The sequence below is a fragment of the Thermoanaerobacterium sp. R66 genome, assembly GCF_028895185.1.
Taxonomy (GTDB): domain Bacteria; phylum Bacillota; class Thermoanaerobacteria; order Thermoanaerobacterales; family Thermoanaerobacteraceae; genus Thermoanaerobacterium.
This window is the reverse complement of sequence record NZ_JAEUWW010000001.1, coordinates 1439779-1497449: the sequence shown is the minus strand read 5'-3', so window position 1 is coordinate 1497449 and position 57671 is coordinate 1439779. Positions and strand designations below refer to the sequence as shown.

Here is a 57671-nt window from a genome sequence, read left to right as displayed (position 1 = left end):
CAGTGCAGGCTATGTGGCGGAGATAATACGCTCGGGAATTCAGGCGGTGGATCCGGGACAGATGGAAGCTTCTCGCTCTTTAGGCATGTCTCACAGCATGGCCATGAGGTACGTTATAATTCCCCAGGCAATAAAGAATATTTTGCCGGCTTTAGGCAACGAATTTGTCGTAATGTTGAAAGAATCGTCTATAGTGTCTGTTATAGGCTTTGCAGATCTTACAAGGCAAGCAGAGATAGTATCCAGTGTCACATACAGGGCATTTGAGCCGCTTATAATTATAGCAGCCATTTACTTTGTGATGACGCTGGTATTCTCAAGGCTTTTAAGCAAGTTTGAAAGGAGGTTAAGGACTGGTGATACGCGTTGATAACCTCCATAAAAGATTTGGCAATTTAGAAGTCTTAAAAGGTGTAAGCTTAGAAGTAAAAAAAGGTGAAGTTTTGGTAATAATCGGTCCAAGTGGTTCTGGGAAAAGCACTATATTAAGGTGCATAAACCTTCTTGAGGAGCCGACAAAAGGTGACATATACATCGAAGGGGAAAAAATCAACGACAAAAAAGCTGATATAAATAAGATACGTCAAAAAGTCGGCATGGTTTTTCAGCACTTTAATTTATTTCCGAATATGACGGCTATCGGCAATATAACGCTGGCTCCTATCAAAGTAAAGAAGATGGACAAAAAAACTGCAGAGGATATTGCAATGAGATTGTTAAAGAAAGTTGGTCTGGAAGACAAAAGAGATGCATATCCTGTGAAGCTATCTGGAGGTCAGAAGCAAAGGCTTGCTATTGCCAGAGCGCTGGCTATGCAGCCGGATGTGATGCTTTTTGATGAGCCTACATCTGCACTGGACCCAGAGATGGTCAAGGAAGTATTGAATGTCATGAAAGAGCTGGCGAATGAAGGCATGACGATGGTAGTAGTGACACATGAGATGGGTTTTGCAAGAGAGGTTGCAGATAGAGTCATTTTTGTAGATGACGGAGTGATTGTGGAGGAAGGTACTCCTGAAGAGCTTTTTGCCAATCCTAAAAGCCCAAGGACAAAAGAATTTTTCAGCAAAATACTATAAGTTTGACGGGGTGCGGAAGCACCTTTTTTATTCATCATTATATTTTGCAAAATTCGCAAAATATTAATAAGAATTTATGCAGGAATATTAGATTTCATGTAGAATTATAATAATATAGACATAAAGAAAGGAGTTGTATTGTATGAGGATTACAGTAAGCGGTAGAAATGGCATGGCTATAACAGATGGACTTAGAAATGCAGCTATAAAGAGTTTAAGCAAGATAGAGAAGTTTTTTGCGGATGACACAGAAGCACGTGTCGTCATGAGTGTTCAGAAAAATAACCAGATTGCAGAGGTTACGATACCTTTTAGAGGGATGATATTTAGAGCTGAAGAGGTAAGCGACGATATGTACGCTTCGATAGATAATGTCGTTGATAAGCTTGAAAAACAAATACTCAAGTACAAGACGAAACTGAAAAACAATTTTACACCAGATTCTATAAGATTTGATGTTCAACAGGATTACATAAAAAATGATGTTCAGGATGAGTCGGAGTTTGAAGTTGTAAAGACTAAGAGATTTCCTGTGAAGCCTATGTCGGTGCAGGAAGCCATACTTCAAATGAACCTTTTAGGTCATAATTTCTTCGTATTTACGAATTCCGAGACAGACGATTTTACGGTTGTGTATAAGAGAAAAGACGGCAAATATGGTTTGATAGAGCCGACAATGTGAAGATACAATTGAGGGTTAAAAAAACCCTCAATTTTTTTATGCGATAAAGAAGGAAAATAGAATTTTTTGTAGAATATTATTCCTGTATGTGTAAAAGTTGATTGAAAAAATGGAGTGTGAGCACGTTGATTGAATTTACAAAAGAAGTTATCAATTCTATGGAAGAATTGATAAATAGGGTACAAAGTGTAATATCAAGTAGAGTTATAGCTGAAAACGGACAGATTGCGGAGATTCACGTTTTAGCTGATACATCAAGAAATGCAAAGCAGATCGCAAGAGATGTACAATCGGTTTTAATGGCTGAGTTTAAAGTAGATGTAAACTACAAAATAATTAGCGTCGCACAGGTGGAGACAAGTGGCAGATACTATAACGATGAGAGGATTGCTTTTACAAATTTAACGTTTGCCAACAATGGAGTGAACTTAGAAGCAACCGTTGTCCTTACAAAGGGTTCTGAAATGTATGAAGGTGTATATAAAGGTGTAAATACAGAGAGGAACAAAAATAGGATAATCGTGAATGCCACACTTGAGTGTGTATCCAAAATACTTCCAGATGATCACAATCTCATTTTAGAAGATGTTGATATATATTCTTTTGCCAAAAAGCGTATAGCCATAGTCGCAGTGACACATGCAACACCTCAAGGAGAGGAGCTTCTTGTAGGCTCCAGCATCGTAAAAAAAGATGAAGGTGAAGCACTTGTAAAAGCGACATTAGACGCTTTAAACAGGCGTGTCATTTCGACAGTCGATAATTAAATAGCTTATTTTTACCCAAACCTTTATTAAGCGTAGCGTTTCGCCTGAAGCTTGAGAAGCTTGAGAGCATCTTTGGTAAAGGAGGGTTTCAGGATGAAAAAAGCAACAATCATAAAAGTACTTCTTGCTTTATTGGCATTAGCACTTGCTGGAGGAGCAAACTATAAATGGGGGTAATATGGGTTTGGGTATATTTTTATGGAGGATGATAATGTGAGTAAAAGATTAATTTTATATATATCGTTTGTTGTAGCGTGTGGCTTATCATTAATAATTTATTCTGTATTTAAGATAAATCCACATCATATTTTAGATGTTATAATTTTAATTATTTTTGCTGCGGTTTGTGAGTCATTGCCTATATACATAAATTCTGATGTTTCTGTTTCAGTTGCTTATGCAGTAGATTTAATGGCATTGCTTGTATTTGGACCTTATGAAGGAGCTGTAATTGCTGCATTAGGTAATTTGCTTCTAGTTAGTAATGCTAATGGGAAAATAAAATGTGCTTTAAATACTCCATATTATAAAACGTTATTTAATATATCACAAATTGCAATAAGTGTTTTTATGGCTGGCATAACCTATAAATATTTAGGTGGGCGAAGCGGATATATATACCCCAAATATCTTGTCGAAGCAATTATTGCATCATGTGTGTACTATCTATTTAATTCAGGCATAGTTGCTGTACTCATAAAATTGTTGACTAATAAATCCTTTATGTCGATCTGGATAATGGATTTTAAATGGGGAACGATTAACTTCTTATTTCTTGCTTTTATAGGTATATTAATGACATCAGTGTTTGTTAAATTTGGTTATATAGCCCTTTTAATCTTTTTCGTGCCACTTATCATGGTAAGGTATATGTTCAAGTTAAATATGGAGATTAAACAGTCTTACTATGACACCATAAATGCCCTTACAAAGGCGTTAGAGACCAAAGATAGGTATACTTTGGGACATTCTAAAAGCGTAGAAAAATTAGCCGTTTATCTTTGCAGAGAAGCTGGATTCAGCGAGGCACACACTGAAATGGTGCGTATAGCTGCGCTTTTGCATGACGTAGGCAAGATAGGCATTGTTGAAAATATCTTAAACAAACCTGGGAAACTATCGAAAGAAGAATACGATCATATCAAACAGCACCCTGTAAGCGGTTATGAGATATTGAAAGATGTGCCTTTTTTAAAAAACGTAAGGTATTGGGTTAGGTATCACCATGAATGGTACAATGGAAATGGCTATCCTGATGGGATAAGCGGAAGGCAGATACCACTGGAGGCAGAGATACTGGCCATTGCAGATGTGTTTGATGCGCTTGTATCAGATAGGCCTTACAGAAACGCCTACACTAGAGAAGAAGCGTACAAGATAATAGTTGATAATGAAGGTACGCAGTTTAGCCCGAGAATTATAAAGCTCTTTAAAAAAGCATACGAAAAGAACAAGGAGGATTTCAAACATGATTTTTGATTCTCTTGGCGCTTCATTCATATACGGTTTTCTATTAAGGAGAGGGAAAATAAGCGGCATTGCCGACATAGATATAAAAATGCCTATTTTTTTTATACTTGGCTTTGGACTTGAGTTTGGAGTGCTTAATTTAACGGATAAATACCCAATCATAATGACGTATAGAGCGTACATACATTTTTTGGATTATTTGATGCTTTTTATAGGATTGTGGTACAATCGACATAACAAATACATGAGAATAATAGCCGTAGGCATCATTTTAAATTTCATAGTCATTTTTGCAAATGGTGGAAGGATGCCTGTATCGGTTAATTCCCTTAAAGCGGCAGGCATCGGCTATTTAGTGCCTGAGCTTACAAAAAACATCATTCCGACTCATCAAGCCATGACTTCATCTACGAAGCTAAAATTTTTGTGTGATGTTCTTTACCTGCCAAAGCCGTATCCTCTTCCAAAGACTTTCAGCATAGGTGACTTATTTATAGCAACTGGGATTTTTCTAATGGTTTCAAATGCCATGATAAATGCCTCTAAGAGAGTTAAAATATAAATGTGTATTTTGTGACTTTAAGAGGTGTTGATGGATGAATTCGGCAGAGAGAAGAGATAAGATATTAGAGATTTTAAAAGCAGAGAAAGAACCTGTAAAAGGCAATAGATTGGCGGATGTTTTGGGTGTTACGAGGCAGGTAATTGTGCAAGACATAGCCATATTAAGAGCAGAGGGTATAAAGATATTGTCTACTCCGCAAGGCTACATATTAAGCTCAAGCGATAAAGGCAAATATACAAAAGTAATTGTGAGCAAACATTATTTTGATAAAACAGAGGAAGAACTTAATACTATTGTGGATAATGGCGGAAAAGTCTTAGATGTGATTGTTGAACATCCTCTCTATGGTGAAATAAGAGGACTATTGATGATTTCATCTCGGTATGATGTTGAAAGATTTATGGAAAGCGTGAAAAATGCTAAAGCAACCCTTTTATCATCATTGACAGAAGGTGTTCATCTGCATACTGTAGAAGCTGATTCAAAAGAAGTTTTAGATAGAATCGAAAAAAAACTTAAAGAAAAGGGTTTTTTTGTCGAATAAATATATATTATAATTATTATATAAAAAGAATTTTCGAGAGGAGGAGTTGGAGTGATAAAGTGGCAGCAGTCATTGTCTGTGGGCATAGACATGATAGATGATGAACACAAAGAACTTTTCAATAGGGTTAACGATGTTTTTGAGGCATGTATGAAGCAGCAAGGTCAAGACAAAGTCTATGAGATACTGGGATTCTTAAGAGAATACACAGTGAAACATTTTGGCGATGAGGAAAAACTTTTAGAAAAGTATAAGTACCCAGAATTGCCTCAGCATAAAAAGCTTCATGAGAAATTTATAAGCGACATACAAGAAATAGAAAACGACGTTAAAAAGAATGGTGTCAGCGTATCAATAATAACCACTTTAAACCGCAAGTTAGTCGATTGGCTTATAAACCATATAAGCAAAGTAGACAAAAAATACGGTGAATACATAAAGGCACATCCGTTAAATTGAAATATTAAAGATCCATGTTTTATAGTGAGGACAACATGGATCTTTTTATATTTAAGGACAATACCCTTAGTGTAAAATTTTCTTAGGTGAAAAAGCAGGAAAATAGCGATAAAATGTAGAAATAAGACCTCACCATCCTCCCAAAAGGATGAGTAAAAAATAAATAGGAAGGTGAGGTCTTATGAAAATAATTCAACATACACTTCAAAAATTCCTGCTTGTTGTAGAAAAAATTATTGGATTGCTTAATGGAAAATATACCTATCTGGAATTTGAAGAAGAACTTAAAAAAATTCTAAATGAATTAGGAAAAGAGATTTGTGCAGATGTACTTCATGAACTTGATCAAAACATATATAAAGACAAAAGTGAAAGGAAAAACTGGGTGGTAGTCCAAAAAGATTGTGAAAGGACAATAACAACTGTATTTGGAGATATCACATACAAAAGACGGTACTACAAAAACAAAGAAACAGGAGAGAAGGCATATCTCGTAGATAAAGCTGCTGGCATTCAAAAATATGAAAGAATAGATGCTGAGCTTAAGGCTGATATAACGGATCTTTCTACAATACTCTCATATCAAAAAACCACTCAGGAACTTAAAAGAAATGGAGCTAACTGCAATGTAAGCCGGCAAACAGTAATGAACACATTAAGAAAAATAGACAACCTTCAAACATATGAAAAGCCAAAGGCTAAAAAAGAAATAGAAACTCTATACATAGAAGCTGATGAAGACCATATACATCTTCAAAACGGCAAACCAGACATTGCAAAATTAATATACGTACACGAAGGAAAACAAACAATAACAAAAGGCAGAAATGAATTAAAAAATGCCGTATACTTTTCAGGTGTATACGAAGGAGAAAAAGTAGAAGAGTTATGGAAAGAAGTATGGGAGTACATTGCAAGCACATATAACGAAGACAAAATAAAACGCATATACGTATCTGGAGATGGAGCAGAATGGATAAAATTTGGAGTAAAATATCTGCCTAACGCCGTATACGTATTAGACCTATTCCATCTACAAAAATACATAACAGCTGCAATAAAAGAAGATAAAAAAACAAAGAGAGAACTATGGAAAGCCATATTTAAAGCAGACAAACAAAAAGTCAATGAGCTTTTAACGCAAAAATATAAAGAAGTAGAATTAAACGGCCCAGAAAATCCCGTAACGAAGTGCCAAACATATATAAATAACAATTGGGATGGAATAAATTCATACAGCCTTTACAAGGAAGAAATAACAGGATGCAGTGCAGAAAGTCATGTAAGTCATGTACTTTCGGAAAGATTATCAAGTAGACCAATTTCATGGAGCAAGGTTGGAGCTCACAAAATGGCAAAATTAAGAGCAATAAAAGCAAGCGGCATATCGTTGAAAGATGCCGTATTAAAACAGCAATATGAAAGCTTAAAGCCAATAGAAATACCAAAGCAAACAGTGTATAAAGCGAAACAGCAACTAAAGAAAATAAAATCAACTTGTGAAAACATGATAAGCTTGCCAATATTGCAAAATAAAAAAACATTAACAAGTCAGGCTATAAAATCATTACTATTGAGAAGTGCCATTTAAAAGTATGCATATTACATATACAAAGTACTATATAGTGAAGATTGTAGTTTTAGTTATTATTATGAGGAGTAGCTATTTTATGCTATTGAGAAGTTAAGAAACTTCAATACTAAAATACTTTTGTTATTTAGCTATCAATGCTCATCCTTAGAGTGATAGTGAGGTTTTTTTTCAAAAAAACCTAAAAATACTTGACACAAACGACAATACCTCATTTCCTTGATATGGTCGCGATATAATGATATAATATATACTTGAATGAGAATAACCTTGAGAAGGTGAGTTAATGTTAGGAGTTTTGGAAAAGATATTTGGCAGTTACAGTGAGAGAGAAGTAAAGAGAATAGAACCTATAGCAGATGAGGTTTTGTCATACGAGGAGGAGATGTCAAAGCTTTCAGACGATGAGCTAAGAGGCAAGACTCAGGAATTTAAGGATAGGCTTAAAAATGGTGAAACCCTTGACGATATATTGCCGGAAGCTTTTGCAGTCGTTAGAGAGGCTGCATGGCGTACGCTTAAGATGAAACATTTCAGAGTGCAGATAATAGGCGGTATTGTGCTACATCAAGGCAGAATAGCTGAGATGAAGACTGGTGAAGGAAAGACGCTTGTTGCGACACTGCCTGCATATTTAAATGCTTTGGAAGGAAAGGGAGTTCACATCGTTACAGTCAACGACTACCTTGCTAAGAGGGATCGTGACTGGATGGGTAAAATATACGAGTTTCTGGGTTTAAGCGTTGGCGTCATACTTCACGACATGGACTCAGATGAGAGAAAGAAAGCTTACGCTGCTGATATAACTTACGGTACAAACAATGAGTTTGGCTTTGACTATTTGAGAGACAACATGGTCATATATAAAGAGGAAATGGTGCAAAGGCATCTAAATTATGCAATCGTGGACGAGGTCGACAGCATATTGATAGATGAAGCCAGAACACCGCTTATCATTTCTGGCGTTGGCGAAAAGTCTACGGATCTATATAAAAGAGCTGATGCTTTTGTAAGAACTTTAAAAAATGAAGAAGATTATACAATAGATGAAAAGGCGAGAGCAGTAAGCTTGACTGAAAAAGGTGTGGAAAAAGCTGAGAAATTTTTCAACTTGGATAATCTGGCTGATCTTGAAAATATAGAGATTTCCCACAATATAAATCAGGCTTTAAAAGCACATGCCATAATGAAAAGGGATAAGGACTACGTCGTAAAGGACGGAGAAGTCATAATAGTAGATGAGTTTACTGGAAGGCTTATGCTTGGCAGAAGGTACAGCGAAGGTCTGCATCAGGCAATAGAAGCCAAGGAAGGCGTAAAAGTCGAGAGAGAAAGCAAGACTCTTGCCACAATCACTTTTCAGAATTATTTCAGAATGTATGACAAATTAGCCGGTATGACTGGTACTGCCCTTACAGAAGAGCAAGAGTTTAGAGCTATATATGGTCTTGACGTTGTGGTGATACCTACCAATAAAGAGATGATAAGGATAGATCATCCTGATGTCATATACAAGACGGAAGAAGCAAAATTTAAGGCTGTCGTTGAAGATATAGTGGAACATCATAAAAAGGGACAGCCTGTACTTGTGGGCACTATTACCATTGAAAAGTCAGAGAAATTAAGCAGTATGCTTAAGAAACTGGGCATAAAGCATCAAGTTTTAAATGCTAAGTATCATGAAAAGGAAGCAGAGATTATAGCGCAAGCAGGACGAAAAGGCGCTGTTACGATAGCTACAAACATGGCTGGACGTGGTACTGATATCATTTTAGGCGGCAATCCCGAATTTTTGGCAAAGAAAAAGATGATTGAAGAAGGATATTCTCCAGATGTCATAAATGAAGCATCTGGATACGGGCCATTGCACAGCGAAGAACTTGTAAAGGCCAGAGAGAGATATCAGGAGCTTTTAAACGAGATAAAGAAGGAAACGGAAAAAGAGCATGAAGAAGTTGTTAAGCTGGGTGGATTGTATATAATCGGCACAGAAAGGCACGAGTCTAGAAGAATAGACAATCAGTTGAGAGGGCGTTCTGGACGTCAAGGCGATCCTGGAGAGTCCCGATTCTACATTTCTCTCGAAGATGACCTTATGAGGCTTTTTGGCTCTGAGAGAATAAAAAATATGATGAATACTTTGGGTATAGAAGACGATCAGCCTATCGAGCATAAAATATTGACAAAGCAGATAGAACAAGCACAGAAGAAAGTAGAAGGCATAAACTTTGATGTCAGGAAAAATGTCCTTGAGTACGATGATGTAATGAATAAACAAAGGGAAATAATATACAAAGAGAGAAGAAAGGTATTAGAAGGAGAAGACTTAAGGCAGTACATCCTTGACATGGTAAAAGACATCATAAGAAGGAATGTGGAAATCTACACTGCTGGCAGCAAATACCCTGAAGAATGGGACATAGAGGGATTATTGAATCATCTTTACGATTTATTTTTGGAAAAAGACAGCGTAGTAATAGATGTGGATTTTGGTAGGCTCGATAAGGAGATGCTTACAGATATAATATATGAAGAAGCTGTAAGGCAGTATGAGAAAAAAGAGCAGCAGATAGGTCCACAGATGAGAGAGATAGAGAGGATAGTCCTCTTAAAAGTTGTGGATACGAGGTGGATGGATCACATCGATGAGATGGATCAGCTTCGCCAAGGCATAGGGTTGAGAGCTTACGGACAAGTAGATCCTGTCATAGAGTACAAGAAAATAGGGTATGATATGTTTGAGGATCTTGTGAATTCTATACAGGAGGATACGGTGAAGTTCCTGTACCACATAGAGATAAGAAATGACAATATGCCACATAGAGAGCAGGTGGCTAAGCCTATCGCTACAAATCAAGGTGGAGATGAACCAAAGAAGCCTGTAGTCAAGAAAAAGAAAGTTGGAAGAAACGATCCATGCCCATGTGGCAGTGGTAAGAAGTACAAGAAATGCTGTGGAGCAAATCTTTAAAAATTTTAGAAGGGGATGATTGAGTGTTAGCAGATTATAAGACAGAAGTTTTGAACATGATAGATACTATAAAAGAAATGGGGGCTTCTCTTTGACATCGAAGGATTGAAAAGAGAAGTAGCAGAGATTGACAAAAAGATGTCGGAGCCTGATTTTTGGAGTGATTTAGAGAAATCTCAAGAGCTTTCGAAAAAGCAGAAAGATTTAAAAGAGATTATTTCAGAATACGAGGCTTTGGAAAAGCAGTGGGAAGATCTTCATACACTTATCGAATTGGGTTTGGAGGAAGGGGATGAATCCCTTTCGCAGGAAGTCCACGAGGAGTACAAAGCTCTTTCCAAAAAGGTAAACGACATGAAGATAAAGACGCTGCTAAGCGGTCCTTACGATAAAAACAATGCCATCCTTTCTATACACGCAGGTGCAGGTGGTACAGAAGCGCAGGATTGGACTGAGATGCTTTTGCGAATGTATATGAGGTGGGCGTCATCGAAAAATTACGATGTGGAGACGGTAGACTACTTGCCTGGTGATGATGCCGGTGTAAAAAGCGTGACGATTATGGTAAAAGGTCCTTTCGCGTATGGATATCTTAAAAGCGAAGCAGGTGTTCACAGGTTAGTCAGGATTTCCCCGTTTGACGCTGCCGGAAGGAGGCATACTTCATTTGCGCTTGTTGAAGTTTTGCCGGAAATAGACGATGATATTAAGGTGGATATAAGGCCTGAGGATTTGAAGATAGATACCTACAGGTCATCTGGTGCAGGTGGTCAGCACGTCAATAAGACAGAATCGGCTATCAGGATAACTCATATACCAACGGGCATTATCGTGCAGTGTCAGACAGAAAGATCGCAGATGCAAAACAGAGAAACTGCGATGAAGATGCTTAAGGCGAAATTGATGGATATGATGATAAAAGAGCAGAAGGAAAAAATAGAAGACTTAAAAGGCGAGCACAAAGAAGCAGGTTGGGGAAATCAGATAAGGTCGTATGTATTTCAGCCGTACACGCTTGTAAAAGACCACAGAACGAATTTTGAGGTAGGGAATGTCAACGCTGTAATGGATGGGGATATTGACGAATTTATCAATGCATACCTAAAGCAGAAAGTGTCTTAAGGGATATCTAACGGATATCCCTTATTTTAAATTCATTTAGCTTGGGATGGCCTTTAAGTTTAATAAATGAAAGGAAGATTTTATGGACAGGATAGCTTTAACATTAAAGCAGGAATTCAATCTAAAGGATTTTCAGGTTTTAAATACGATTAAGCTTATTGATGAAGGCAACACGATACCATTTATTGCTCGATACAGAAAAGAAGCAACAGGAAGCCTATCAGATGAAGTTTTGAGAAACTTCTATGAAAGGCTTACGTATTTAAGAAATTTAGAAGAAAAGAAAGAAGATACTATACGCTTGATTGATGAGCAGGGAAAACTTACTGACGAAATTAGAGAAAAGATTGAGAATAGTAAAACACTGCAGGAAATAGATGACATTTATAGACCATTTAGACCTAAGAGAAGGACTAGAGCAACTATTGCAAAAGAAAAAGGATTGGAAGGTTTAGCAAAATTAATTGCTGATGGTGACTTAAGAGAAGGAAACCCGGATGATTACGCTGTGAAGTTTTTGAACGATAGTGTTTTAACTCTTGAAGAGGCGTATCAAGGTGCTATGGACATAGTAGCGGAAGACGTATCAGACAATGCTGAGATAAGAAAGTACATAAGAGACTATATATGGAATAATGGACTTCTTGTGACGGAAAAATTAAAAGATGAAAAATCCCCATATGAGATGTATTATAGCTACAAGGAATCTATAAAGAAAATACCTCCACACAGAATATTGGCTATAAACAGGGCAGAAAGAGAAGAATATATTTCTGTTAAAGTAGATGTAGATGATGAAAAAATAATAAATAACATAGTTGCGTCAAATGTTATTAATGACTCAATTTTTAAAGATTATCATGTTAATGCAATAAATGATTCATACAAAAGGCTTATCAAACCATCTATAGAGAGGGAAATAAGAAATAAGCTTACTGAGATTGCTGAAGATAAAGCTATAAAAGTGTTTAAGATGAACTTAAAGAGCCTCCTTTTAGAGCCACCTGTCAAAGGATATGTTGTGATGGGGTTTGACCCAGCGTACAGGACAGGGTGCAAGATTGCCGTTGTAGACGAAACAGGAAAACTTTTAGATACTGCCACTGTCTACCCTACGCCGCCTCAAAACGATGTAGATGGAGCAAAGGCGGTTTTGAAAGACTTGATAGAAAAGTACAATGTTGGTCTTATTTCATTAGGAAATGGAACTGCATCGAGAGAAAGCGAAATTTTTATAGCAGATCTAATCAAAGAGATGGACAGAGATTTGAAGTACGTCATAGTAAATGAGGCTGGTGCATCGGTGTACTCGGCGTCAGAGATAGGGACAGAGGAATTTCCTGACGTAAATGTAAGCTTAAGAGGTGCTATATCGATGGCGCGAAGGCTTCAAGACCCACTTGCTGAGCTTGTGAAGATCGATCCTAAATCTATTGGAGTAGGACAGTACCAACACGATGTAAACCAGAAGATGTTGGGCGAAGCTTTAAATGGTGTCGTTGAAGACTGCGTAAATAGCGTAGGAGTTGACTTAAATACTGCATCTGCATCACTTTTAAAGTACGTAGCAGGTATCAATGGGACCATAGCGAAAAACATAGTTGAGTATCGAAATACGGTTGGAAAGTTTAGAAACAGAAACGAGCTGAAAAAAGTCAAAAGGTTAGGTGAAGGGACTTTTACGCAATGTGCAGGCTTTTTAAGGATATTAAATGGTGACGACATATTCGACTCTACAGGTGTACATCCAGAGCGTTATGAGGTATTGGAAAAACTTCTTTTGAAGTTTGGATATGTTAAGGATAAGTTAGACACGAAAAGCTTGAGGGATTTTGCTTACAAACTTGAGGAGTATGGACTTTTGAAATTATCGCAAGAATACGACATAGGACTTCCTACGCTTAATGATATTGTAAATGAATTGAAAAAGCCTGGCAGAGATCCCAGAGAAGACCTTCCAAAGCCAATCTTGAGATCTGATGTGATGACGATAGAGGAGCTTAAAGTTGGGATGGAATTGATGGGGACCGTAAGAAACGTCGTTGACTTTGGGTGCTTTGTAGATATAGGTGTTCATACTGATGGACTTGTCCACATATCTGAGATGTCTCAAAAGTACGTAAATCATCCTTTGGATGTGGTATCTGTAGGCGATGTAGTGAAGGTAAGAGTAATTGACGTCGATGTAGAAAGAAATAGAATATCTCTTTCAATGAAATAATATATGTATGATATGAACAAATGGAGGGTTTATATTGACAGCTTATGACGTTATCGGAGATGTTCACGGCTGCTATAAAGAGCTTACAGAATTAATAGATTTATTGGGCTACACATTAAAAGACGGTGTATACTTCCATAAAGATGATAGAAAGCTTGTGTTTTTAGGCGATATTACAGATAGAGGGCCTAATTCTGTAGATGTAATCGAGCTTGTATACAGAAATGTTAAAGCTAAAAAAGCCCTTTACACCCCTGGCAATCATTGTAACAAGCTTTACCGCTATCTTTTAGGGCACAATGTGAAAATCATACATGGATTAGAGACGACTGTAGCTGAGTTAAATAACTTGAGGGAGAAACAAAAAAGAATTGTCGTCTCACATTTTAAAGAGCTTTACGAAATGGCTCCAATGTACCTTGTTTTAGACGATGGTAAGCTTGTTGTGGCACATGCAGGAATTAAAGAAAAATACATAGGCTTTTACGGGAAATACGTAAGGCAATTTGTCTTATATGGAGATATAACAGGTGAAAAAAATCCAGATGGCACGCCAGTAAGGCTTGACTGGGCAAAGGACTATAAAGGCAAACCGATTGTCGTGTACGGCCATACACCTGTGAAAGAGCCGAGGTTTTTAAATAATACGGTCAATATAGATACAGGGTGTGTATTTGGAGGGAAGCTTTCTGCTTTAAGGTATCCTGAAATGAAGGTATACAGCGTAAAATCTTCGATGCCTTACGATGGAAGCAGGTTTAGAAATCTTTAGGAGGAAAATAGATGAGGAGAAATAAAAATAAGCTTTTCGTAAATAGCTTGTTAATAGGGGTTTTTGTATTTTTGTTTTTTTGGGTGCTGTTTCGGTATGGCGATTACCTTACATACCTTTTAAAAGATCCTGCCAAGTTCGAAAAGTGGATTTTAGGCTTTGGAGCAAAAGGGGTGCTGGTGTTTATACTTATACAAGTGCTGCAGGTCGTAATATTTATAATTCCTGGTGAAGTGGTGCAGGTAGCCGGTGGATACCTTTATGGAGCTGTTTTAGGCTCTATTTACTCTTTGATCGGCATAACCATTGGCTCTGTTTTGTGCTTTGCCATAGCAAGGCTTCTGGGATATGAGTTTGTGAGGGGAATGATTTCAGAGGATAAGCTAAAAAAGTTTGACTACATAATAAACAACAAAAAAGGTGAGATGGGGCTTTTTATTGTATTTTTGATGCCAGGGCTTCCAAAGGATGCTTTGTCTTATGTGGCAGGATTAACACCAGTCAAATTTGTAAACTATTTTCTCATAACGGCTTTAGCTAGGCTTCCGGGAATAGTTATTTCTTCATATATTGGTTCAAACATTGAACATAAAAACTACATGGTTTCTGCCGTTGTTTCAGTGATAGCGGTTATTCTATTTGTCATAGGATTTTTAAATAAAGACAAGATAATCAAGAAGATAAATTAAACTTGCTACTCTGTTTACAATTTTTATCAGTGTAGTATAATATCTTTTAGGTTCTTTTCATTTGAAAAATTCTAAAGACGGGGGGTTTTACGGTGTATCTTTTAAAAGGCGGCAAAGTATTGACTATGGCAGGGAAAAATTATGAAAAGGCTGATGTACTTATAGGAGATGGAAAGATATTAGATGTAAGTGAGGAAATAATAGCACCGCTTGATGCGGAAGTCATAGATGTATCTGATCTTACAGTGATGCCAGGCATGATAGATGCTCATTGCCACTTGGGCATGTGGGAAAATGCCGTAGGGTTTGAAGGTGCAGATGGAAATGAGGAGACAGATCCTATCACACCGCAGTTGCGGGCTATTGATGGCATAAACCCTATGGATAAGTATTTTCAAGAAGCATACGAGGCAGGTGTGACTACGGCTGTTACAGGTCCTGGCAGCGCTAATGTCATAGGTGGACAATTTGTAGCCATCAAGACTTATGGCAGACGCATCGACGATATGATAGTAAAAGAACCTGTTGCGGTTAAAGTGGCTTTTGGAGAAAACCCTAAATCTGTCTACAATGAACAGCACAAGATGCCTATGACCAGAATGGGCATTGCTGCACTGCTTAGACAGGAGCTTATAAAGGCCCAAGAGTACATGGAGGACATGGAGAAAGATTCTTCTGATGATGAGAAAAAGCCGTCAAGAGATCTGGGGCTTGAGATTTTGGTTAAAGTATTAAAAAGAGAGATACCTTTAAAGGCACATGCCCATAGGGCTGATGACATATTCACTGCTTTAAGGATAGCAAAGGAATTTAACGTGGACATAACCATTGACCATTGCACTGAAGGCCATCTTATAGCTGATTACCTTGTAATGGAAAAGGCAAAAGTCATCGTTGGTCCGTCGTTATCTGAAAGATCAAAGGTGGAGCTTGCAAACCTTACTTTTAAGACGCCGGGGATTTTATCAAAAGCAGGGTTGGATGTAGCTATTATGACTGACCATCCTGTCATTCCGCTTAATTACTTGCCGATTTGTGCAGGTCTTGCAGTAAGAGAAGGTATGGATGAGATGGAGGCATTAAAGGCTATTACGATAAATCCAGCTAAGATCGTCGGAATAGACGATAGAGTTGGCAGCATAGAAAAGGGAAAAGATGCTGATATAGCCGTATTTGACGGAAATCCAATTGAGATAAAGACTAAGACAAAGTTTGTATTCATAAATGGACAATTGGTATTTAAAAGATAAATATAGTTTTGAAAGGAGTAAAGTAAATGGGATTTAATTTAAAAGGCAGGAGTTTATTATCTTTAAAAGACTATACACCGCAGGAGATAAGGTATCTTCTGGACATTTCAAAGCAGGTTAAAGCAGAAAGAAAGGCAGGAATAGTCCATCAAAGGTTTTTGGGAAAGACAATTGCACTGATATTTGAAAAGCGCTCAACAAGGACCAGGTGTGCATTTGAGACAGCATTTGGCGAAGAAGGAGGACACCCTGTCTTCTTGTCGACAGATGATATTCAGCTTGGGGCAAAAGAATCCATAGAAGACACTGCGAGAGTTCTCGGCAGGATGTTTGATGCCATCGAATTTAGAGGTTACAATCAAAGCACTGTTGAAGCTCTTGTAAAGTATTCAGGCGTTCCTGTATACAATGGGCTTACAGACGAATACCATCCTACACAGGTTTTGGCTGATTTAATGACGATAGAAGAGGAATTTGGACACTTAAAAGGCACAAAATTGGTGTTTGTCGGCGATGGAAGAAACAACATGGCAAACACGCTGGCTATTGGTTGTGCAAAAATGGGCATGGAATACGTGATTAATTCGCCAAGAGAGCTTTGGCCTCAAGAGGACTACATAAATGAGATTAGAGAAATGGCTGCTGAGAATGGAGGGACATTTACTCTGACAGATGTGCCTGGTGAAGGCTTAGAAGGCGCACATGCAATTTACACAGATGTATGGGCATCTATGGGAGAAGAATCAAAGCAAAAAGAGAGAGAAATGCTGTTAAGGCCATTCCAAGTGAACGACGAGCTTATGAAAAAGACAAATAGGTCTGATACGATATTTTTGCACTGCTTGCCTGCTGTAAAGGGACAGGAAGTAACGTACGAAGTGATCGAAGGAAAGCAGTCGAGGGTGTGGGATGAGGCTGAAAACAGAAAGCATACCATTAAGGCTGTCATGATAGCGACGATTCTCTAAAAAAGTCAAGGCAATTTGCCTTGGCTTTTTCACATACTATTCAAATCGCGAATAAAATGATATAATGTAGAATGTCATTATTTGCGTAAGTAGGAGGATACGATGAAAGGAAAAGTAGTAATTGCGCTTGGGGGAAATGCACTGCAAGACAAGGATATGGTGCCTACAGCCGAATCACAATTGAATACAGTTAGAAAGACGGCTATGTACATTGCAGACATCATAAAAGAAGGGTATTCTGTCATTGTGACACATGGAAATGGGCCACAGGTAGGAAACATCGTAATACAGAACGAGACAGCGTCTAACATAATACCAGCCATGCCCTTTGATGTGTGCGGCGCGGAAAGCCAGGGAATGATAGGCTATATGATTCAGCAATGTTTAGGCGAGGTTTTTAAAGAGAAGAATATACAAAAGGATGTTGCAACAATCGTTACACAGGTTGTTGTAGATAAAGATGATGCTGCATTTTCACATCCTACAAAGCCAATAGGACCGTTTTACTCTAAGGAAGATGCGGAGCTATTGGAAAATGAAAAAGGATATCAGATGGTAGAGGACAGTGGAAGAGGATATAGGAGAGTCGTAGCATCACCAGAGCCTAAAGAGATAGTTGAATTAAACACAATAAAGCTTTTGGAGAGAAACGGTGTCGTTGTAATAACGGCGGGTGGCGGAGGAATACCTGTAGTAAGGGAAAATGGCAGCTTAAAAGGTGTGGCTGCTGTGATAGATAAAGATTTGGCATCTGAGAAATTGGCAGAAGATTTGGATGCAGATATTTTATTGATATTGACCGCTGTAGAAAAAGTGTACATCAACTTCAAAAAGCCTGATGAAAAGCCTCTGGATGTAATTTCAAGCCATGATATAGAGATGTATTTAAACGAAGGTCATTTTGCAGAAGGCTCAATGATGCCGAAAGTCAAGGCTGCAATAAGGTTTGCCAGGTCAAGAAAAGGAAGGCGAGCCATAATAACGTCTTTAGAAAAGGCACATGATGCTTTATCAGGAAATACAGGCACTGTTGTGGTTGACGATTAAAAAATACTTGACAAATTGATATATTTGTGACATTATAATATTTAGAATTGAATAAACCAGTGGAGAATATCTTCAGGGCAGGGTGAAATTCCCGACCGGCGGTAAGCGTAAGCGAGCCCGCGACCCGCATATGCGGTGGACTTGGTGAGATTCCAAGGCCGACAGTACAGTCTGGATGGAAGAAGATTTATTTTTGTTTGCTTTCATCCTGAAGATGTTTCTTCGGGATTTTTAAATTTGGAGGTGTCATTTATGGAACACAGCAAGACAAAAGTGATTGTGACTGTAGGGTTGCTTTCAGCAATAGCATTTGTACTGATGTACTTAGAATTTCAATTGCCACTATTTCCAAGCTTTTTAAAATTTGATTTTAGCGATATACCGCCTCTTTTAGCGGCATTTGCATTAGGGCCTGTATACGGCATCTTTGTGGAGGTTGTAAAGAATGTGATACATCTTCCGGTTAGTCAATCTGCAGGTATAGGAGAAGTGGCCAATTTCGTTGTAGGCTCTATTTACGTATTTACTGTTGGCGTAATCTACATGAGAAACAAATCTAAAAAGTCAGCGTTATTTGCAATGATTTTAGGAACTATTGTCATGGCTATTGCGGGATCAGTATTAAACTACTATGTATTTTTGCCATTATATCAGAAGATAATGGGTTGGCCGTTAAGCGCCATTGTTGGAATGGGAAAGGCGGTAAATAGCCATATAGTTGATTTGAAGACATTGATAGCGTACGGTATTTTTCCTTTCAACATCTTGAAAGGCTTAGTAATATCTCTAATCACGTTCCTCATTTACAAGAAATTATCTCCAATGTTGAAGATGTAGTCACTTAAAATAACGGACAGTGTTCCGTTATTTTTTTGCGCTTTTTTATTCAGCCATTAGGCGTTTGTTTTATGGTATACTTGGTATATAATATTTGTATAAATTTCACGGTGGTGTTCTCAATGAAAATACATTTTAGGACAAAAAGCTCTGATGAAACGGAAAAGATAGGGGTTAAGTTAGGCAGTTTGCTAAAAAGAGGAAGTATCGTGCTTATATCTGGAGATTTAGGTGTAGGCAAGACAGTTTTGACAAAAGGCATTGCTAAAGGTATGGGTATATGGGACTATGTCACAAGCCCTACATTCATGATTGTAAATGAGCATATGGGAGAAATTCCTCTTTACCATTTTGACGTTTACAGGATTGACGACTACATGGAATTGTACGATATAGGCTATGAGGAATATTTTTACGGTGATGGTGTTTGTGTCATTGAGTGGCCTGAAAAGATAATGCCTCTTATCCCGAAGGAAAATATATTTGTGCATATTTTCATGGGTGATTCTTTCGATGAGAGGATAATAGAGATAGAATCACATGGTGCAAAATACGATGAAGTGATTAAGGAGATGAAGTGATGAAGGTACTTGCAATAGATTCATCGTCAAAGACGGCTACTGTGGCTTTAGTGGATGAAAGTGGCTTAATAGGTGAATTTTCAATAAATCATTTGAGACATTCTGTCATATTGATGCCAATGATGGATGAACTTTTAAAAATGGCGGAGGTAAAAAAAGAGGAAATAACCCATATAGCTGTATGTGAAGGACCTGGATCTTTTACAGGTTTAAGGATAGGTGCCGCTACTGCTAAGGGGTTAGCTCAATCTCTTGATGTACCGATTGTTGGCGTATCATCATTAGATGCCCTTGCCTATAACGTAGGAGAATATAACGGCATCATCTGCCCTATTATTGATGCATTAAGAGGAAACGTCTATACGGCTTTTTATAAAGGTGGTAGTGAGTTAAGTAGACTAAAAGATGTGTCACTGGAAGAAGTAGAAGTGGTTTTAGACATAGCAAAGGTATACGGTGAAGAAGTTTTATTCGTAGGAGATGGCACCATTGCTTATAAAGACACGTTAAAAAGTGCGTTGCCAGATGCCATTTTTGCATCGCCGATTAACAACATATCAAGAGCGTCATCGGTTGGAATGATGGCACTTAAGAAAATATCTAAGGGCGAGATATGCACATATCTTGATTTTAAACCGTATTATATTAGAAAGCCTGCACCGCTGGAAAATTCTAAGTGATGTTTTGGAGGGTCTTATGGATATAAAGATTCGCCCTATGGTAAAAAGCGATATAGACAAAGTCATGGAAATTGAGTATTTAAGCTTTTCTGTGCCATGGTCTTTTGAATCATTTGTGATGGAAGTTACGAAAAATAGTTGTGCACACTACATTGTTGCCGAGGTAGATGGCAAGGTGGCTGGATACGGCGGTTTTTGGGTTGTTGTGGACGAAGGACATATAACAAACATTGCCGTTCATCCGGATTTTCGAGGGCAAGGCGTAGGTTCTGCCATCGTTGAGGGGCTTATTGAACTTGCTAAGACAAAAGGCATAACGTCTATGACTCTGGAAGTGAGAGAATCTAACCTTGTAGCACAATCGCTTTATAAAAAATACGGATTTAGACCTGTTGGCAAGAGAAGAGGGTATTATCAGGACAACAATGAAGATGCAGTCATAATGTGGAAATACGATATGTAAGGAGAGATTGTATGAGGGAAAACACGATTGTATTAGGGATTGAAACATCCTGCGATGAGACATCGGCAAGTGTCGTAAGAGACGGCAAAATCGTGATGTCTAATGTCATATATTCGCAGATAAATATACACAAGGAATTTGGCGGTGTTGTCCCTGAGATAGCATCAAGAAACCACATTGAAGCCATTGGAAATGTGGTGAAAGAGGCCCTTTTGAAGGCAGATGTGACGCTTGATGACGTTGATGTTGTTGCTGCTACATACGGTCCGGGACTTGTAGGCGCATTGCTGGTAGGGCTTTCGTACGGAAAGGCTTTGGCATACGGGAAAGGCGTGCCATTTGTTGGCGTAAACCACATTGAAGGGCATATATCTGCAAATTACCTTGACAGCGATTTTGAACCGCCGTTTATTTGCCTTATAGCGTCAGGTGGACACAGTCACATCGTATTTGTAAAAGACTATGGACAGTATGAGGTTCTCGGCAGAACGATGGATGATGCTGCAGGAGAAGCATTTGACAAGGTGGCAAGAGCATTAGGTCTTGGCTATCCTGGTGGTCCTAAAATAGATGAGATCTCAAAAAGTGGTGATCCATATCGGTATAACTTTCCAAAGTCTTTTATGGAAAAGGATAATTTTGATTTTAGCTTTAGTGGATTGAAGACAGCAGTCATAAATCAATTGCACAAAGAAAGGCAAAATGGCATTGAGATAAATGTGGCAGACTATGCTGCCAGCTTTCAGATGAATGTAGTCGATGTTTTGTCATCAAAGCTTATTGAGGCTGCTAAGTTTAAAAACATAAAAAAAATATCCATAGCAGGCGGTGTGGCTTCTAACAGCCTTCTTCGAGAAAGATTAAAAAAACTGGCAGATGAAGAAGGGTTTGTGATTCATTTTCCAAAACAAGTGTACTGCACAGACAATGGCGCTATGATAGCAAGTGCAGGGTATTTTGACTTTATTCGCGGAAAAGTTTCAGGATTAGACTTAAATGCTGTCCCGTATTTAAAACTTTTTTGATTGTTGGCGAAAAATCTGTGCATATTGTGGAAAATTGTCTTTAAATCTGACATGATGCTGTTATGTGTCTGTGGATAACTTTGTGGATACTGTGATTAACTTTAATAGTTTGGATATTATGTAATCAAATGGAAAAAAGAAAGGGGCTTTCTATTATGAATAACATGCTTTTTCTGTCAAAGGTAGGCAAAAAGTATATTGAGGAGATACAAAGCATTGCGCCAAATTTTAATGTAATAAGCAAAGACGACGTAGAAGACATTTCCAAATATATTGAAGATGTGGAAGTGATGGTTTGCTTTGATGGAGATGCTAAAAAGGAATTGATAGACGATGCCAAAAACTTAAAATGGATTCACCTATTGAGTGCTGGTGCTGATGCGATGCCGTTTGATATACTTAAGCAGAGGAATATAATCTTGACCAATTCAAAAGGTGTTCACAAGTATCAGATATCTGAGCAAGTTTTAGGATACATGCTTTTATTTGAAAGAGGATTAAATTACTTCATAAGAAAGCAAATCAATAGAGAATGGGACAAATCTGTAAGGGTTTCTGAATTGTACGGAAAGACTGTTTGCATACTTGGCGTCGGAAGCATTGGAGAAGAAATAGCAAGGATTGCACGGGAATTTGGAATGAAAACCGTTGGAGTAAGAAAATCAGGCAAGTCAAGTCCCTTTATAGATGAGATGTACACAGATGAAAATATGATATATGCAGTTTCAAATGCTGATTACGTAATATGTGCGCTGCCTTTGACTGATGACACATACCATCTTTTGGATGCTGAGTTTTTTAAAAGCATGAAAAGCGACAGCGTATTTATAAACATCGGCAGAGGAAGTGTTGTCGATGAGGTATCCTTAATTGATGCGTTGAGGCAAAAAAACATAAGAGGCGCTGCATTGGATGTATTTGGAAATGAACCGCTTTCAAAAGATAGTCCTCTGTGGGACATGGAAAATGTGGTGATCACACCGCATACGGCAGGCATATCGCCTCGATACATGGAAAGGGCAGTGCAAATATTGAAACACAACCTTAAAGCATATATGGGCGATGGTGATTACATAAACGTCATCGATTTGAAGAAGCAATATTAAAGCGGGTATAATTTACCCGCTTAAAATTTCCCATTCTTCATACAGTTTTTCTAATTTTTCTTTTAACATATTGTATTTTGACTGTGTGTCGACGATTTCTCCAGTTTTGTATATATCGGGATTGCACATTTTTTCTTCCAGTTCTTTTATGGCGTCTTCAGTTTCTATTATCTCGTTTTCTATTCGTGCCATGTATTCCCTTTGCTTTTTGGCTTCTTTCTGCTTTAGCTTTTCTCGCATTTTTTCGTTCTTAAGCTGTGTCTTTGTCTTTTTTTCCTCTTCGTCTTCTTTTGTATTATTTTCATTTCTTTTTTCTACGTAGTACGAATAATTCCCATAGTATTCCTTAATAGAATCGCTGGACATTTCCAATACTTTTGTGGCTATTTTGTCTATAAAGTACCTGTCGTGTGACACGAATAGAAGTGTGCCACCAAAATCTAACAATGCCTTTTCCAGCACTTCCTTTGACTTCAGGTCGAGATGGTTTGTAGGCTCGTCTAAAAGTAGAAAGTTGGCTTTTGAAAGGATAAGCTTTAAAAGGGAAACTCTTGCTTTTTCCCCGCCACTTAACTTGCCTATTTGTTTAAACACATCATCGCCGCTGAACAAAAAAGAGCCCAGCATAGTCCTTACTTCTGTTTGAGTCAGATAAGGATTTTCATCCCATATTTCGTCGATTATTGTTTTCTCATCGTTTAGATTTGAAAACTCCTGTTGATAATAGCCTATCGATACATTTGTGCCTAAGCTTATGCTTCCTTCGTAATTTGCAATCTCGCCTACGATGGTTTTAAGGAGAGAAGTTTTTCCTACGCCATTAGGCCCTAAGATAGCTATTCTATCTCCTTTGTAGACTTCAAAGCTTATATTGTGAAATACAGGTTTATCGAAAGACAATGAGAGGTCAGATACCTTTAAAACATCATTTCCGCTTTTTTCTATAAAATCAAACGAAAGTTTAATTGTTTCATTGTTTATAGAAGGCTTATCTATTTTCTCCATCTTGTCCAGAAGTTTTTGCTTGCTTTCAGCCATTTTTACTGATTTTTCGCGGCGGCGATTTTTCTGTATCATTATCATTTCCTGTATTCTCTTGATTTCCTTTTGCTGCTCTTCATAAGCCTTCATCATTATGCTTATTTCTTCATTCTTTTTCTTTACGTACTCTGTGTAATTTCCATCGTAGGATTTCAATGTCTTATTTTCTATCTCAAATATTCGAGTTGCGATTCTGTCGAGAAAAAATCTGTCATGTGATATGACCATTACAGTTCCTCTAAAAAATCTCAAATACTGCTCAAGCCACTCTATGGAAGGTATATCAAGATGATTTGTAGGCTCATCTAAAAGAAGAAGGTCAGGATCTTTTAAAAGCGCCTTTGCCAGCATAAGCCTTGTCTTTTGGCCACCGCTTAAGGTAGAAACAGGTTTATCAAATTCTTCTTGGCTAAAGCCTAATCCTATAAGCACGCCTCGAACTTTGCTGTCAACCGAATAACCCTCTTTTTTGTTGTATTCATCTGTCAACTTTGAATATTCGTCAAGAAGCTTATATAATTTAGATTCATCTTTTGTATCTGCTATCAATTTTTCCAGCTTCTTTATTTCATTTTCAAGATTTTCAATGTCTTGAAAGACTGTCTTGACTTCATCGTAAATAGACTTGTTGCTTATTATATAGGCGTTTTGCTCAAGATATCCTACGCTTATTAGTGGCATCGATATGTTTCCGATGTCAGGCTGAAGATCTTTTACTATAAGCTTAAATAGAGTCGATTTTCCAGCTCCATTATCTCCTACAACACCTATTTTATCTCCTTCATTTACAATGAAAGATATATTTTCTAATATGCTATTTATTCCGTATGATAAATTTACGTTATTTGCTGATATTATAGCCATTTAATACTCCTCCTGTTATAATATAATATATCAAAGATTATGTCCTATTTAAAGTGCAATTGATATTTAATTTTTATGGTTTTGTTGCCGATATTATATATGTCAAAATTAACGAGGTGAATGTGTATGGATTTTTCGACGTTATTAGGGATTTTGTTAGGGTTTGGCTCTCTCATCTTAGCATTTGTCATGGAGGGTGGAAGCGTTGCATCTTTAATAGGTGTATCGGCAGCACTTATAGTTTTAGGTGGAACGATAGGCGCTACTATGACTTCTTTTTCGATGAAAGATATGTTGAAACTTCCGAAATTGATTGGGAAGGCTTTTAAAGAGGAAGGCAACAAATACGGTGATATAATCAAGTATTTTGTGTATCTCGCTCAAAAAGCCAGAAGCGAAGGACTTTTAAGTCTTGAACAGGAGTTGCAGTCAGATGAAATTAAAAACTACGATCCTATTTTAAAAGACTGCATTGAACTTGTCATAGATGGTGCGGATATTGAGCTTATAAGGACTACTATGGAAAATAGGATATACATAGAAGATAAAGAGCTAAAAAGAGAAGCCAGCATCTTTGAAGCTGCTGGAGGATATTCTCCGACAATGGGTATCATAGGTACGGTTATGGGGCTTGTTCACGTCTTGGGAAATCTCAGTGAACCAGATAAGTTGGGGCCTTCAATAGCTGTTGCTTTTATAGCTACACTTTATGGTGTAAGTATGGCTAACCTTGTATGGCTGCCTATAGGCAATAAGCTTAAGAACAAAGCGCAGATCAAAAAGACGGAAAAGGAGATAATCTTGGAAGGCAGCCTTTCGCTGCAGGCTGGTGAAAATCCTAAGATCGTGGAGAAGAAGTTGCTGACATTTGTAGTTGAAAGGGAATCAGTTGCTAAAGCAAAAGAACAAAGTGTGAAAGGTGAAATTGCTGATGATAAGGCATGAAGAAGATGAAGGGAAAAAGGAAAACAGCGAAAGATGGTTGCTTACTTATTCTGACATGATAACGCTGCTTATGATATTTTTTATCGTGCTTTATACTATAAGTACGGTTAATTCGCAGAAATTCCAGCAAATTGCTGCATCACTTGGTAAAACCTTTGATGGAACAAATTACGTCATAGGTCAACAAAGTGGAAATAGCATACTTGACAGCATTAAGACTACAGGTACAAATGGCACTAACGACAATTCGATTGCATCACAGCTTGACAAGCTTATAAAACAGTACAATCTTCAAAACATGGTGACTTACAAGGTGGACGAGAGAGGTTTTGTCATAAGCCTAAATGATACGTTGTTGTTTGACACTGGTTCAGCAGATGTCAAACCTGAGCAGAAAGAGACATTGATAAAAATAGGAAACATATTAAAATCGATGCCCAATTACATCCGCGTTGAGGGCTATACAGATAATGTTCCCATAAACAATAATCAATTTCATTCAAACTGGGAGCTTTCTGTCATAAGAGCCACAAATGTGGTTGAGATTTTGGTGAATGACGTAAAGATGGATCCGGCAAAAATTTCGGCTGTAGGGTATGGTGAGTATCGTCCAATAGTGCCAAACGACAGCGATAAAAATAGGCAGCTTAACAGGAGAGTTGATATTGTGATAATGAACAGCGATTACAACAAGTGGGAACCTGCTCAGTAAAAAATAGATATTTCCAGGTTGACATATTATTTACAAAGTAATATAATTTTTTTATTAGGATTTTATTTGGGGTGATTTTATGACTAAAAAGACTATAGTGCCTATGCCTGTAATAAGGAGATTGCCGAGATACCATAGATATTTAGAAGAATTGTTGAAAAATGATGTAAAAAGGATTTCATCCAGAGAGTTAAGCGAAAGGATGGGCGTGACTGCCTCGCAGATAAGGCAGGACCTCAATAATTACGGTGGATTTGGACAGCAAGGTTATGGTTACAACGTAGAAGAGCTTTACAATACTCTGACAAAGATTTTAGGCTTAGATAAGACATACAGCACTATTATCATTGGTGCAGGTAATCTTGGACAGGCTATAGCAAACTACACAAATTTTGAGAGAACCGGATTTAGCTTAAAGGGAATTTTTGATGTCAATCCAAGATTGTTTGGACTTAAAATAAGAGATATAGAGATAATGGATGTGGAGACATTAGAGGACTTTTTGTCTAAAAATAAGATAGACATTGCCATACTTTGCATACCAAAGGATAATTCGCAGATTATGGCTGATAGATTAGTGAAAGCAGGCATAAAAGCTATATGGAACTTTTCTCCTATAGATTTAAAGGTTCCCGATGACGTGATACTGGAAAATGTGCATTTAAGCGATAGCTTGTTGACATTGTCGTATCGTATAAATGAAGAAAATCTGCTTAAAGCTAAAGTCGAAGAAAAATAAATGGTACAATCCATTTATTTTTTTGTATTGCTTTGGAGGCAAACATGAAAAGATTTATAAAAACCATTGGGGATTTTTTTAAGGAAGATAGAAGTGTCGTCCCTTTCGTCAATTTTCTGAAATACGTTGGACCAGGGATATTGGTTACGGTAGGCTTTATAGATCCGGGGAATTGGGCTACGAATGTCTCTGCAGGTTCAATATATGGGTATAAGCTGCTGTGGGTTATAACACTGTCAACAATAATGCTCATCATATTGCAGCACAATGCGGCGCACCTTGGAATCGTCACAGGCTACTGTTTGTCTGAAGCTACATCCATATTTATAGACAGCAGGCTTTCGAAATTTATCCTGCTGTCGGCTGTTGCTGCATCAGTATCTACATCTACAGCAGAACTATTAGGTACAGCTATAGCTTTAAAGATGCTTTTCAATATACCTGTAAAAATCGGGGCGGTTTTAGCGCTATTAGTCATATCTTTAGTGCTTTATACAAATTCTTACAAGCGCTTAGAAAAGATCATAATCGGGTTTGTGTCACTTATAGGACTTTCATTTTTGTTTGAGGTATACATGGTGAAGATAGATTGGAAAGCAGCAGCTATAAGTTGGATAAATCCTTCAATACCTCATAGTTCCATGGTTGTAATCATGAGCGTTTTAGGTGCTGTCGTAATGCCACATAATTTGTTCCTCCATTCGGAAATCATTCAAAGCCGTCAATGGAATCTTAAAGATGAATCGGTTGTCAAAAAGCAGCTTAAATTTGAATTTCTCGATACATTGTTTTCGATGATTATAGGTTGGGCCATAAATAGTGCTATGATACTTCTTTCGGCTGCGGCATTTTACACTAAAGGCATTGCTGTGGATATGCTGGAGCAGGCAGGAGAGCTTTTGAAGCCTATTGTTGGAGGGAAGGCATCTTTGGTATTTGCAATAGCACTTTTGTTCTCAGGTTTTTCATCAACGGTAACATCTGGAATTGCAGGTGGTTCCATATACGCTGGGATTTTTAAAGAACCTTACAACATAAAAGACAAACACACGCTTACAGGAATATTTATCTCGCTTTTTGCAGCGATTATTGTAATATTTTTATTTAAAGACTCATTTCAGGTTTTGATATTTTCTCAGATGATACTAAGCATACAATTGCCGATTACAGTGTTTACTCAAATTTATCTTACATCATCGAAGAAGGTCATGGGCAATTATTCAAATGGCAAAGCCAGCAAAGCTGTTTTAATTATTTTAGCGGTGATAATAACTGCTCTAAACGTAAAACTTTTAATCGATACATTGATTTGATGGCATTCTGCATTTTCGTTCTCTATTTTGACATTTTCGTTCCAGATCGACCTTAGTTTCAAAAATTGTTGTATAATTAATGTAGAACATATTAACAGTGTAATTGAATAGGCATTTTTAATTTTTGCATAGGGAATGAGGACATCTTATTCTCTTTTTTCTATTGATTATCATTTTTTGAAGGAATTCTCTCTTTTATATCGAATATTTATATTGTTGGAAAATCATAAAGGGATGTGATGTTATGTTAAAAGCTATAATCGCTGAAGATGAAGATTCGCTTAGAAAAGAGATAAGCAAAAAAGTCATGGAGATAAGCGATGTTCAAGTTGAATACATCACAAACGAAGGAAGAGATTTATTAAATGCTATTCTAAGGGTGAAACCTGATTTAGCTATATTAGATATAAAACTTCCACAAATGACAGGAATAGAGGTAGTTAAAAACATTCGGGACGTACTACCCAATACGGAGGTCATATTCATAACGTCTTACGATGAATATATAAAAGATGCCGTAAAGCTATATGCCGCTGACTATATTGTAAAGCCTATAAATTACAACAGGCTGATTAATACTATTGAAAGGGTAAAGAGAAAATTTAGCGATTCATCTTTTGTGATAGAAGTAAGATGCGGTGAAGACGTAAGGCTAATCAATACAAATGATATATACTTTATTGAGGCCAACAGGAAGAAAACTTTTTTCTGCACTGCGTTTGAAGATTTTATGTCAAACACTTCTCTTAGCGATGTCTACAAACTCCTCAATAAAAAGGTGTTTTTTAAGGCCAGTAGATCTTATATAGTAAATCTCTATAAAGTTTATTCTATTAAATCTGTAAGTAGAACATCACTTGAAATAAGTTTTAGAGATAAAAGTAAAAAGGCATATCTATCAAAGAAATTATACAGTGAATTTAGAGATAGATTGAAAGACATATTAAGCCAGCCGGATGATATGAAAGCAAATTAGGTTGCTTGGTGATGACATGGTAAGGAAAAGTTTGAATAAGATAATTGCACTGTTTTTTGTGTATATGATTTTTGTCATAATTACGGTAAGCAACAGCATTTACTATAAACAAGGGTATTTCATGCCGGCTGATTTTAAATTGTTTTTATTCTTTACAATTTTTATCATAAATATTTTGGTTTTTACCATAATAAGGATGATATATACAAATGGGAAAAACGAGTACCAAAATATCATTAATGATTTTAAACTCAAGTTTGTAGAAGAGCAAAATAATTTATACAGAAAAAATAAACATGAATTGAAGAACAATATACTGATTTTGTATGAATTGATAAGACAAATGAAGTACAAAGACGCTGAAGAATTTTTAAAGACTTACATTGACGACATAAGCAGCAGCCTTATAAAAGTTGACACTGGAAATGACATATTAGATCTTCTGTTGTATTCTAAAATAAGCAAGGCGATGAAAAAGGATATATCCGTTCGATTTATTTGTACGGTTGATTTGAAGATTAGGCAGAAAGCGGTTAATGATGTATGCTCTATTTTGGGAAATTTGATAGATAATGCTACAGAAGAATGTGAAAGGCTAAAAAAGGATAGAAAGATGGAGATAATTTTAAATTCAGATCCAGTTGACTACATCTTTGTTGTCAAAAATACCTGGGCTGTCAGTGATTATGTTAAACAAAACATCTTATGTGATGGCTTTACAACGAAAGGCACTGGAAGGGGCAATGGGCTATCTATCGTAAGGGATATTGTTAAAAGATATGATGGGGATATAAACATAAATATCGATGATGAATATTTTTCTGTGACTGTCTTAATACCGTCTTATGAGATAAACGAATGATAATCTTTTCGTTCCTTAAAATGACATTTTGATTCCTAAGTCCACATTTTTACCGATAAAAGTTGTATAATCATACGTGATGGCACAATAAAACATTTTGATTCACTTTCATTGAGGCCATTATAACTCATGTGAAGGTGGGGTGAAAAGATGGATATGCAGTTGACTTTCATAGCTGTAAGCATAGTCATCTTAGTGTTTATAATAACATTTTCTAAAAGCAATATAGACATGGAATTTGCCATTAAATTTTTACAGACATTGGTAAAACTAAGCATAAAAAAGAAGAATTAAATTTTTATTGCAAAATCTAATTGTTGCCGTATAATATAACCTATAGTCATCATTTTTAATCATGGAGGGTATCAATTGAAGGTATATTCTTTTGTTGGAGCCAGTGGAAGCGGCAAAAGTCATCATGCGTCAGTTGTTGCAGGGAAATACGGTATAAAGTACATCATAGATGATGGCCTTTTAATATGTGAAAACAGGATCGTATCGGGATCTTCTGCCAAAAGAGAAAAGACAAAATTATCAGCTATAAGAAGGGCCATTTTTACAGATGATGAACACGCCAGAGAGGTTAAAAAATCGATTGAAGAAATAAATCCAGATAAAATATTGATAATAGGAACGTCTGACAAGATGGTGGACAAAATCGCTGAAAGGCTTAATCTACCGCCTGTTGCTGAGCGAATATATATAGAAGATATATTATCACATGATGAGATAGAGCTTGCAAGAAAGAAAAGATATGAGGAAGGTATGCATGTAATACCTGTACCGACATTTGAAGTCAAAAAGCATTTTTCAGGGTATTTTATAGATCCATTGAGGATATTTAGACGAAAAGAGATAGACTTTGAGAAGACGGTAGTGAGGCCATACTACAGCTATCTTGGCAAATACACAATCTCTGAAAATGTCATAAATTCTATTGTATTAAATGAAGCGAAGAAATTTGAAGGCATTTATAAAATAAATAAAGTCATAACAGAGAACTACACAGAAGGAATAATAATAAAAATAGAGATTGTAATGGTGCATGGTACGCCTATAAACAGCGTTTTAAGAGGAGCGATAAAAAAGATAAAAAGTGTTGTAGAGTACATGACATCTTTAAATGTGCTTGACATAAAGATTCACGTTAAATCACTTTATATAAAAGGAAATGACAAGATACTTAAAACCCGAGAAATACTTGATAAAGGCAAATAAGCCTTTTTTTTATCTTCAAAAAATTATATAATAATTGTAGAGGTCAGTAAATATTATGTAGTAAGGCAGTAAAAAACCTATATGTGGGTGATGAGGAGAATGAGATATTTAGTTGAGCAGTCCGGTTCTAAGGTTATAGTGCATGGAATCAAGGATTTTAACCTTAAAGAGACATTAGAATGTGGACAATGTTTCAGATGGAATGAAGAAGATGATGGAAGTTATACGGGGGTCGCATTTGACAGAGTAATAAATGTAAAATTAGATGGAGATATATTGACGATTGATAATACCACTTTGGCAGATTTTAATGATATATGGTATGATTACTTTGACTTGGGCAGAGACTACGGCAAGATAAAAGAGACACTTTCGCAAGACGAGATTTTAAAAGCAGCCATAAAGTACGGCGAAGGCATAAGGATTTTGCGGCAAGACACGTGGGAGACGCTTATATCATTTATCATATCTCAAAACAATCGGATTCCACAGATAAAAAAAGTCATAGAGAATTTAAGCAGGTTATTGGGTCATCCTATTGTCTATAGGGATAAGACTTATTATACATTTCCTAAAGTTCAAGATTTCATAATGGCAGATATGGAATTGCTAAGTAAAAGTAAATGTGGCTTCAGATCGAAGTATATAATCGATGCAGCGCTAAAAGTATTTAATGACGAAGTAAATCTTTTTGAGTTGCAGCTTTACGATACTTACGATGTACGTAATATACTTATGAGCATAAGAGGTGTAGGGCCAAAGGTTGCAGACTGTGTCATGCTTTATTCCATCGGAAGATATGAGGCATTTCCGACAGATGTGTGGATAAAGCGAGTTGTAGAATTTTTATACCTAAAAAGGAAGACAAATAATTCTGATGTGCAGAATTTTGCAAAAGAGAAGTTTGGCGATTTGTCTGGATTTGCGCAGCAGTACCTTTTTAATTATGCAAAAGATCATGTATCAAAAGACGTGTTTAAAGAGAGGAAAAATTAGATGATTGGGACTTTTGTCAATGCAGCATCTATTGTCGTGGGTAGTTTTGTTGGCACTTTATTTAAAATTGGAATTCCAGATAGAATAAAGTCAACGGTTATGCAAGCCATATCTTTAAGCGTTTTGATAATAGGATTTGACAGCGCATTGAAATACAAAAATTTGCTACTGGTGATAATAAGTTTGGCGATAGGCGGCATTGTAGGTGAACTGCTGGACATAGAGAAAAAGCTTAACCAATTTGGCGACTTTTTAGAGAGAAAATTATCGAGAAACGGTGAAAATAAGATAAGCGAAGGCTTTGTGACAGCAAGCCTCATATACTGTATTGGCGCGATGGCTATTGTGGGAGCATTAAAAGACGGTTTACAAGGTGATCACAGTATACTTTTTGCCAAATCCATGTTGGATGGCATATCATCTATAATATTTGCATCTACATTAGGGATAGGTGTCATGATATCATCCATAAGTGTCCTATTATATCAAGGCTCTATAACTTTGTGTGCATCGCTTCTTAAAGATTTATTGACTGCTAACGTGATAGCGGACATGTCTGCCATTGGTGGCGTCTTGATAATAGGCATATCATTAAATATGCTGAATTTGACGAAAATAAAGATTGGGAACTTGCTTCCGTCAATATTTATACCTATTGTATACGAAATAATACTGAAAGCATTTTAAATGATGAAGGAGGTGCCCTTAAAAAGGGCTGTTGAGTTATGAAAGAAATAAGAAGCATAGATGTTGCGAGAGTAGCCATAAGGATGGCTATGTCAAGGAGAGAAGATGAAGCCGTATTAAAGGAGAAGTATGGAAAAGAGGGCATCAAGGTAGCGGCGGTAGATTATGGCGGCGAATACATTAATTCAATTTCAAAGATAATAGAAAGGGCAGTTGTAGCGGCAAAAAGAGAAGGAGTCGTAGAGGACAACCATGTAGGAGAAGGGGCTGTTGCAGGTGCAACACATGAGGCAATAATGCAGCTAAAAGATAAAGCTATGGGGCTTAATATAGGTGGCAAGATTGGAATAGCATTTTATGGCGAACACCTTTGCGTCTGTGCATTTTTCGCCGTTGGAATGCTAAACTTAAACGAAGTTGCCATTGGACTTGGGCATAGATCTCTTAAGTATTGATGGTACATGCTTCCCTTAAAATAGATAGTTTAATTTAAGGGAAGCATTTTTTACGCTAATAAATGGCATTAAGCCATTATATTTATCCGAACAATTTAGATCTAAAATTTTTTATTTTGAAGCGCAATAAAAACAAAAAAATATATTGCATTTGAATCTCAATATGATATAATAAACATACAATACAAAATTTGGTTCCAGCAAGAATGCTTATAATTTTCGTATAAAATTAGACAAAAGGTGTAAAATATGATAAAAAAGCTAAGTGCTTTAATTTTAATATTTTTTATTTTTGTCATGGCTTTATATTTTTATCAATTTATAATGATGTATTTGTTTGAAGGTATATATCATTTTTTTAATATAAGAAATAATGATCCATTAGTTATGACAAGTAGCAATTTAGTCTACAATTTTATTACGGAAATTTTGTTGTTAGTTTTAGCTATATTTTTACTAAAAAAATTTAATTATATAAAATTTATTAAGATGTCTTTTAAATCTATAATTAAAGCATTTATATTTATGTTATTATCGCTGACATTTACTAAGTATATACTAGATATATTTAAAATATATAATATTTTTTTGTTGTTCGATTTTAAGAATATTATTGCAAACTGGAACAAGGCAGACTATATTGTTGCAATATCACAAATGATTTTATTTATTTTAGTTGCTTTATCAGAAGAATATTTATATAGAGTCACTCTTTATTTTAAAATATCTGAAATATTAAATTTAAAAAGCAACATCTTAAAAATAGTATTTAGCGTGATACTAACAAATATTTTATTCTCAATTATCCATTATCCTATACGTCATTATAATATTTCTAAACTTTTTGAAATATTTATAATAGGTATATATTTCAGTTATCTTTTTTTACGAAGTGGCAATATATATTTGGCTTGTATGATGCATTTTTATTTTGACTTTCCGATTTTAACAACAATTAATATCGGGTATTACCATTATGAGGAAATTATTCTTTTAATTATTTCGATTATGTTAATAGAAAGTTATTATATGGTTAAACACTTTTATCTAAGACTATATAGCAGATACGAACAAACTTAGACTATATTATTTTTATAAGATATGGAGGATAATATGATAAAAGGAAAAGAATTAATAAAAATATTTGTAAGTATTTTTACAATAAAAAATTTACGGAAAAGAAAATTTTAACTTAAAATAATCGTTTTTTGACTTTTCAAAAAGTTTATTTGTTGCATTATAAGAAAGGAAAGACATGTTAATTTAAGACTTAAGACAGTATATAAAAAAGAAAGTGGGAAATTTATATGGAATTTTCAACTCAAGGTGAAAGACTAAAGAAAATTAGGAAAATGCTTAAGATGAAACAGAGAGAACTACAGGATAAAAACATTACCAGAGGCTTTATAAGCATGATTGAAAGCGGTAGAAGCACTATGAGCAAAGAAACAGCTTCTGTCATAGCAGAGAAATTTAATGATCGATGAGATTGTAATATGTAGAAAGAAACAGAAGTTTCAAAAATACTTATAAATATTAAAGGAGAAAGCGATGAATAAAAATATTAGGTTATTACTTTTTGCAAAATGGATTTCTAATTTTGGGACACAGCTTCATAGCCTTGCTTTTCCTATAATTGTATACAATCAGACTCATTCGTCTACTATATTATCATTGGCCTTCATTGCTGAAACATTGCCATGGCTTTTTATAGGACCAATTATTCATCATATTTTAAGTAAAAAGATGTCTGATAAATCTATTTTAGTTTTATGTGATCTAATGAGATTTTTGATTGTCATTGGGATATTAAATTTTATTAAAATACCATATATCGTCTTATGTCTGATATTTTTCTTAGGCTGTTTTAATTCAATATACGGTTCATTTAGAACAAGTATAATTAAATCAAATACAGATGATTTAACTTTGACTAAAACAATTGGGATTTCTTTAGGAGTAGATGATCTAATTAATATGCTAGCACCGGCTTTTGGTGCATTGTTGATTTCTTTAGGCATTTTACCTACTATTTTTTTAATGGCAGATTCAGTTAGCTATTTATTGAGTGGATTTTTGATTTTAAAAATTCAGAGTCATGAGGACAAACATTTATCAGAAAGCGAAAGCAATCTAAATTTTTATCATCAGGCAACTGAAGGCTTTCATACTATATGGAATAATATAGAGTTAAAATGGCTTGTTATACTTGAAGGTATTCGCTCACTTGTTGAAGGTATTTCCATACCTCTTTTGATACTTTATGTTACGCAAATTCTTTTAAAATCGGAAACTACTTTTGCCTGGTCAAGAGCGATTTCGTCTATTTTTTCTATTTTAGCATCATTGATGTATATCAAGTTTGAAGCGAAATTGGCGAAAGGAAAATTTGTTAATATCGGAACTGCTTTTCTAACAATTTCTCTATTATCAATGGCATTTTTTAATGAGATATACGTGTTTTATTTAGCATCTGCTTTTTTAGGAATAGGCATGGGAATTCGCCAATTGGTTTCAGAAAATTTATTGATCAAACTGACTGATAATTGCAAATTGCCTCAAGTGACATCTGCTTTTAATGCATTTATATCAAGTCTTTATCTTTTAGGCTATGGAATTTCAATTTTCCAACGAGAAGGAATTTCGGTGGTATATTTTTTTGCTATAAGTGGATTTTTATTGCTATTAGGATATTTCTATAAAGCACCATCAACTTTAAAACATGCTTTGCTGCTGCAAAGGGAATTGGAAAATTGATTTTAACGGAAAGCTTTTATCTGGCATAAATAAATTGCCATAAAAGAGGGTTCATTGCGAACCCTCTTTTTAACCTCCTAAATACGACTTTTTAACCCTTTCATCGTTTTTCAAGACAGATGCAGCACCTTCAAGTGAGATGTTGCCTGTCTCAAGGACGTATGCTCTGTCTGCAATGGATAGAGCCATTTTAGCGTTTTGCTCTACCAGAAGGATGGTGGTGCCGTCTTCATTTATGCCTTTTATCGTCTTAAATATGTCTTGCACTACGATGGGTGCAAGTCCCATTGATGGTTCGTCTAACAAAAGCACTTTTGGTTTTGACATCAATGCACGCCCTATTGCCAGCATCTGCTGCTCACCACCGCTTAAAGTGCCGGCAATCTGTTTATGCCTTTCTTTTAGACGTGGAAATAGGTGAAATACTTTTTCTATGTCGCTTTTTACCATTTTGTCTTTCCTGAGATATGCTCCCATCTCAAGATTTTCCATTACAGTCATGTTGGCAAATATTCTTCTTCCTTCTGGCACTTGGCAGATGCCCATATCCACTATATTTTGAGCAGGTTTTTTTGTTATGTCTACATCATCGAATTTGATGTAGCCTTTTTTTGGTTTCAATATGCCTGATATTGTCATTAGAGTAGTGCTTTTGCCTGCGCCATTTGCACCTATTATCGTAACAATTTCACCGTTATTTACTTTTAAATCAATGCCTTTTAAGGCATTGACCATTCCATATGATACGTTGAGGTCTTTTACCTCTAACATGTTTTAAGCACCTCCTTCAATTGATAAAATTTCACTTTCATCAGGACTTTCTTCTCCAAGGTATGCAGCTATTACTTCTGGATTTTTCTTGATTTCGTCTGGTGTGCCATGTGCTATTATTTTTCCGTAGTTCATGACGTATATGTCTTCGCAAAGATCCATAACCAATGACATGTCGTGCTCTATCAAGAGTATTGTTATGTCAAATTTGTCCCTTATGAATCTGATTGTGTCTGTAAGCTCTTTTGTCTCTTGCGGATTCATCCCTGCTGCAGGTTCATCCAGAAGCAGAAGCTTTGGCTTTGTTGCCAGTGCTCTTGCTATTTCAAGTCTTCTCTGTTCGCCGTATGGCAGATTTTTGGCAAGGTTTAAGGCGTGCTTATCAAGATTGAATATTTTAAGGAGATCCATCGCTTGTTTGTCTTGTGTTTTTTCTCCATCTAAGTATTTCTTGTGCTGAACAAAGGAGCTTAAAAGTCCGTATTGCACGTGAATGTGCTGAGCTATCTTGACATTGTCAAGGACAGTTAGGTTTTTAAATAGACGTATGTTTTGAAATGTCCTTGCTATGCCAAGCTTTGTGTTGTTATACGGTTTTGTTGATACGTTTTTTTCGTCAAATGTCACTTTTCCTGATGTAGGCTTGTATATACCGGTTATTATGTTGAATACTGTTGACTTTCCAGCACCATTTGGTCCTATAAGTCCTGTTAAAGAGCCTTGTTCCAGTTCTATGTTGACATCTATCAGGGCCTTTATGCCGCCAAAGTCTATAGATACGTCTTTAATTGACAGTAAACTCACTGCTTTTCTCCCCTTTCTTGAATAGTTTTTTGAGAGAAAATTCTCTTGTACCCATCAACCCTTCTGGTCTAAATAGCATTACGATGATCAAAAGGAGAGCGTATATGACCATTCTTAGTGCAGCATAATCCTGCAAAAGTGCATATACAAAAGTCAAGAAGATAGCTGATAGGATGGACCCTGTTATGCTGCCCAGTCCTCCTAATACAACCATTGTTAAGATATCGAATGATTTCATGAAGTTGAATGTTTCTGGCTGTATGATGTAGAAGTTGTGAGCATAAAGGGCACCGCCTATTCCTGCGAAAAATGCACCTATCGTGAATGCCAATGTCTTGTAGAAAGTTGTGTTTATGCCCATAGATTCGGCTGCTGTCTCGTCTTCTCTGATTGCTACACAGCATCTGCCGTAGCTGGAGTTTATGAAGTTTCTGATTAAGACGACGGTTATGACTGCCATCCAGAATACCCACGTCCAGTTTGTGTACTTTGGTATTCCAGATAGGCCGCTGGCTCCACCCACGTATTCGGTGTTTAAAAAGATTACCCTAATTATTTCTCCGAATCCAAGTGTTGTTATAGCAAGGTAGTCTCCTTTTAATCTCAATGATGGTATTCCTATCAAGATTCCGGCTATGCCTGCTGCTATGCCTCCTACTAATAATGCAAGTGGAAATGGAAGTCCTAATTTGTACGTTATGATAGCTGATGTGTATGCACCGATTGACATGAATCCTGCATGTCCTAAGGAGAATTGTCCTGTAAATCCATTTATAAGGTTAAGGCTTACAGCAAGTATTACATTTATGCCCATGAGAACGATGTTTATTTCGTAATAGTCGTTTAATATGTTTGTCGACAGCAAAATCTGTATTATGGCGTAAAAGACCAACAGCCCTAAAAATATAAGTAATCTGTTTTTCAATATTTGCTTCAACTTTACCACCTACACTTTCTCTCTTACATTTTTGCCAAAGAGTCCTGTTGGCTTTATTAGCAATATGATTATGAGTATTGCAAATGAAACGCCATCTCTGTATAGGGAGCTGCCATAGCCTGAAACAAGTGCTTCTATGACACCCATCAAAAGGCCTCCTACCATAGCACCTGGTATTATGCCTATTCCTCCCAATACTGCTGCTATGAATGCTTTTAAGCCTGGCATTATACCCATTAAAGGATCTATGGAGTTGTAGTATATGCCAACTAAGACACCTGCGACAGCGGCAAGGGCAGAGCCTATGGCAAATGTGAATGAAACGGTCCTATCCACATTTACTCCCATAAGCCTTGCAGCATCAGGGTCTGTGGAGACAGCTCTCATGGCCTTTCCCATCTTTGTCTTGTATATGATAAGCTGAAGTCCCACCATCATGATTATGGATACGACAAATATGACGATCTGCTGGTTTGATATGGTGATTACGCCGTTTAAAAATGAGTACATGTGCTGCTTGAAAATTTGAGGATACGTTCTGACTTGCGGAGATAAGAGGATTATGCCTCCGTTTTCCAGTAAAAGTGAGACGCCGATGGCTGTAATCAATATTGAGATTTTTGACTTATCTCTTAATGGCCTGTATGCCACACGCTCTATTGTCACGCCAAGTATAAGGCTTACCAGCATTGCCAATAGGAGAGATGGTATAAATCCAAGGTGAAAGTATGTGGATGCGAAGAATCCTGTAAATGCACCTACCATGTATATATCACCATGAGCGAAATTTATAAGTTTCATTATGCCGTAAACCATGGTATATCCAAGGGCAATAAGCGCGTATATACTGCCTAAAGATAGACCATTTATAAGCTGCTCAATAAATGTCTTCATAAATATCACCTCAAGTTTAAATATATTAAAATATATGCGGCCACAAGGTGACCGCATTGCCGTATTTTCTAAAGTTATCTTACGATTTTTATTCAGCACTTACTTTTTTCTTAAGTGTCTGTTTACCGTCCTTCAATTCTATTATTACTGTCTGTTTTATAGGATTGTGTTGTGTATCTATCGAAATATTGCCTGTAACACCTTTGAAGTTTTTCAGATTTGCCAAGGCTTCTGTTATTTTTGCCGGGTCAGTTGAATTTGCATTTTTTATCGCTTGTACCAACATGCCTGCTGAGTCATACGCCAAAGCGGCAAAAGCATCAGGTTCTGTACCGTAAGCGTCTTTGTACTTCTTTATGAAGTCTTGAACAGTCGGATCTGGATCTGTCGATATGAAGTGGTTGCTGTAATAGACGTTGTTTAATGCAGATGCACCTGCTATCTTCAGTAGATCAGGTGAATCCCAGCCGTCACCGCCAAGTAAAGGCGTATTTATACCCATCTCTCTCGCTTGCTTAGCTATCTTTGCCGTGTCTTGATAGTATCCAGGTATGAATATGACGTCAGCATTTAACCCCTTTATCTTAGTAAGCGTCGACTTAAAATCTTGATCGCCTGCAACGTAAGCTTCTTGATCTATCACTTTTCCACCAAGTTTTTCGAACTGATCTTTGAAGCTTTGAGCAAGGCCTTTGCTGTAGTCGCTTTTGTCGTCAATGTATATGACAGCAGTTTTTGCACTTAGATCTTTTGCGGCAAATTCGCCCATCACTTTGCCTTGATATGGGTCTGTGTAACATGCTCTGAATATTTCGCTTTTTACTTTATTTGTGTTTGGATCGACAGTTACATCAAAAGACGTGCCAGATGGGGTTATAAGAGGTATGTTTTTGCTTAATGCAATTGAAGAAGCTGCTTTTGTGTTACCTGTTGTTGCAGGTCCTAATATTGCCACTACGTTGTCTTCAACGATAAGTTTTGTAGCCTGATTTATTGATTCATCTGTTGCGGATTTGTTATCAGCCTTGATAAGGTTAATCTGTTTTCCAAGAAGGCCACCGTTTTTGTTTACATCATCTACATACAGTTTTACCGCGTTGTACTCAGAAGTTCCGTATGAGGCTACCTGTCCTGTCAATTCAAAAAGGGCTCCTACGTTTATTTTGTCGCTGCTTGTAGCGCTGGTGTTTTTGCTGCAGCCTGAAAACAAAAGTGAAGCTGTCATTACGATGCCTAAAAGCATTGATGCTTTTTTAAACGAATTTTTCATAGAAATCCTCCCATTTTTTAAAAATTTAATAAAATTAAAATTTTTCTCTACCGGTAGAAAAATTAAAGAAAACAGACGATAAATTTACTATAATTATACTTTATTGATGATATTTACATCAAGATTAATTATTTTAAGGCATATTCAAATTTTCTAATAAATATTACAAAAAACTTTTATTGACTAATAAATGTTTTTATCTTACTATTTTATTAATTAATGAAAATTTTATCAAAAGTGTCATTTGAAATTTAGCATGGTAGCACGGTAGGATTTTTGTTGTTGCCATGCAAGGGGAGGAGTTTTTATGAAAAAGTCTATCTTTGCTTTGGCAGCTTTTTTTATAATATCTTTTGCCGTATCTGGATGCCAAAGCAAGGCAACGTCTACTGGTAGCACGGGAAAGATGATAACAATTGGCATCACACAGATAGTTGAGCATCCAGCGCTTGATAGCGCAAGAGAAGGGTTTATAAAAGCTTTGAAAGACAATGGCTATGAAGAAGGGAAGAATGTCACATATATCAAGGAAAACGCTCAAGGTGATATGTCGACGGCTGAGACAATAGCCAAAAAGTTCGTTGATAAAAATGTCGATTTAATTTTTTCCATAGCAACGCCTACTACACAGGCAGTTAAAAAAGCCACTTCTACTATTCCAATCGTGTTTACTGCTGTTACAGATCCTGTTGCTGCTGGGCTTGTAAAATCGTTGGATAATCCTGGCGGAAATGTGACTGGTACTTCCGATATGGAGCCTATAAATGATCAGTTAAAATTGATAAAGGACTTGATTCCAGATGCTAAAAGGATAGGGATAATATACAATGCAGGTGAAGTCAATTCTACAGTTCAGGTGAAGATTGCGAAAGACGATGCAGCAAAATTAGGCTTTAGCGTAAAAGAAGCTACTGTATCAAATAGCAGCGAAGTAAGCCAAGCGGCACAATCTTTAGTAGGGAAAGTTGATGCCATATGGCTTCCGACAGATAACACTGTTGCTTCTTCTGTTGCGGCTATAATAAAGGTCACTAATTCAGCGAAGATACCTGTAATAGCAGCAGAAAAAGGAATGGTTGAAGGCGGCTCATTGGCTACGCTTGGTATAAGTTACAGCGACTTAGGCTATCAGGCAGGTTTAATGGCTATTAAGATTTTAAAAGGTGAAAAGCCTGCCAATATAAAAGTGGAAACTGCTAAGAATCTGCAGCTTATACTAAATCAAAAAGAAGCAGATGCTATTGGTTTTAAAATACCAGATTCTATCATGAAGAAAGCACAAGAGGTCATCAAATAAATAGATATAATTGGGGGTCTATACAATGTCTTTTGCCATTTCTACATTAGAGCAGGGGCTTGTCTATGGCATAATGGCACTTGGTGTCTATATATCTTTTAAGATAATAAATTTTGCTGATTTGACTGTAGAGGGCAGCTTCACTTTAGGGGCTGCCGTTACAGCAAAACTTATAACAAGTGGTTCAAACCCTGTTTTTTCTATTTTTATTTCCATCATTGCTGGGGGATTAGCTGGCTTAATCACGGGATTTTTGAATACGAAGCTAAATATCACGGAGTTATTAGCAGGTATACTTACGATGACTGCTCTTTACTCTATAAACTTGCGCATAATGGGAAAGTCAAACATACCTATGCTTAGCAATAGATCTATATTTGACTACTTTGATTTTGCAGGAAGCTATAAAAACATACTATTTTTTGGACTTATTGTTGTTTTTATGTTGCTTTTGACAAATTATTTTTTGCAGACGCGGACGGGATTTGCTCTAAGGGCCACAGGAAACAATCAGCAGATGGTTCGCAGCATGGGAATAAACACAAATGCTACGATTACGCTGGGACTTGTAATATCAAATGCTTATATTGCTTTGGCAGGATCGTTAGTGTCGCAGTATCAAGGCTTTGCCGATGCTGGCATGGGCATTGGAACACTTGTTGCAGGACTTGCTTCTGTCATTATCGGTGAAGTATTGATAAGAGAGAGAAATATATTGTGGGCAGTGATTTCTGCCGTCGTAGGATCGATAGTCTACAGGAGTGCAATAGCAATAGCCCTTACAATAGGATTTAATCCGACAGATCTAAAACTTTTGACTGCCATATTAGTAGTTGTGGCATTGTCACTGCCTGGATTGAAGAAAATTGTTTTAAGCTCTAACTGAAAAGGGGGATTTACAATGTTAAAGCTTATAGATGTGGATAAATATTTCTATAAAAATACCCCTAATGAGATTCAGGTATTCAATAAATTGAATCTCGAAGTAGATGACGGTGATTTTATAACGATTGTGGGCAGCAATGGCGCAGGCAAATCTACGCTTCTCAATCTGATAGCTGGAGCGTATCCTGTTGACAGTGGTTCTGTCGTCATCGATGATTTGGATGTGACATCGTATCCTGAATATAAAAGGTCCAGGTATATAGGCAGGGTATTTCAAAACCCTCTTTTAGGAACAGCTCCATCTATGACGATTGATGAAAATTTATCAATTGCTTATTCAAAAGGCACTGGACTAAACCTTAAAATGGGGCTTAACAAGAAAAATAGGGAATTTTTCAAGGAAAAGTTGGCTGAATTAGGATTAGGTCTGGAAAACAGATTGAAGACGAAAGTTGGGCTTTTATCTGGAGGACAAAGGCAAGCATTGACACTTCTTATGGCTACATTTGCAAAGCCTAAGCTGCTTTTATTAGATGAACACACCGCTGCTTTAGATCCAAGGACTGCTAATATAATAAATGAAATTACAAATAAGATCATCTACGAGAATAAGTTGACTACGCTTATGGTTACTCACAATCTTGAGCACGCTTTGGAATTTGGAAATAGGATAATAATGATGCATCAAGGACGTATCGTGCTTGATTTGAAGGAGGAAAAGAAAAATCTTACTGTAGATAAGCTTTTAAAGATGTTTAATGAGGTCAATGGTACTGAATTTGTGGATGATAGGGTGATGTTGGCATAGGATTTACTCACACCCGTTTCTCGTTGTGAATATAATGAGATTAAAAGGATTCAACGAGAAATGAGGTGTTTTAATGGATAATGAAGATATTAAAAGTTTTGATGCGATGGATGAAGAAAAATTGGAAAAATTGATGGATGCGATATCGCCGATTTTAGAGGAGATGGAGACAGATACACAGCCTATTTATATAGCAAAGTTCATACTTTTTGTTTTTTTACTTATCTTGATTAACGATACAAAATTTTCTGTCATTGCACTGAATGCACTTTTGGCTGCTTCGGATATTGTTTCGTTTTTTCCAGCCATATACAATATTTATTCTGCTGAGCCGATTTCCCTCGAGGCGCCAGATGAAAACAGCAAACTTCCGAAGCTTGTATTTCCTCCGCCAACAGGCATAAGTATGGATACCTTTTTTGGTTTTACATTGCTTTCCATTTTTACGCTATTAGGCTTTTCAAATCTTCAGTATCTATATGCGATTTATGCGGCACTGACGTATACATTCATACCAGGTGCTACGGCTAACTTGATAAGAGGCTTGCCGACGCCTACTCCAATGGATAAAAATGATGTGAAAAAAGATTAAAGTATGAGGTATTGCCTCATACTTTTTTTAATGCCATTTCTACATTTATCATCCCATATCCTTGTGAATAGTACCTGTAGTGGTCTACATTTGTGGTAGTAGATTTTAAGATGTTTTTTATTTGGTAATTTGTCAGTGAAGGATTTTTTTCCAAAAGAAGTGCTGCTGCTCCGGCTACAATTGGTGTTGCCATTGATGTACCAGATGCCGTTCTGTATGATTTGTTAAGAAGGATGTTGTCGTCAGTTCCTATTGGAACATTTCCTGATGCGGCTGAAACGATCTTTACGCCAGGTGCTACTACATCAGGTTTTGGCAAGAAAGCGGATCCTCTTCCTGAGAAATTGGCAATCTCATCGTCTGAAGTGTCAACAGTTCTTTTGTCATCAACTGCACCAACTGTTATAACATTCATGCTGTTTCCCGGAGATGTTATAGAGTTCATAGACGGCCCCGAATTGCCAGCCGCTACTACAACAACCAATCCACTTCTCCAAAGCCTATCTACTCCTTTGACAAGAGGGTCTAAAAAAGGAGGCAATGATGGTGTTTCACCGATGGAAAGTGAAACAATTCTTATATTGTATTTATCTTTGTTGTCAAGTATCCACTGCATACCTGACAGTATATCTGATGTTGAACCGCTACCTCTGGAATCCAAAACTTTTACTGATACTATATTTGCTTCAGGTGCTACACCTTTGTACTTGCCATCTGATAAATAACCGCTGGATGCGGCATCTCCTGCCACATGGGTACCGTGGCCGTTGTCATCGTATGGACTTTTTTTCCCGTTTACAATGTCGTGAAATGCAATTATTCTGTTTTTGGGTTTAGTGAAGTCTGGATGAGGGTAAATTCCTGTGTCTAAAAAAGCTATTGTTACGCCTTTACCAGTGTATCCATGATCATTTGCCTCTCTTGATTTGATTTCCTGTGTGGCAATGTTAAGCTGTGTTTTTACAGTTGAATCTTCAGCTATAAATTTTATGCCTTTATTTTTTGCGATGATGTTTAGCTTATTGCACGGTATGTTTACAGCCCAACCGTTGATGATAGGCAGTTCGTATTTTATCGTTCCTCCAATTGATTCTATCTTTTTTTTAAGCGCATCATATGGCAAATTGGAATACACAATAGCGCTAACACACTCACTTCTATATGTGTAAGCTTTTCGTAGTAGCCTCGAGTCTATTTTGCTTTTGGGATAAAGGCTTTGAATAACACCTGATAAAATTAGCGCAGAAATTATATCCATAAATTAAATCCCCCTTTCTTATATCAGAATATGTTTAAGGTAAATTTTTGTTAGTTTTTAAATTGGAAGTGTCACAAATATTGGCGGTGTCATATTATGTATTAGGTCAAAAAGACCTGACATAAATCTTGCGAAAGGGGGATATTTATATGCCCACAGAGAAAGGTGCATCATGGATAGGCGGTGGATGGTTCTGGATTATAATTATAATACTTCTTATCTTCTTGTTTGTACCTGGCTTCATAGTCGAAGAGCCTAAAGCTTGATTAAATTTAAAATTTTAAAAGGAGGATTATTATGGCAGGAACAAGTTCAGTATTTGGCGAAAGCAATTTGCTGTTCTTCTTCTTAATTCTCGTTGTCCTTATGGGCGGCGGATGGTTTGGCGGAGCATGGTCAATGGAAACATTGCTGTTCTTCTTCGTACTTTTAGTCATAATCATGGACGGTGGAATGGGATTATTCTTGAATCAAGTCAAATAAAGTAAATGGTCCTATCTTGCGGTAGGACCATTTGTTTTACATATTAGTTGGCAATATTTTTTTGATAAAGTTTTTTAAATTCATTTGGAGATAGGCCAAATTCTTTTTTAAATGCACGGTAGAATCCAGCATAATCTTTAAAACCACATTGCTCGTAGATTTTTGATATGGGTACATTTGATAAAATCATATTTTTTGCAATTGTAAGCCTTCGCTGTAATATGTAACTATAAACTGACACCCCTATTTTTTCTTTAAATAAATGAGACAGATAATATTTGCTTATATAAAATTCTGAAGAAATTTTTTCTAGAGATAAATCGTTAGTTGCATTAGTTGTTATATAGCTAATAATTTTATTGAGCAAATCGTCAGAACTCTTATTTATGACAAATGGACCTTGAAAATATACAGAACGATTTAAATGCACAAGAAATTGAGAAATCAGTGAATAACATAATAAATCTTTGCTCATATTATTTGAGTAATATTCGTCTATTACCATTAATAGTAATGCGTATAAAGGTTGCCAACGTGATTTGTCCAATCTTATAAGTTTATTATTTAATTCTCTGCATTTATTAAAAGAAAAATAAATATTATTGTCTAACTTATAGAGTTCATCCATGTATTCTTTGCTAAGCCATATTACGATTCGCTCATATTTTCCTGTAGAAGTATTCAAAATTGGGTAATGATTATCGTGTGGCGATATAAATAAAACATCTCTTGGTTTCAAACTATACAAGTTTCCTTCTACAACGTAATCTATTGAGCCATCAATAAAAATGTAAATTTCATAATGGCTATGATAGTGGGAATTTATATTTATGTTTGTATCGTCCAGTCCACTGTAATGATATATTTCAAAGTATTGGTGCTTCATTTGTTGACTCTGATTAAATTTTTGAAATTTTTTCATACTTATTTCCTTTCTTTTAAAATAGTTGCAATTGGTTATGAAATTATATTAAAGTTTCAACAAAATTTAACGCAAGATTAACAATGTTAACGACAAACTTTAATATATTATTTGTCAGTATTTTGCTTTATAATTCAATTATAGCTTATTGAATTTTTCTGCTCAATATATTAGTGTTTTTTAATTAAATGTATATTAGTATATTTGAAAGGAGGCGTGTTAGTAGTATATTTAACTTGTGTGTATTTTCTTTTTTATGAATTTTATAAGCTTTATGAATACGATTTTAAATGGAATTGTTATTCAATTTTAATTAAAATTTTTAGGATGGAGTGGTAATATGAGAAAGTTTGGAATGATTGATAAAATCGGATATGCTTTTGGAGATTTTGGCAATGACATGTTCTTTATTACTGTTTCGGCATTTTTAATGCTTTTTTATACAGATGTATATGGGATATCTCCAGCGTTAGTTGGAACTATATTTTTAGTGACTCGTTTGTATGACGCATTTTTCGACGTCATATGGGGACGATTTATAGATTCTCGCCCAACAACAAAGCAGGGAAAATTTCGTCCATGGGTTTTAAGGATGTTTGTACCATTGTTAGTTTTTGATGTTTTAGTATTTACTTATATACCAAGTTTGACAAACAATATGAGTATAGTTTATTGTTTCATAACTTACATGTTATGGGCCACGTTTTACAGTACTGTCAATATACCATATGGTTCAGCGGCATCTGTTATAACACAAGACCCTGTTGAGCGTGCTTCATTATCAACATTTAGAAGCGTTGGGGCGGCTTTTGCTGGTGCTATAGTCAGTTTCTTAGTTCCGCTTTTAGTGTTTGTAAACGGTAAAGCGAGTGCAAGTAGATTTTTATATATGGCAATTGCATTTGCCGTAGTTGCTGGTGTAGCGTATTTATTGTTCTATTTTATGACAATTGAGAGGGTTCAGGCTCCGGTCGGGACAAAGCAGAAACTTGATTTAAAGATTACTGCTAAAGGGCTCATAAAAAATAGGCCATTTTTAGCAATAGTTGTTATATTTCTTTTGCTGCTGCTGGCATCTTTATTTGGAATGGGTATGAACAGTTATCTATTTAAAGATTACTTCCACAATACAAAGGCTTTGTCATTAGCATCGCTTGTTTCAATGGTTGGAACATTAGTTTTAGCGCCTTTTGTAACTCCTTTAGTGAAAAGATTTGGTAAAAAAGAGGTATCTGCAGTTGGTACATTATTATCAGTGATAATTTATTTTATCATGTACTTAATGCCAACGCATAATGCTTATCTGTTTGTTTTGCTTATGTTTTTAGCAAATTTAGGATTTGGTTTGTTCAATTTAGTAAGTTGGGCTTTTATAACAGACGCTATAGATTATCAAGAAATTTTAACTAAAACACGAGAAGATGGGACAATATATGCTTTCTTTTCATTTGCTCGCAAGGTTGGGCAAGCTTTAGCAGGTGGATTAACTGGATATGCATTAGCAGCCATAGGTTATGTTGCTCAAAAAGCGGGAGAACCGCCTGTTGCACAAACAGTACAAGTAGCAAATGGCATTAAAGCAATTGCGACGTTAATTCCTGCTTTGGTTTATTTAGCAGTATTCCTGTGCTTACAATTTTGGTATCCACTTACAAAATCAAAATTAGCAGAGGTTCAACAACAATTGAAAGAAATAAGAGCTGCAAAAGCTGAAGAATAAATAAAAATTAATTATAGAAATGGAGTGTTGTAAATGTTATACCCAAAATTAAATTCAGCACGTATGCTTATTGATCTTTCAGGAATATGGGATTTTAAAGCTGATGATGGCAATGGATTTTCTGATAAGTGGTATGAAAGAAAATTAGAAAATCCGCTAACAATTGCCGTTCCAGCATCTTACAATGACCAGAAAGAGTCAATTGATTTAAGGGATCATTATGGGTATGTGTTTTATCAAAGAGAAGTTGCAGTTCCCAAATATTTGAAAGGACAAAGGATCGTATTAAGATTTGGCGCAGTGACGCATTATGCTAAAGTATACTTAAATGGTGAGCTTATCTGTGAGCATAAGGGAGGTTTTTTGCCATTTGAAGTAGAGATTCAGGACATAATAAAATTTGATGAATCAAACCTTTTGACAGTTGCAGTAGATAACAGGATAGATTACAGTAGCTTGCCTGTTGGCAATGAAAATGGAGGAAATATATTAGGAGGGGGACTGCTGCCATCAGTACCTGGAGTTACTCCTAAAAAACAAAATGCGCCAAACTTTGACTTTTTTAACTATGCGGGAATACATCGACCAGTAAAAATTTATACAACTCCTTTGAAGTACATTAAAGACGTAACGATAGTGCCAAATGTGGATGGAAATGATGCAAAAGTCGTATATTCTGTTGAAACAGTCGGCGATGGTGATGTATTACTTACAATCTATGATGAAAACAACGAAATAGTAGCAAAAGCAAATGGAAAAGAAGGAACCTTTATAATAAAAAATGTTAAGCTGTGGCAACCATTGAATGCTTATCTTTACACAGCTAAAATAACATTTGGTGAAGATATGTATGAGCAGACATTTGGCGTTAGGACAGTTGAAGTTAAAGGAAACCAGTTTTATATAAACGGAAAACCATTTTATTTCAAGGGATTTGGAAAACATGAGGATTCTAATGTCCACGGCAGAGGTATTGATGAAGTATTAAATGTGAAAGATATTTCATTGATGAAGTGGATGGGAGCCAATTCATTCCGTACAAGTCATTACCCATACTCTGAAGAGATGATGAATCTTTGCGATAGGGAAGGTATAGTTGTAATAGATGAGACACCTGCTGTAGGAGTTAACTTGAATTTTGGTGGAGTCGGTAGTAGCAAACAAGTTGATACATTTAAAACAATTAGAACACATGAGCATCATAGAAAAGTCATTAAAGATATGATTGAGAGAGACAAAAATCATCCATGTGTTGTAATGTGGTCATTGGCAAATGAATCAGATACTATGACAATACCTGATAGCGCATATGAGTATTACAAACCACTTTATGAGCTTGCACACAAATGTGATCCTCAAAATAGGCCTGTAACAATAGTTGGCGTACAAGGCGATTACACAAAAGATAAAACATTACCTGCTATGGATGTGATATGCATAAATCGCTATTATGGATGGTATATCTATGGTGGTGATTTAGATGCAGCAAAGCAAGCATTGACATTAGAACTGGAATATTGGCAAAAAGTAGGAAAACCTGTTATATTCACAGAATTTGGAGCAGATACAATTGCGGGATTGCATTTAGCAACGCCAAATATGTTTACTGAAGAATACCAAGTTGACTTTTTGAAAGCTAATGTAGAAGTATTTGATAAATTTGAATGTGTTGTTGGTGAACAAGTTTGGAACTTCGCTGATTTTCAGACGATTCAAGGCATAATGAGAGTTGATGGAAACAAGAAAGGTGTATTTACTCGCGATCGCCGGCCAAAGCTTGCAGCCCATTATTTGCGCAATCGTTGGTTAAGCTTGCCTGATTTCGATTATAAATTTTAGAAATGAGTTTAGTTGCAAAAAGATGATGGTATTTACATCATCTTTTTGCAATATTAAAGATGGTATAAGATATAATCTAATTCACTATGAGATATGCTTTTAAAAAATTTTAGTCGTTTCAAATAATTTTATGTGCTAAACAAAATTAACAATAGTTTAGACAATTTGTAATATAGCGTTTTAAGATTTACTAAATTATAATTTTTCATATGAAAAAGATAGATTATTATGTTAATAAAGACTTCATGCCAGTTTTAACATGACTAAATATTATCATAAAGAATGGAGGAATATAAATGTATATGACATTTCGATGGTATGGTGATGATGATAAAGTTACCTTGGATAAAATAAGGCAAATACCGGGCATTGAAGGAATTGTTTCTGCGATTTATGATATACCTGTAGGTGAAGTGTGGCCATATGAAAGAATTGTTAGCTTAAAGAATGAAATTGAAAAATACGGATTCAGATTTGATGTGATAGAAAGTGTACCTGTTCATGAAGATATAAAACTTGGACTGCCAACAAGAGATAATTACATCAATAAATATAAAGAAACACTAAGGAACTTAGCAAAAGCAGGAATAAAGGTTGTATGCTATAATTTTATGCCTGTATTTGATTGGACTAGATCTGAATTGGATCACAGACTTAATGATGGTTCAACGGCTTTAATTTATGATCATGAACAAGTAAAACATATGAATCCATTAAATGGTGATTTATCTTTGCCAGGTTGGGATACAAGCTACAAGAAAGAAGACTTGCAGGACCTTTTAAGACAGTATCAAAATGTTACGGAAGAAGATCTTTGGAAAAATCTCGAATATTTTTTAAAACAAATTATACCTGTTGCTGAAGAGGTAAAAATAAAAATGGCCATACATCCAGACGATCCGCCATGGTCAATATTCGGTTTGCCGAGAATAATAACTAATAAAGAAAATTTAGAAAGACTTATAAATATTGTTGATAGCACATACAACGGAATTACCTTGTGTTCTGGTTCACTAGGCGTCAATCCTGAGAATAATATTCCTGAAATAATTAGATATTTTGGCAGAAAAGGGAGGATACATTTTGCACATACTCGCAATGTTAAAATAACGGGCTACAAATGCTTTGAAGAATCATCGCATAGAAGCAAAGATGGATCATTGGATATTGTTGAAATTATGAAAGCATATTATGAAATTGGCTTTGATGGTCCTATGAGGCCAGATCATGGAAGAATGATTTGGGGCGAAAATGGAAGACCGGGATACGGATTATATGATAGAGCGCTGGGTGCTATGTATTTAAATGGCATATGGGATACTTTAGTCAAAAATGTTAACAAATAACTTTGCTTAAATAGAATTTTACCTTTTCTTTTATGCATGTTATCGAAAGGATGGCACGGATGAAACTTAATTTAGAAAATTTAATAAATACTAATTATTGGGACGAGCTAGGAATCAAAATTCCTCAGTATGATTTGTTAGATATTGTAAAGAAAAGTTATAATGAACCTAAATGGGTTCACTTTGGCCCAGGGAATATTTTCCGAGGCTTTGTTGCACCTTTAGTACAGAGACTATTAAATAAAGGTTTAGAATCTAGCGGTATAATAGGAGTTGAACCTAGAAGCGATGAAAATATTAGAAAAATTTATAGTCCACATGATAATTTGAGTTTGCTTGCTGTAATAAAATCCGATGGAAATATAGAAATTGAGATTATTGGAAGCATAGTAGGCTATTTTGTTGCTGATCCTTTTTCTAAGGATTGGCAACAAATTAAAAATATGTTTGCAAATCCTTCTCTTCAAATAGTTAGTTTTACTATAACAGAGAAAGCTTATAAATTAATAGATTTTTATGGTGACTTTATTGATGAAGTAAAAAAAGATATTGAAGAAGGAATTGAAAAACCAAAGCATATTATTTCTAAAATAGCTTCTTTGCTATATCATAGGTATAAAACATGTAATGCCCCAATAGCACTTATGAGCCTCGATAATTTTTCTAAAAATAGTGTTAGACTTTTTGAATCAATAAAGTTGATTGCTGAAGAATGGATTAAAAGAAATTATATTGAAAGCGAATTTTTAGATTATTTAAATGATCCAAAGATGGTTTCATACCCTATTACGATGATTGATAATATTGTACCTGCTCCGATGGGATTTGTATGTGATTATTTAAAAGAAAAAGGCTTTGAAGATATAGATATAGTTAAAACAACAAAAGGCAATTTTGTCGCACCATTTGTTAATGCTGAGGAAACACGTTATCTTGTAGTAGAAGATAATTTTGCAAATGGAAGGCCTCCACTTGATAAAGTAAATGTAATTTTGACAGATAAAGATACTGTTATAAAAGCAGACAGAATGAAAGTTACCACGTGCTTAAATCCAATACATACTGCATCGGCAATTATTGGCAAATTACTTGGATTTCAAACTGTTTACGATGTTATAAGCAATGAATATGTTGAAAATTTTTTGAAAAACATGGTGTATAAAGAAAGTTTAAATGTTATGGAAGATCCAAAAGTTATTAATCCAGAAAAATTTCTGGATGAAGTTTTTAATAAAAGGCTTAAAAATAAATATATAAAGGATTCTATTGACAGAATTTTGACTGATACATCTCAAAAAATGCCTGTCAGATTTGGAGAGACTATAAAAGCTTATGTCAATAGTGAGAAATACGATGCGGATAGTCTTGTATATATACCAATGGTTATTGCATTTTGGTTAAGGTATTTAATGGGTATAGATGATAATGGAAAGCCATTTGAAATTTGCTCAGATCCTCTTTTAGAAAATTTAAAATATTCCATTTCAAAAATAAAAATGTATGATAAAAAAACTGTAGATGGAAATTTGAGAGAAATATTGTCTAATAAAAATATTTTTGGCTTAGATTTGTATAAAATTAACTTAGGTAAAAAGATAGAAGACTATTTTTCTGAACTTATTTCAGAGAAAGGTTCAGTCTTTAGATTAATAAAATCTATGTAATAGAATTTTAAAGCACATATTTTTTTAAATTCAATTGTTTATTTTATAACAAACTTTCTGATGCTTATATTTTTAGATTTCATGCCATATCCTATAGAAATCAATATCAATAATCAAAAATAAGAATATAATGAATTAAAGTAAATTAAATGGAGCTGATCTTATGAATATATCTGGAAATACGCTTCTATTCTTTTTTGTCATATTGACTGTCGTAATGGATGTAAGGTTTGAATTCGAAGATTTGCTGTTTTTCTTTCTTCTGTTAGTCGTCCTACAGCAAGACAAACCGCGGAAAAAAGCAAGGCGCTTTTTGTGGTCACTGGCCACCATGAATTTCAGTAACAATATTTAACACATCACGTATAATGTATTAGGTCCTTGAGGCCAAAAAATAAAGGAGGTTTTTAGTATGCCTGAAGGAAAAGGAGCAGCATGGGGCGGCGGATGGATCTGGATCATAATCATAATACTAATAATTTTCCTCTTTGTACCTGGAATATTTGTGGTCGATAAATAATGTGAAGGGGGTTTTCATATGCCTGAGGGAAAAGGAGCAGCATGGGGCGGTGGATGGATTTGGATCATAATAGTGATCCTTATAATCTTCTTGTTTGTCCCAGGTATTTTTGTGGTGGATAAGAAATAAAAGCATGGGGCAGGTGATAATAAACCTGCCCTATACATATATTATTTAAGAAGTATTTAAAGAAGTGGGGGATTTGCTGTGGATAGAGAAAAATTACTAAAGGTATTGATAATTGAACTTTTCATAATATTTTTTATCAGGTTTCAAATTTTTGATGGCTTAAGTCTTGAAGATGAAAGGCGGCTTTTAAAGAAAAAAGAAGACGAAGAGATTGTGGATCATGGTAAAGATGATAAAACAGAAAGCAAAAAGGACGATGAGAAGAAAAACGATTTGGATATATTTGAGATAATAGAGAAAAGCAAAAACTTTATGGGAAGCGTTAAACCATATCTACACAGGAAGGAACAGTACTACATAGATATATTCACAAAAATTGCCGAAATACTTGAATGCCACAGACAGTTGATGGAATTTAATCAAGAAGCTGAAGTGCAAGAAGACGACTTCGATCAGATTGGAATGCTAAAAGCAGTAAAACCGTATATGAAAGAAGATAAACAGATAATCATAGATAAATTTATAAAACTTCACGAAGGAATACAAAACCTAAACGAGAAAATGAAAAAATACGAAGTTGAAGGAGATAAAAATAACATCATAGATAAAATCTTGGACATTTTTGAAGCGATAAAACCTGTTATTCCGGATGATAAAAAGGACATGGCAGAGAAAATCATAAAGAATATAAAGCTTGTAGAAGCTTTGAACAAGGCTGAAAGCATTATGAATGCAAAAAATAGCGAATCAAGGCACGAGAAGGTGGAAGAAAGCGATAAAGGCGATGTGAAGAATGATTTATTTGACAGATCTAAAGAAGATAAAAATATAGAAGAAGTTAAAGATGCAGAAAACACCGCAAGTGATGAAATGGTGGAAGATGTAAAAAGCAATGATTCAGAAAAGGAAACAAAAGAGGATGATGTGCCGAAAAATCTTGGACTTACAGAGCAGCAGTCGGAAGTCGTAAACGGTCTTAAATCAATGCTTACAAAGGAACAGCAGCAATTTATGTACAACATGATAAATTATCTAAAACAACAAAGTTCAAATGGCAATGTAAATAATGTTGCAGGCAGCTAAAGCCTGCATTTTTTGCGTAAATTCAATATTAATCGTATAATTAGAAGATAAATGGGAAAAATCTATAATAATCGTCTAAAACGGCAAAAATTAGAGAAATTTGGAGTTTGCCATGAACTTGTAATTAAACTAATATAAAAAGTGTGATGATTAGCACTCGCCATGAATGAGTGCTAACAAATTTCGAGGAGGGATATTATGAGATTAAAACCACTTGGTGACAGAGTTGTAGTAAAGGTTACTGAAGCCGAAGAGGTAACAAAAGGCGGGATTGTATTGCCTGGCACTGCGAAAGAAAAACCTCAACAAGGTGAAGTACTTGCTGTCGGCTCTGGTGAATACATAGATGGAAAAAGAGTCGAGCTGGAAGTAAAAGTCGGAGACAAAGTAATATTCTCAAAATACGCTGGCACAGAAGTAAAACTTGATGGAGAAGAATATCTTCTCTTGAGGCAGAGCGATATATTAGCTGTAGTAGAATAAGGAGGTAGAAGAAATGGCAAAGAAAATTTTGTACGGTGAAGATGCAAGAAAGGCTTTGGAAAGAGGCGTAAATGCTGTTGCCAACACAGTTAAAGTAACATTAGGACCAAGAGGCCGTAATGTTGTTTTAGATAAAAAATACGGTTCACCAACGATTACAAACGATGGTGTCACAATTGCAAGAGAGATTGAATTAGAAGATCCTTTTGAAAATCAAGGCGCGCAGCTTTTAAAGGAAGTTGCAACAAAGACAAATGACGTTGCTGGTGATGGTACAACAACGGCTACTGTATTGGCACAAGCTATGGTATTGGAAGGTTTAAGAAACTTAGCTGCTGGTGCAAATCCAATGCTTTTAAGGCGTGGTATGGCAAAAGCTGTCGATGCTGCTGTTGAAGGATTAAAGAACATATCAAAACCGGTAGAGGGAAAAGATTCTATTGCACATGTTGCATCAATTTCAGCGGCTGACGAGGAGATCGGAAACTTAATAGCTGAAGCAATGGATAAGGTCGGCAAAGACGGCGTAATAACAGTAGAAGAATCAAAGTCAATGAATACGACTATTGAAATAGTTGAAGGAATGCAGTTTGACAGAGGCTATATTTCACAGTATATGGTAACTGATACAGATAAGATGGAAGCAGTTTTGGACGATCCTTTAATACTCATCACAGACAAGAAGTTGTCAAATATCCAAGACTTGTTGCCATTGCTTGAGCAAGTAGTACAACAAGGCAGGAAGCTTTTGATAATTGCAGATGATGTTGAAGGTGAAGCACTTGCAACATTAGTAGTTAATAAATTAAGAGGTACATTTACATGCGTTGCAGTAAAAGCTCCAGGATTTGGCGACAGAAGAAAAGAAATGCTGCAAGACATAGCTATCTTGACAGGTGGCCAAGTAATATCTGAAGAAGTAGGTCTTGATCTCAAAGAAGCTAAAATAGACATGCTTGGCCGCGCAAGACAAGTAAAAGTGACAAAAGAAAACACTACAATAGTTGATGGTGCAGGAAATGCTGCAGACATAAAGAACAGAATAAATCAGATAAAAGTTCAGATCGAAGAGACTACATCAGATTATGACAGAGAAAAACTGCAAGAAAGATTGGCTAAACTTTCTGGCGGTGTTGCAGTAATTCAAGCTGGTGCTGCTACAGAGACAGAGCTTAAAGAAAAGAAACACAGAATAGAAGATGCTCTTTCAGCTACGAGAGCTGCTGTAGAAGAAGGTATAGTTCCTGGCGGTGGCACAGCACTGTTAGATGTCATACCAGAAGTACAAAAAGTAGTTGATTCATTAGAAGGCGACTTCAGGACAGGTGCTCAGATCGTGCTGAGAGCATTAGAAGAACCAGTAAGGCAGATAGCAAGAAATGCTGGTGTTGATGGCTCAGTAATCATTGAGAAGATAAAAGAATCAAAAGACCCTGCTTTTGGTTATGATGCATACAAAGAAGAATTTGTAGACATGTTAAAAGCAGGTATAGTTGACCCAACGAAGGTTAC

The 57671-nt window shown here is 36.0% G+C and carries 57 protein-coding genes, 1 pseudogene and 1 riboswitch (2 of these 59 only partly in view); of the genes and pseudogenes, 50 read left to right on the top strand and 8 right to left on the bottom strand.

Features of this window, described 5'->3' with window-relative positions:
- From JJQ93_RS07625 to JJQ93_RS07515, 23 genes are all read left to right on the top strand, one after another.
- Positions 1–370 carry the 3' portion of an amino acid ABC transporter permease gene (locus tag JJQ93_RS07625; protein WP_274893315.1) on the top strand. 293 nt of this gene lie to the left of the window's left edge, so 370 of the gene's 663 nt are visible here — the last part of the coding sequence; its start codon lies off the left edge, out of view; its stop codon occupies positions 368–370.
- On the top strand, positions 357–1079 hold the full coding sequence (locus tag JJQ93_RS07620) for an amino acid ABC transporter ATP-binding protein (protein ID WP_274893314.1): 723 nt from the start codon (positions 357–359) through the stop codon (positions 1077–1079). Before JJQ93_RS07625 ends, JJQ93_RS07620 begins: the two co-directional genes overlap by 14 nt.
- A gap of 142 nt (positions 1080–1221) precedes the next feature.
- On the top strand, positions 1222–1761 hold the full coding sequence (gene hpf, locus JJQ93_RS07615; protein WP_274893313.1) for a ribosome hibernation-promoting factor, HPF/YfiA family: 540 nt from the start codon (positions 1222–1224) through the stop codon (positions 1759–1761).
- A gap of 125 nt (positions 1762–1886) precedes the next feature.
- Positions 1887–2528: a hypothetical protein gene (locus JJQ93_RS07610; protein WP_085111693.1), complete on the top strand. Its 642-nt coding sequence runs from the start codon at positions 1887–1889 to the stop codon at positions 2526–2528.
- A 213-nt stretch (positions 2529–2741) separates the two neighbouring features.
- Complete coding sequence (locus JJQ93_RS07605; protein WP_274893312.1) at positions 2742–4007, top strand: HD-GYP domain-containing protein; 1266 nt, start codon at positions 2742–2744, stop codon at positions 4005–4007.
- Positions 3997–4560, top strand: a complete 564-nt coding sequence (locus JJQ93_RS07600) for a DUF5317 domain-containing protein (RefSeq protein WP_274893311.1) — start codon at positions 3997–3999, stop codon at positions 4558–4560. The genes JJQ93_RS07605 and JJQ93_RS07600 overlap by 11 nt, the downstream gene beginning before the upstream one ends.
- A gap of 34 nt (positions 4561–4594) precedes the next feature.
- A complete protein-coding gene (locus JJQ93_RS07595) occupies positions 4595–5107 on the top strand; it encodes a transcription repressor NadR (protein WP_274893310.1) in 513 nt (170 codons plus the stop codon).
- Between the two features lie 51 nt (positions 5108–5158).
- Positions 5159–5566, top strand: coding sequence for a bacteriohemerythrin (locus JJQ93_RS07590; protein ID WP_274893309.1), 408 nt, complete (start codon positions 5159–5161; stop codon positions 5564–5566).
- Positions 5567–5747: 181 nt separating this feature from the next.
- Positions 5748–7157: an ISLre2 family transposase gene (locus JJQ93_RS07585; RefSeq protein WP_274893308.1), complete on the top strand. Its 1410-nt coding sequence runs from the start codon at positions 5748–5750 to the stop codon at positions 7155–7157.
- Positions 7158–7443: 286 nt separating this feature from the next.
- On the top strand, positions 7444–10128 hold the full coding sequence (gene secA, locus JJQ93_RS07580; protein WP_274893307.1) for a preprotein translocase subunit SecA: 2685 nt from the start codon (positions 7444–7446) through the stop codon (positions 10126–10128).
- A 23-nt stretch (positions 10129–10151) separates the two neighbouring features.
- Positions 10152–11250 (top strand): peptide chain release factor 2 gene (gene prfB, locus JJQ93_RS07575; protein ID WP_274893306.1). Its coding sequence is split into 2 segments (ribosomal slippage): positions 10152–10220 and positions 10222–11250, totalling 1098 coding nucleotides; the frame shifts between segments, so codons are not numbered across the junction.
- Positions 11251–11332: 82 nt separating this feature from the next.
- Positions 11333–13471: a Tex family protein gene (locus JJQ93_RS07570; protein WP_274893305.1), complete on the top strand. Its 2139-nt coding sequence runs from the start codon at positions 11333–11335 to the stop codon at positions 13469–13471.
- A 34-nt stretch (positions 13472–13505) separates the two neighbouring features.
- The gene (gene prpE / locus JJQ93_RS07565; RefSeq protein ID WP_274893304.1) at positions 13506–14243 is read left to right on the top strand and encodes a bis(5'-nucleosyl)-tetraphosphatase PrpE; all 738 of its coding nucleotides are present in this window, start codon (positions 13506–13508) and stop codon (positions 14241–14243) included.
- A gap of 11 nt (positions 14244–14254) precedes the next feature.
- Entirely contained in the window at positions 14255–14932 is a 678-nt protein-coding gene (locus JJQ93_RS07560; RefSeq protein WP_274893303.1) for a TVP38/TMEM64 family protein, read from the top strand.
- Between the two features lie 92 nt (positions 14933–15024).
- Positions 15025–16182: an amidohydrolase gene (locus tag JJQ93_RS07555; RefSeq protein WP_274893302.1), complete on the top strand. Its 1158-nt coding sequence runs from the start codon at positions 15025–15027 to the stop codon at positions 16180–16182.
- A gap of 26 nt (positions 16183–16208) precedes the next feature.
- Positions 16209–17150 carry an ornithine carbamoyltransferase gene (gene argF / locus JJQ93_RS07550; protein WP_274893301.1) on the top strand — a complete coding sequence of 314 codons (942 nt, stop codon included), beginning with the start codon at positions 16209–16211 and terminating at the stop codon, positions 17148–17150.
- A 102-nt stretch (positions 17151–17252) separates the two neighbouring features.
- Positions 17253–18197, top strand: a complete 945-nt coding sequence (arcC, locus tag JJQ93_RS07545; RefSeq protein WP_274893300.1) for a carbamate kinase — start codon at positions 17253–17255, stop codon at positions 18195–18197.
- Positions 18198–18261: 64 nt separating this feature from the next.
- A riboswitch (FMN riboswitch) is annotated at positions 18262–18388 on the top strand.
- 61 nt (positions 18389–18449) lie between these two features.
- Complete coding sequence (locus tag JJQ93_RS07540; protein ID WP_274893299.1) at positions 18450–19034, top strand: ECF transporter S component; 585 nt, start codon at positions 18450–18452, stop codon at positions 19032–19034.
- Positions 19035–19156: 122 nt separating this feature from the next.
- Positions 19157–19615, top strand: coding sequence for a tRNA (adenosine(37)-N6)-threonylcarbamoyltransferase complex ATPase subunit type 1 TsaE (gene tsaE / locus JJQ93_RS07535; protein ID WP_274893298.1), 459 nt, complete (start codon positions 19157–19159; stop codon positions 19613–19615).
- A complete protein-coding gene (gene tsaB / locus JJQ93_RS07530) occupies positions 19615–20295 on the top strand; it encodes a tRNA (adenosine(37)-N6)-threonylcarbamoyltransferase complex dimerization subunit type 1 TsaB (RefSeq protein WP_274893297.1) in 681 nt (226 codons plus the stop codon). The genes tsaE and tsaB overlap by 1 nt, the downstream gene beginning before the upstream one ends.
- A 16-nt stretch (positions 20296–20311) precedes the next feature.
- Entirely contained in the window at positions 20312–20758 is a 447-nt protein-coding gene (rimI, locus tag JJQ93_RS07525) for a ribosomal protein S18-alanine N-acetyltransferase (RefSeq protein ID WP_274893296.1), read from the top strand.
- An 11-nt stretch (positions 20759–20769) separates the two neighbouring features.
- Positions 20770–21783, top strand: coding sequence for a tRNA (adenosine(37)-N6)-threonylcarbamoyltransferase complex transferase subunit TsaD (gene tsaD / locus JJQ93_RS07520; protein ID WP_274893295.1), 1014 nt, complete (start codon positions 20770–20772; stop codon positions 21781–21783).
- Between the two features lie 128 nt (positions 21784–21911).
- A complete protein-coding gene (locus JJQ93_RS07515; RefSeq protein ID WP_274893294.1) occupies positions 21912–22889 on the top strand; it encodes a D-2-hydroxyacid dehydrogenase in 978 nt (325 codons plus the stop codon).
- A gap of 12 nt (positions 22890–22901) precedes the next feature.
- Here JJQ93_RS07515 and JJQ93_RS07510 read toward each other — a convergent pair whose 3' ends face one another.
- Positions 22902–24794, bottom strand: coding sequence for an ABC transporter ATP-binding protein (locus tag JJQ93_RS07510; protein ID WP_274893293.1), 1893 nt, complete (start codon positions 24792–24794; stop codon positions 22902–22904).
- A gap of 126 nt (positions 24795–24920) precedes the next feature.
- On the opposite strand from JJQ93_RS07510, the gene JJQ93_RS07505 reads away from it, so the two are divergent.
- The 14 genes and pseudogenes from JJQ93_RS07505 (at position 24921) to JJQ93_RS07440 (ending at position 36454) form a co-directional block, all read left to right on the top strand.
- Entirely contained in the window at positions 24921–25739 is an 819-nt protein-coding gene (locus tag JJQ93_RS07505; protein WP_013787470.1) for a flagellar motor protein, read from the top strand.
- Entirely contained in the window at positions 25726–26451 is a 726-nt protein-coding gene (locus JJQ93_RS07500; protein ID WP_085111669.1) for an OmpA/MotB family protein, read from the top strand. The genes JJQ93_RS07505 and JJQ93_RS07500 overlap by 14 nt, the downstream gene beginning before the upstream one ends.
- Positions 26452–26530: 79 nt before the next feature.
- The gene (locus JJQ93_RS07495) at positions 26531–27190 is read left to right on the top strand and encodes a redox-sensing transcriptional repressor Rex (RefSeq protein WP_013787472.1); all 660 of its coding nucleotides are present in this window, start codon (positions 26531–26533) and stop codon (positions 27188–27190) included.
- Between the two features lie 44 nt (positions 27191–27234).
- Complete coding sequence (locus JJQ93_RS07490; RefSeq protein ID WP_274893292.1) at positions 27235–28503, top strand: Nramp family divalent metal transporter; 1269 nt, start codon at positions 27235–27237, stop codon at positions 28501–28503.
- A 244-nt stretch (positions 28504–28747) separates the two neighbouring features.
- Entirely contained in the window at positions 28748–29479 is a 732-nt protein-coding gene (locus JJQ93_RS07485) for a LytR/AlgR family response regulator transcription factor (protein ID WP_274893291.1), read from the top strand.
- A 31-nt stretch (positions 29480–29510) separates the two neighbouring features.
- The gene (locus tag JJQ93_RS07480) at positions 29511–30341 is read left to right on the top strand and encodes a sensor histidine kinase (RefSeq protein ID WP_274893290.1); all 831 of its coding nucleotides are present in this window, start codon (positions 29511–29513) and stop codon (positions 30339–30341) included.
- A 150-nt stretch (positions 30342–30491) separates the two neighbouring features.
- Positions 30492–30635, top strand: a complete 144-nt coding sequence (locus JJQ93_RS07475) for a hypothetical protein (protein WP_014759433.1) — start codon at positions 30492–30494, stop codon at positions 30633–30635.
- A 75-nt stretch (positions 30636–30710) separates the two neighbouring features.
- Positions 30711–31559 (top strand): Asp23/Gls24 family envelope stress response protein, encoded by an 849-nt coding sequence (locus tag JJQ93_RS07470; RefSeq protein ID WP_274893289.1) that lies wholly within the window; start codon positions 30711–30713, stop codon positions 31557–31559.
- A 99-nt stretch (positions 31560–31658) separates the two neighbouring features.
- A complete protein-coding gene (locus JJQ93_RS07465) occupies positions 31659–32555 on the top strand; it encodes a DNA-3-methyladenine glycosylase family protein (RefSeq protein ID WP_206198991.1) in 897 nt (298 codons plus the stop codon).
- The gene (locus tag JJQ93_RS07460) at positions 32556–33242 is read left to right on the top strand and encodes a DUF554 domain-containing protein (protein WP_274893288.1); all 687 of its coding nucleotides are present in this window, start codon (positions 32556–32558) and stop codon (positions 33240–33242) included.
- Between the two features lie 38 nt (positions 33243–33280).
- Complete coding sequence (locus tag JJQ93_RS07455) at positions 33281–33697, top strand: HutP family protein (RefSeq protein WP_014759429.1); 417 nt, start codon at positions 33281–33283, stop codon at positions 33695–33697.
- A 249-nt stretch (positions 33698–33946) separates the two neighbouring features.
- Positions 33947–34777 (top strand): CPBP family intramembrane glutamic endopeptidase, encoded by an 831-nt coding sequence (locus JJQ93_RS07450; protein ID WP_274893287.1) that lies wholly within the window; start codon positions 33947–33949, stop codon positions 34775–34777.
- Positions 34778–35004: 227 nt separating this feature from the next.
- A pseudogene (locus tag JJQ93_RS07445) lies at positions 35005–35181 on the top strand (helix-turn-helix domain-containing protein); the annotation flags it as partial.
- A 67-nt stretch (positions 35182–35248) separates the two neighbouring features.
- Entirely contained in the window at positions 35249–36454 is a 1206-nt protein-coding gene (locus JJQ93_RS07440) for an MFS transporter (protein WP_274893286.1), read from the top strand.
- 69 nt (positions 36455–36523) lie between these two features.
- Here JJQ93_RS07440 and JJQ93_RS07435 read toward each other — a convergent pair whose 3' ends face one another.
- The 5 genes from JJQ93_RS07435 to JJQ93_RS07415 form a co-directional block, all read right to left on the bottom strand.
- Positions 36524–37225 (bottom strand): ABC transporter ATP-binding protein, encoded by a 702-nt coding sequence (locus JJQ93_RS07435; RefSeq protein WP_085111656.1) that lies wholly within the window; start codon positions 37223–37225, stop codon positions 36524–36526.
- 3 nt (positions 37226–37228) lie between these two features.
- Positions 37229–38029, bottom strand: coding sequence for an ABC transporter ATP-binding protein (locus tag JJQ93_RS07430; protein WP_274892981.1), 801 nt, complete (start codon positions 38027–38029; stop codon positions 37229–37231).
- Entirely contained in the window at positions 38010–38966 is a 957-nt protein-coding gene (locus tag JJQ93_RS07425) for a branched-chain amino acid ABC transporter permease (protein ID WP_274892982.1), read from the bottom strand. Before JJQ93_RS07425 ends, JJQ93_RS07430 begins: the two co-directional genes overlap by 20 nt.
- 9 nt (positions 38967–38975) lie before the next feature.
- A complete protein-coding gene (locus tag JJQ93_RS07420; protein WP_274893285.1) occupies positions 38976–39860 on the bottom strand; it encodes a branched-chain amino acid ABC transporter permease in 885 nt (294 codons plus the stop codon).
- A gap of 88 nt (positions 39861–39948) precedes the next feature.
- On the bottom strand, positions 39949–41130 hold the full coding sequence (locus tag JJQ93_RS07415) for an ABC transporter substrate-binding protein (protein WP_085111651.1): 1182 nt from the start codon (positions 41128–41130) through the stop codon (positions 39949–39951).
- Positions 41131–41437: 307 nt separating this feature from the next.
- Here JJQ93_RS07415 and JJQ93_RS07410 point away from each other — a divergent pair, with 307 nt between their 5' ends.
- From JJQ93_RS07410 to JJQ93_RS07395, 4 genes are all read left to right on the top strand, one after another.
- Positions 41438–42427 carry an ABC transporter substrate-binding protein gene (locus JJQ93_RS07410; RefSeq protein ID WP_274893284.1) on the top strand — a complete coding sequence of 330 codons (990 nt, stop codon included), beginning with the start codon at positions 41438–41440 and terminating at the stop codon, positions 42425–42427.
- Between the two features lie 25 nt (positions 42428–42452).
- On the top strand, positions 42453–43313 hold the full coding sequence (locus JJQ93_RS07405) for an ABC transporter permease (RefSeq protein WP_274893283.1): 861 nt from the start codon (positions 42453–42455) through the stop codon (positions 43311–43313).
- A gap of 15 nt (positions 43314–43328) precedes the next feature.
- Complete coding sequence (locus JJQ93_RS07400) at positions 43329–44120, top strand: ABC transporter ATP-binding protein (RefSeq protein ID WP_085111647.1); 792 nt, start codon at positions 43329–43331, stop codon at positions 44118–44120.
- Positions 44121–44193: 73 nt separating this feature from the next.
- Entirely contained in the window at positions 44194–44712 is a 519-nt protein-coding gene (locus JJQ93_RS07395) for a hypothetical protein (RefSeq protein ID WP_274893282.1), read from the top strand.
- A gap of 16 nt (positions 44713–44728) precedes the next feature.
- Here JJQ93_RS07395 and JJQ93_RS07390 read toward each other — a convergent pair whose 3' ends face one another.
- A complete protein-coding gene (locus tag JJQ93_RS07390) occupies positions 44729–45970 on the bottom strand; it encodes a S8 family peptidase (protein ID WP_274893281.1) in 1242 nt (413 codons plus the stop codon).
- 297 nt (positions 45971–46267) lie between these two features.
- On the opposite strand from JJQ93_RS07390, the gene JJQ93_RS07385 reads away from it, so the two are divergent.
- Positions 46268–46453, top strand: coding sequence for a hypothetical protein (locus JJQ93_RS07385; RefSeq protein ID WP_013787494.1), 186 nt, complete (start codon positions 46268–46270; stop codon positions 46451–46453).
- Between the two features lie 43 nt (positions 46454–46496).
- Here JJQ93_RS07385 and JJQ93_RS07380 read toward each other — a convergent pair whose 3' ends face one another.
- Positions 46497–47375, bottom strand: a complete 879-nt coding sequence (locus JJQ93_RS07380) for an AraC family transcriptional regulator (protein ID WP_274893280.1) — start codon at positions 47373–47375, stop codon at positions 46497–46499.
- 340 nt (positions 47376–47715) lie between these two features.
- On the opposite strand from JJQ93_RS07380, the gene JJQ93_RS07375 reads away from it, so the two are divergent.
- The 8 genes from JJQ93_RS07375 to groL all read left to right on the top strand — a co-directional run.
- Entirely contained in the window at positions 47716–49095 is a 1380-nt protein-coding gene (locus JJQ93_RS07375; protein ID WP_274893279.1) for an MFS transporter, read from the top strand.
- A 33-nt stretch (positions 49096–49128) separates the two neighbouring features.
- Positions 49129–50934, top strand: coding sequence for a beta-glucuronidase (gene uidA, locus JJQ93_RS07370; RefSeq protein WP_274893278.1), 1806 nt, complete (start codon positions 49129–49131; stop codon positions 50932–50934).
- Between the two features lie 296 nt (positions 50935–51230).
- Complete coding sequence (gene uxuA, locus JJQ93_RS07365; RefSeq protein ID WP_274893276.1) at positions 51231–52280, top strand: mannonate dehydratase; 1050 nt, start codon at positions 51231–51233, stop codon at positions 52278–52280.
- 59 nt (positions 52281–52339) lie between these two features.
- Positions 52340–53944 carry a mannitol dehydrogenase family protein gene (locus JJQ93_RS07360; RefSeq protein ID WP_274893275.1) on the top strand — a complete coding sequence of 535 codons (1605 nt, stop codon included), beginning with the start codon at positions 52340–52342 and terminating at the stop codon, positions 53942–53944.
- Positions 53945–54107: 163 nt separating this feature from the next.
- Positions 54108–54299: a hypothetical protein gene (locus JJQ93_RS07355; protein ID WP_014759418.1), complete on the top strand. Its 192-nt coding sequence runs from the start codon at positions 54108–54110 to the stop codon at positions 54297–54299.
- Positions 54300–54671: 372 nt separating this feature from the next.
- The gene (locus JJQ93_RS07350) at positions 54672–55676 is read left to right on the top strand and encodes a hypothetical protein (protein WP_274893274.1); all 1005 of its coding nucleotides are present in this window, start codon (positions 54672–54674) and stop codon (positions 55674–55676) included.
- A gap of 198 nt (positions 55677–55874) precedes the next feature.
- Positions 55875–56159 carry a co-chaperone GroES gene (groES, locus tag JJQ93_RS07345; protein WP_013787499.1) on the top strand — a complete coding sequence of 95 codons (285 nt, stop codon included), beginning with the start codon at positions 55875–55877 and terminating at the stop codon, positions 56157–56159.
- 13 nt (positions 56160–56172) lie between these two features.
- On the top strand, positions 56173–57671 hold the 5' portion of the coding sequence (gene groL / locus JJQ93_RS07340; protein ID WP_014759415.1) for a chaperonin GroEL. The gene runs 127 nt beyond the window's last position; the window shows 1499 of its 1626 coding nt (coding positions 1–1499); it begins with the start codon at positions 56173–56175; its stop codon lies beyond the right edge, outside the window.

Excerpts from the sequence above, each read along its gene's own strand:
- hpf (WP_274893313.1), top strand. The coding sequence starts at position 1,222 with ATGAGGATTACAGTAAGCGGTAGAAATGGCATGGCTATAACAGATGGA.
- JJQ93_RS07600 (WP_274893311.1), top strand. The coding sequence starts at position 3,997 with ATGATTTTTGATTCTCTTGGCGCTTCATTCATATACGGTTTTCTATTA.
- JJQ93_RS07595 (WP_274893310.1), top strand. The coding sequence starts at position 4,595 with ATGAATTCGGCAGAGAGAAGAGATAAGATATTAGAGATTTTAAAAGCA.
- JJQ93_RS07585 (WP_274893308.1), top strand. The coding sequence starts at position 5,748 with ATGAAAATAATTCAACATACACTTCAAAAATTCCTGCTTGTTGTAGAA.
- secA (WP_274893307.1), top strand. The coding sequence starts at position 7,444 with ATGTTAGGAGTTTTGGAAAAGATATTTGGCAGTTACAGTGAGAGAGAA.
- JJQ93_RS07570 (WP_274893305.1), top strand. The coding sequence starts at position 11,333 with ATGGACAGGATAGCTTTAACATTAAAGCAGGAATTCAATCTAAAGGAT.
- JJQ93_RS07560 (WP_274893303.1), top strand. The coding sequence starts at position 14,255 with ATGAGGAGAAATAAAAATAAGCTTTTCGTAAATAGCTTGTTAATAGGG.
- argF (WP_274893301.1), top strand. The coding sequence starts at position 16,209 with ATGGGATTTAATTTAAAAGGCAGGAGTTTATTATCTTTAAAAGACTAT.
- arcC (WP_274893300.1), top strand. The coding sequence starts at position 17,253 with ATGAAAGGAAAAGTAGTAATTGCGCTTGGGGGAAATGCACTGCAAGAC.
- JJQ93_RS07540 (WP_274893299.1), top strand. The coding sequence starts at position 18,450 with ATGGAACACAGCAAGACAAAAGTGATTGTGACTGTAGGGTTGCTTTCA.
- tsaE (WP_274893298.1), top strand. The coding sequence starts at position 19,157 with ATGAAAATACATTTTAGGACAAAAAGCTCTGATGAAACGGAAAAGATA.
- tsaB (WP_274893297.1), top strand. The coding sequence starts at position 19,615 with ATGAAGGTACTTGCAATAGATTCATCGTCAAAGACGGCTACTGTGGCT.
- rimI (WP_274893296.1), top strand. The coding sequence starts at position 20,312 with ATGGATATAAAGATTCGCCCTATGGTAAAAAGCGATATAGACAAAGTC.
- tsaD (WP_274893295.1), top strand. The coding sequence starts at position 20,770 with ATGAGGGAAAACACGATTGTATTAGGGATTGAAACATCCTGCGATGAG.
- JJQ93_RS07515 (WP_274893294.1), top strand. The coding sequence starts at position 21,912 with ATGGAAAAAAGAAAGGGGCTTTCTATTATGAATAACATGCTTTTTCTG.
- JJQ93_RS07510 (WP_274893293.1), bottom strand. The coding sequence starts at position 24,794 with ATGGCTATAATATCAGCAAATAACGTAAATTTATCATACGGAATAAAT.
- JJQ93_RS07505 (WP_013787470.1), top strand. The coding sequence starts at position 24,921 with ATGGATTTTTCGACGTTATTAGGGATTTTGTTAGGGTTTGGCTCTCTC.
- JJQ93_RS07500 (WP_085111669.1), top strand. The coding sequence starts at position 25,726 with ATGATAAGGCATGAAGAAGATGAAGGGAAAAAGGAAAACAGCGAAAGA.
- JJQ93_RS07495 (WP_013787472.1), top strand. The coding sequence starts at position 26,531 with ATGACTAAAAAGACTATAGTGCCTATGCCTGTAATAAGGAGATTGCCG.
- JJQ93_RS07490 (WP_274893292.1), top strand. The coding sequence starts at position 27,235 with ATGAAAAGATTTATAAAAACCATTGGGGATTTTTTTAAGGAAGATAGA.
- JJQ93_RS07485 (WP_274893291.1), top strand. The coding sequence starts at position 28,748 with ATGTTAAAAGCTATAATCGCTGAAGATGAAGATTCGCTTAGAAAAGAG.
- JJQ93_RS07475 (WP_014759433.1), top strand. The coding sequence starts at position 30,492 with ATGGATATGCAGTTGACTTTCATAGCTGTAAGCATAGTCATCTTAGTG.
- JJQ93_RS07465 (WP_206198991.1), top strand. The coding sequence starts at position 31,659 with ATGAGATATTTAGTTGAGCAGTCCGGTTCTAAGGTTATAGTGCATGGA.
- JJQ93_RS07460 (WP_274893288.1), top strand. The coding sequence starts at position 32,556 with ATGATTGGGACTTTTGTCAATGCAGCATCTATTGTCGTGGGTAGTTTT.
- JJQ93_RS07455 (WP_014759429.1), top strand. The coding sequence starts at position 33,281 with ATGAAAGAAATAAGAAGCATAGATGTTGCGAGAGTAGCCATAAGGATG.
- JJQ93_RS07450 (WP_274893287.1), top strand. The coding sequence starts at position 33,947 with ATGATAAAAAAGCTAAGTGCTTTAATTTTAATATTTTTTATTTTTGTC.
- JJQ93_RS07440 (WP_274893286.1), top strand. The coding sequence starts at position 35,249 with ATGAATAAAAATATTAGGTTATTACTTTTTGCAAAATGGATTTCTAAT.
- JJQ93_RS07435 (WP_085111656.1), bottom strand. The coding sequence starts at position 37,225 with ATGTTAGAGGTAAAAGACCTCAACGTATCATATGGAATGGTCAATGCC.
- JJQ93_RS07420 (WP_274893285.1), bottom strand. The coding sequence starts at position 39,860 with ATGAAGACATTTATTGAGCAGCTTATAAATGGTCTATCTTTAGGCAGT.
- JJQ93_RS07415 (WP_085111651.1), bottom strand. The coding sequence starts at position 41,130 with ATGAAAAATTCGTTTAAAAAAGCATCAATGCTTTTAGGCATCGTAATG.
- JJQ93_RS07410 (WP_274893284.1), top strand. The coding sequence starts at position 41,438 with ATGAAAAAGTCTATCTTTGCTTTGGCAGCTTTTTTTATAATATCTTTT.
- JJQ93_RS07405 (WP_274893283.1), top strand. The coding sequence starts at position 42,453 with ATGTCTTTTGCCATTTCTACATTAGAGCAGGGGCTTGTCTATGGCATA.
- JJQ93_RS07400 (WP_085111647.1), top strand. The coding sequence starts at position 43,329 with ATGTTAAAGCTTATAGATGTGGATAAATATTTCTATAAAAATACCCCT.
- JJQ93_RS07395 (WP_274893282.1), top strand. The coding sequence starts at position 44,194 with ATGGATAATGAAGATATTAAAAGTTTTGATGCGATGGATGAAGAAAAA.
- JJQ93_RS07390 (WP_274893281.1), bottom strand. The coding sequence starts at position 45,970 with ATGGATATAATTTCTGCGCTAATTTTATCAGGTGTTATTCAAAGCCTT.
- JJQ93_RS07385 (WP_013787494.1), top strand. The coding sequence starts at position 46,268 with ATGGCAGGAACAAGTTCAGTATTTGGCGAAAGCAATTTGCTGTTCTTC.
- JJQ93_RS07380 (WP_274893280.1), bottom strand. The coding sequence starts at position 47,375 with ATGAAAAAATTTCAAAAATTTAATCAGAGTCAACAAATGAAGCACCAA.
- JJQ93_RS07375 (WP_274893279.1), top strand. The coding sequence starts at position 47,716 with ATGAGAAAGTTTGGAATGATTGATAAAATCGGATATGCTTTTGGAGAT.
- uidA (WP_274893278.1), top strand. The coding sequence starts at position 49,129 with ATGTTATACCCAAAATTAAATTCAGCACGTATGCTTATTGATCTTTCA.
- uxuA (WP_274893276.1), top strand. The coding sequence starts at position 51,231 with ATGTATATGACATTTCGATGGTATGGTGATGATGATAAAGTTACCTTG.
- JJQ93_RS07360 (WP_274893275.1), top strand. The coding sequence starts at position 52,340 with ATGAAACTTAATTTAGAAAATTTAATAAATACTAATTATTGGGACGAG.
- JJQ93_RS07355 (WP_014759418.1), top strand. The coding sequence starts at position 54,108 with ATGAATATATCTGGAAATACGCTTCTATTCTTTTTTGTCATATTGACT.
- groES (WP_013787499.1), top strand. The coding sequence starts at position 55,875 with ATGAGATTAAAACCACTTGGTGACAGAGTTGTAGTAAAGGTTACTGAA.